This window comes from Petrotoga sp. HWHPT.55.6.3, from assembly GCF_002895495.1.
Classification (GTDB): Bacteria; Thermotogota; Thermotogae; order Petrotogales; family Petrotogaceae; genus Petrotoga; species Petrotoga mobilis.
Map to the genome: position 1 here is coordinate 57672 of NZ_AZRJ01000014.1, position 57671 is coordinate 115342.

59 protein-coding genes and 1 tRNA gene (2 of these 60 cut by a window edge) are annotated in these 57671 nt (G+C 33.0%); 36 read left to right on the top strand and 24 right to left on the bottom strand.

Translation table 11 applies throughout. The features are described from left to right. From X926_RS05465 to bcp, 14 genes are all read left to right on the top strand, one after another. On the top strand, positions 1–432 hold the final stretch of the coding sequence (locus X926_RS05465; protein WP_199171183.1) for an alpha-L-rhamnosidase. The gene continues 2253 nt to the left of window position 1, outside the view; only the last 432 of its 2685 coding nucleotides appear in the window; the start codon falls outside the window, past its left edge; it ends in the stop codon at positions 430–432. A gap of 12 nt (positions 433–444) precedes the next feature. Continuing rightward, on the top strand, positions 445–3546 hold the full coding sequence (locus tag X926_RS05470) for a hypothetical protein (protein WP_103065329.1): 3102 nt from the start codon (positions 445–447) through the stop codon (positions 3544–3546). 82 nt (positions 3547–3628) lie between these two features. After that, complete coding sequence (gene aldA / locus X926_RS05475) at positions 3629–5077, top strand: aldehyde dehydrogenase (protein ID WP_103065330.1); 1449 nt, start codon at positions 3629–3631, stop codon at positions 5075–5077. 18 nt (positions 5078–5095) lie between these two features. Then, a complete protein-coding gene (larA, locus tag X926_RS05480; protein WP_103065331.1) occupies positions 5096–6382 on the top strand; it encodes a nickel-dependent lactate racemase in 1287 nt (428 codons plus the stop codon). Between the two features lie 274 nt (positions 6383–6656). Continuing rightward, positions 6657–7952, top strand: coding sequence for an RNA-guided endonuclease IscB (gene iscB / locus X926_RS05485; protein WP_103065332.1), 1296 nt, complete (start codon positions 6657–6659; stop codon positions 7950–7952). Positions 7953–8016: 64 nt separating this feature from the next. Continuing rightward, positions 8017–8808, top strand: a complete 792-nt coding sequence (locus X926_RS05490; protein ID WP_103065333.1) for an electron transfer flavoprotein subunit beta/FixA family protein — start codon at positions 8017–8019, stop codon at positions 8806–8808. Then, the gene (locus X926_RS05495) at positions 8805–9806 is read left to right on the top strand and encodes an electron transfer flavoprotein subunit alpha/FixB family protein (RefSeq protein WP_103065334.1); all 1002 of its coding nucleotides are present in this window, start codon (positions 8805–8807) and stop codon (positions 9804–9806) included. The genes X926_RS05490 and X926_RS05495 overlap by 4 nt, the downstream gene beginning before the upstream one ends. Continuing rightward, the gene (locus X926_RS05500) at positions 9799–11217 is read left to right on the top strand and encodes an FAD-binding oxidoreductase (protein ID WP_103065335.1); all 1419 of its coding nucleotides are present in this window, start codon (positions 9799–9801) and stop codon (positions 11215–11217) included. The genes X926_RS05495 and X926_RS05500 overlap by 8 nt, the downstream gene beginning before the upstream one ends. 19 nt (positions 11218–11236) lie before the next feature. Continuing rightward, positions 11237–12703, top strand: a complete 1467-nt coding sequence (locus X926_RS05505; RefSeq protein WP_255408261.1) for a rhamnulokinase family protein — start codon at positions 11237–11239, stop codon at positions 12701–12703. 183 nt (positions 12704–12886) lie between these two features. After that, entirely contained in the window at positions 12887–13510 is a 624-nt protein-coding gene (locus X926_RS05510; RefSeq protein WP_103065337.1) for a pyroglutamyl-peptidase I, read from the top strand. 29 nt (positions 13511–13539) lie between these two features. Continuing rightward, positions 13540–14214, top strand: coding sequence for a 5-oxoproline transporter, DUF969 family subunit (locus tag X926_RS05515; RefSeq protein ID WP_103065338.1), 675 nt, complete (start codon positions 13540–13542; stop codon positions 14212–14214). Next, positions 14214–15146, top strand: coding sequence for a DUF979 domain-containing protein (locus X926_RS05520; protein WP_103065339.1), 933 nt, complete (start codon positions 14214–14216; stop codon positions 15144–15146). The genes X926_RS05515 and X926_RS05520 overlap by 1 nt, the downstream gene beginning before the upstream one ends. A gap of 206 nt (positions 15147–15352) precedes the next feature. Next, the gene (locus tag X926_RS05525; RefSeq protein ID WP_199171184.1) at positions 15353–15988 is read left to right on the top strand and encodes a class II aldolase/adducin family protein; all 636 of its coding nucleotides are present in this window, start codon (positions 15353–15355) and stop codon (positions 15986–15988) included. Positions 15989–16161: 173 nt separating this feature from the next. After that, the gene (bcp, locus tag X926_RS05530; RefSeq protein WP_103065340.1) at positions 16162–16650 is read left to right on the top strand and encodes a thioredoxin-dependent thiol peroxidase; all 489 of its coding nucleotides are present in this window, start codon (positions 16162–16164) and stop codon (positions 16648–16650) included. Positions 16651–16692: 42 nt separating this feature from the next. On the opposite strand, the gene X926_RS05535 is transcribed toward bcp, so the two are convergent. Then, positions 16693–17184, bottom strand: a complete 492-nt coding sequence (locus X926_RS05535) for a ferritin (protein ID WP_103065341.1) — start codon at positions 17182–17184, stop codon at positions 16693–16695. 286 nt (positions 17185–17470) lie between these two features. Between X926_RS05535 and X926_RS10310 the strand changes: the two genes are divergently transcribed. The 3 genes from X926_RS10310 (at position 17471) to X926_RS05550 (ending at position 22410) form a co-directional block, all read left to right on the top strand. Next, on the top strand, positions 17471–19783 hold the full coding sequence (locus tag X926_RS10310; RefSeq protein ID WP_233186689.1) for a methyl-accepting chemotaxis protein: 2313 nt from the start codon (positions 17471–17473) through the stop codon (positions 19781–19783). 131 nt (positions 19784–19914) lie between these two features. Beyond that, positions 19915–21153, top strand: a complete 1239-nt coding sequence (locus X926_RS05545; protein WP_103065342.1) for an ABC transporter substrate-binding protein — start codon at positions 19915–19917, stop codon at positions 21151–21153. A gap of 45 nt (positions 21154–21198) precedes the next feature. After that, entirely contained in the window at positions 21199–22410 is a 1212-nt protein-coding gene (locus X926_RS05550; RefSeq protein WP_103065343.1) for a 2,3-bisphosphoglycerate-independent phosphoglycerate mutase, read from the top strand. Positions 22411–22580: 170 nt separating this feature from the next. Here the strand turns inward: X926_RS05550 and X926_RS05555 are convergent, their stop codons facing one another. The 4 genes from X926_RS05555 to X926_RS05570 all read right to left on the bottom strand — a co-directional run bounded on the left by X926_RS05555 (position 22581) and on the right by X926_RS05570 (position 25810). Further along, the gene (locus X926_RS05555) at positions 22581–23645 is read right to left on the bottom strand and encodes a YqeG family HAD IIIA-type phosphatase (RefSeq protein WP_103065344.1); all 1065 of its coding nucleotides are present in this window, start codon (positions 23643–23645) and stop codon (positions 22581–22583) included. Continuing rightward, positions 23620–23874 carry a DUF4911 domain-containing protein gene (locus X926_RS05560; protein ID WP_103065345.1) on the bottom strand — a complete coding sequence of 85 codons (255 nt, stop codon included), beginning with the start codon at positions 23872–23874 and terminating at the stop codon, positions 23620–23622. The genes X926_RS05555 and X926_RS05560 overlap by 26 nt, the downstream gene beginning before the upstream one ends. Positions 23875–23954: 80 nt before the next feature. Next, positions 23955–25241 (bottom strand): PhoH family protein, encoded by a 1287-nt coding sequence (locus X926_RS05565; protein ID WP_103065346.1) that lies wholly within the window; start codon positions 25239–25241, stop codon positions 23955–23957. A 2-nt stretch (positions 25242–25243) separates the two neighbouring features. Further along, entirely contained in the window at positions 25244–25810 is a 567-nt protein-coding gene (locus tag X926_RS05570; RefSeq protein ID WP_233186690.1) for a PolC-type DNA polymerase III, read from the bottom strand. A gap of 96 nt (positions 25811–25906) precedes the next feature. Between X926_RS05570 and X926_RS05575 the strand changes: the two genes are divergently transcribed. From X926_RS05575 to ispE, 12 genes are all read left to right on the top strand, one after another. Next, a tRNA-Arg gene (locus tag X926_RS05575) sits at positions 25907–25983 on the top strand. A gap of 63 nt (positions 25984–26046) precedes the next feature. Continuing rightward, positions 26047–26310, top strand: a complete 264-nt coding sequence (locus X926_RS05580) for a stage V sporulation protein S (protein ID WP_103065393.1) — start codon at positions 26047–26049, stop codon at positions 26308–26310. Between the two features lie 135 nt (positions 26311–26445). Then, positions 26446–26766 (top strand): hypothetical protein, encoded by a 321-nt coding sequence (locus X926_RS05585; RefSeq protein ID WP_103065347.1) that lies wholly within the window; start codon positions 26446–26448, stop codon positions 26764–26766. Between the two features lie 34 nt (positions 26767–26800). Beyond that, positions 26801–27115, top strand: coding sequence for a cell division protein ZapA (zapA, locus tag X926_RS05590; protein WP_012208006.1), 315 nt, complete (start codon positions 26801–26803; stop codon positions 27113–27115). A gap of 14 nt (positions 27116–27129) precedes the next feature. Next, the gene (murI, locus tag X926_RS05595; protein WP_233186691.1) at positions 27130–27897 is read left to right on the top strand and encodes a glutamate racemase; all 768 of its coding nucleotides are present in this window, start codon (positions 27130–27132) and stop codon (positions 27895–27897) included. A gap of 25 nt (positions 27898–27922) precedes the next feature. Further along, on the top strand, positions 27923–28777 hold the full coding sequence (gene rapZ, locus X926_RS05600) for an RNase adapter RapZ (protein ID WP_158245203.1): 855 nt from the start codon (positions 27923–27925) through the stop codon (positions 28775–28777). A 33-nt stretch (positions 28778–28810) separates the two neighbouring features. Beyond that, complete coding sequence (gene yvcK / locus X926_RS05605; RefSeq protein WP_103065349.1) at positions 28811–29746, top strand: gluconeogenesis factor YvcK family protein; 936 nt, start codon at positions 28811–28813, stop codon at positions 29744–29746. Then, positions 29734–30654 carry a DNA-binding protein WhiA gene (gene whiA, locus X926_RS05610; RefSeq protein WP_103065350.1) on the top strand — a complete coding sequence of 307 codons (921 nt, stop codon included), beginning with the start codon at positions 29734–29736 and terminating at the stop codon, positions 30652–30654. Before yvcK ends, whiA begins: the two co-directional genes overlap by 13 nt. Before the next feature lie 27 nt (positions 30655–30681). Continuing rightward, complete coding sequence (gene nrdR, locus X926_RS05615) at positions 30682–31134, top strand: transcriptional regulator NrdR (protein WP_012208011.1); 453 nt, start codon at positions 30682–30684, stop codon at positions 31132–31134. A gap of 35 nt (positions 31135–31169) precedes the next feature. Continuing rightward, on the top strand, positions 31170–31649 hold the full coding sequence (gene greA, locus X926_RS05620; RefSeq protein WP_012208012.1) for a transcription elongation factor GreA: 480 nt from the start codon (positions 31170–31172) through the stop codon (positions 31647–31649). A gap of 46 nt (positions 31650–31695) precedes the next feature. Next, positions 31696–33204, top strand: coding sequence for a lysine--tRNA ligase (gene lysS, locus X926_RS05625; RefSeq protein WP_103065351.1), 1509 nt, complete (start codon positions 31696–31698; stop codon positions 33202–33204). 12 nt (positions 33205–33216) lie between these two features. Next, positions 33217–33990, top strand: coding sequence for a 4-(cytidine 5'-diphospho)-2-C-methyl-D-erythritol kinase (ispE, locus tag X926_RS05630; RefSeq protein ID WP_103065352.1), 774 nt, complete (start codon positions 33217–33219; stop codon positions 33988–33990). On the opposite strand, the gene X926_RS05635 is transcribed toward ispE, so the two are convergent. The 3 genes from X926_RS05635 to X926_RS05645 are packed head-to-tail and all read right to left on the bottom strand — an operon-like array spanning position 33983 to position 36154. Further along, positions 33983–34246 carry an EscU/YscU/HrcU family type III secretion system export apparatus switch protein gene (locus X926_RS05635; RefSeq protein ID WP_012208015.1) on the bottom strand — a complete coding sequence of 88 codons (264 nt, stop codon included), beginning with the start codon at positions 34244–34246 and terminating at the stop codon, positions 33983–33985. The genes ispE and X926_RS05635 overlap by 8 nt on opposite strands. A 6-nt stretch (positions 34247–34252) precedes the next feature. Then, the gene (ltaE, locus tag X926_RS05640) at positions 34253–35284 is read right to left on the bottom strand and encodes a low-specificity L-threonine aldolase (RefSeq protein WP_103065353.1); all 1032 of its coding nucleotides are present in this window, start codon (positions 35282–35284) and stop codon (positions 34253–34255) included. 18 nt (positions 35285–35302) lie between these two features. Then, complete coding sequence (locus X926_RS05645) at positions 35303–36154, bottom strand: DMT family transporter (RefSeq protein ID WP_233186692.1); 852 nt, start codon at positions 36152–36154, stop codon at positions 35303–35305. Positions 36155–36295: 141 nt separating this feature from the next. On the opposite strand from X926_RS05645, the gene X926_RS05650 reads away from it, so the two are divergent. The 4 genes from X926_RS05650 (at position 36296) to X926_RS05665 (ending at position 38964) form a co-directional block, all read left to right on the top strand. Next, on the top strand, positions 36296–36766 hold the full coding sequence (locus tag X926_RS05650; protein ID WP_103065355.1) for a ribonuclease H-like YkuK family protein: 471 nt from the start codon (positions 36296–36298) through the stop codon (positions 36764–36766). A gap of 402 nt (positions 36767–37168) precedes the next feature. Then, the gene (locus tag X926_RS05655) at positions 37169–37873 is read left to right on the top strand and encodes a GntR family transcriptional regulator (RefSeq protein WP_103065356.1); all 705 of its coding nucleotides are present in this window, start codon (positions 37169–37171) and stop codon (positions 37871–37873) included. Positions 37874–37888: 15 nt separating this feature from the next. Then, positions 37889–38452 (top strand): chromate transporter, encoded by a 564-nt coding sequence (locus tag X926_RS05660; protein ID WP_103065357.1) that lies wholly within the window; start codon positions 37889–37891, stop codon positions 38450–38452. Then, positions 38449–38964, top strand: a complete 516-nt coding sequence (locus tag X926_RS05665; protein WP_103065358.1) for a chromate transporter — start codon at positions 38449–38451, stop codon at positions 38962–38964. Before X926_RS05660 ends, X926_RS05665 begins: the two co-directional genes overlap by 4 nt. Here the strand turns inward: X926_RS05665 and X926_RS05670 are convergent. From X926_RS05670 to X926_RS05755, 16 genes are all read right to left on the bottom strand, one after another. Then, a complete protein-coding gene (locus X926_RS05670; RefSeq protein ID WP_103065359.1) occupies positions 38951–39910 on the bottom strand; it encodes a P1 family peptidase in 960 nt (319 codons plus the stop codon). The genes X926_RS05665 and X926_RS05670 overlap by 14 nt on opposite strands. A gap of 66 nt (positions 39911–39976) precedes the next feature. Beyond that, positions 39977–41098 carry a KamA family radical SAM protein gene (locus X926_RS05675; RefSeq protein WP_103065360.1) on the bottom strand — a complete coding sequence of 374 codons (1122 nt, stop codon included), beginning with the start codon at positions 41096–41098 and terminating at the stop codon, positions 39977–39979. Between the two features lie 703 nt (positions 41099–41801). Further along, the gene (locus tag X926_RS05690) at positions 41802–42692 is read right to left on the bottom strand and encodes a DUF5685 family protein (RefSeq protein ID WP_103065362.1); all 891 of its coding nucleotides are present in this window, start codon (positions 42690–42692) and stop codon (positions 41802–41804) included. Between the two features lie 57 nt (positions 42693–42749). Continuing rightward, positions 42750–43961 (bottom strand): hypothetical protein, encoded by a 1212-nt coding sequence (locus X926_RS05695; protein WP_103065363.1) that lies wholly within the window; start codon positions 43959–43961, stop codon positions 42750–42752. Positions 43962–43989: 28 nt separating this feature from the next. Next, positions 43990–45096: a GspE/PulE family protein gene (locus X926_RS05700; protein ID WP_012208027.1), complete on the bottom strand. Its 1107-nt coding sequence runs from the start codon at positions 45094–45096 to the stop codon at positions 43990–43992. A gap of 8 nt (positions 45097–45104) precedes the next feature. Then, complete coding sequence (ftsZ, locus tag X926_RS05705) at positions 45105–46232, bottom strand: cell division protein FtsZ (protein WP_012208028.1); 1128 nt, start codon at positions 46230–46232, stop codon at positions 45105–45107. Next, entirely contained in the window at positions 46222–47535 is a 1314-nt protein-coding gene (locus X926_RS05710; protein WP_012208029.1) for a cell division protein FtsA, read from the bottom strand. The genes ftsZ and X926_RS05710 overlap by 11 nt, the downstream gene beginning before the upstream one ends. A 1-nt stretch (position 47536) precedes the next feature. Next, positions 47537–48025 (bottom strand): hypothetical protein, encoded by a 489-nt coding sequence (locus X926_RS05715; protein ID WP_012208030.1) that lies wholly within the window; start codon positions 48023–48025, stop codon positions 47537–47539. Further along, a complete protein-coding gene (locus X926_RS05720; protein WP_012208031.1) occupies positions 48025–49950 on the bottom strand; it encodes a type IIA DNA topoisomerase subunit B in 1926 nt (641 codons plus the stop codon). The genes X926_RS05715 and X926_RS05720 overlap by 1 nt, the downstream gene beginning before the upstream one ends. Before the next feature lie 23 nt (positions 49951–49973). Next, complete coding sequence (locus X926_RS05725) at positions 49974–50264, bottom strand: DciA family protein (protein WP_012208032.1); 291 nt, start codon at positions 50262–50264, stop codon at positions 49974–49976. Positions 50265–50295: 31 nt separating this feature from the next. After that, a complete protein-coding gene (locus X926_RS05730; RefSeq protein ID WP_012208033.1) occupies positions 50296–51111 on the bottom strand; it encodes an aminotransferase class IV in 816 nt (271 codons plus the stop codon). Then, positions 51101–52405: a tRNA (N(6)-L-threonylcarbamoyladenosine(37)-C(2))-methylthiotransferase MtaB gene (mtaB, locus tag X926_RS05735; RefSeq protein WP_012208034.1), complete on the bottom strand. Its 1305-nt coding sequence runs from the start codon at positions 52403–52405 to the stop codon at positions 51101–51103. Before mtaB ends, X926_RS05730 begins: the two co-directional genes overlap by 11 nt. Continuing rightward, on the bottom strand, positions 52395–52853 hold the full coding sequence (locus tag X926_RS05740) for an HPP family protein (protein ID WP_012208035.1): 459 nt from the start codon (positions 52851–52853) through the stop codon (positions 52395–52397). Before X926_RS05740 ends, mtaB begins: the two co-directional genes overlap by 11 nt. Before the next feature lie 16 nt (positions 52854–52869). Continuing rightward, positions 52870–53832 (bottom strand): 1-phosphofructokinase family hexose kinase, encoded by a 963-nt coding sequence (locus X926_RS05745; RefSeq protein ID WP_012208036.1) that lies wholly within the window; start codon positions 53830–53832, stop codon positions 52870–52872. A gap of 248 nt (positions 53833–54080) precedes the next feature. Further along, positions 54081–55526 (bottom strand): radical SAM protein, encoded by a 1446-nt coding sequence (locus X926_RS05750; protein WP_012208037.1) that lies wholly within the window; start codon positions 55524–55526, stop codon positions 54081–54083. Positions 55527–55538: 12 nt separating this feature from the next. Next, positions 55539–56132, bottom strand: a complete 594-nt coding sequence (locus X926_RS05755; protein ID WP_012208038.1) for a TetR/AcrR family transcriptional regulator — start codon at positions 56130–56132, stop codon at positions 55539–55541. A 379-nt stretch (positions 56133–56511) separates the two neighbouring features. Between X926_RS05755 and X926_RS05760 the strand changes: the two genes are divergently transcribed. From X926_RS05760 to X926_RS05770, 3 genes are all read left to right on the top strand, one after another. Further along, complete coding sequence (locus tag X926_RS05760; protein WP_041533993.1) at positions 56512–56835, top strand: hypothetical protein; 324 nt, start codon at positions 56512–56514, stop codon at positions 56833–56835. Next, a complete protein-coding gene (locus X926_RS05765; protein WP_081429146.1) occupies positions 56832–57281 on the top strand; it encodes a THUMP domain-containing protein in 450 nt (149 codons plus the stop codon). The genes X926_RS05760 and X926_RS05765 overlap by 4 nt, the downstream gene beginning before the upstream one ends. Positions 57282–57346: 65 nt before the next feature. Further along, positions 57347–57671, top strand: the beginning of a protein-coding gene (locus tag X926_RS05770) for a 1-acyl-sn-glycerol-3-phosphate acyltransferase (protein WP_012208039.1). It continues 452 nt past the right edge of the window; the window shows 325 of its 777 coding nt (coding positions 1–325); the start codon lies at positions 57347–57349; its stop codon lies beyond the right edge, outside the window.

Consider the following 57671-nt stretch of genomic DNA (forward strand, 5'->3'; position numbering starts at 1 on the left):
GGAGGAATGAACTCTCAAAATCATATTATGTTAGGCTCTGTGGATACCTTTTTTTATAAATATTTGGCTGGTATATCTTTAGAAAAAGATGGATGGAAAAAAGCAAAAATTAAGCCTCATTTAGTTGGTGACGAAAAATTTGCCTCAGCTAAAATTAAAACAATAAGCGGTGAATTTCATGTTTCTTGGGAAAAATGTGAAAACCTATTTAAGCTCTCGGTAGTAATACCTTTTGGAACGGAAGCTGACGTATTTATCCCCAAATTATGGGATGAATTTAATTTGAAAGAGGGAGAAGATTTATTGTTCGGCAACGAACAAATTAAAGATTTTAAAGAAAGAAATAATATTAAACTAAAAGAATATAACGAAGAAAATATAATCTTAAATTTAGGTAGTGGTCAATATTATTTTGAATTAGAGAAAAAATAAAGGAGAATCCATATGTTGTACCCTAAGAAAATAGAAAAACTAACAGAAGATTTTTTTAAAGATCCACCAAGTGAATATCGGGGTGCGCCTTTTTGGTCGTGGAATTCAAAGTTGAATCCTAATGAATTGAACGAACAGATAGATGTTTTTAAATTAATGGGGATGGGTGGTTTCCATATTCATCCAAGAACTGGTTTGGCAGTAAATTACTTAAGTGACGAATTTATGAATTTAGTAAACTTTTGTAATGAGAAAGCAAAAAAAGAAAAGATGCTTTGTTGGCTATACGACGAGGACCGTTGGCCGTCTGGATTTGCCGGAGGCTACGTTACAAAAGACAATAGGTACAGACAACGTTTTCTTGTTTTCACTCCTTTTGAATACAATGATTTAGAAGAAGCTGTTACTCATTCAGGTAGAATAGAAGGCAAAAAGAGAAAACTTCTTGGAAAATATGAAATATCTTTAAAAAACGGCTATTTAGTTCATTATAAGAGATTAAAAGACAACGGTAAAGTGAGAAATGGTTCAGATATATGGTGGGCTTATCTTGAAATAGCTACAGATGATCCTTGGTTTAACAATCAATCTTATGTTAATACACTAGATAAACATGCAATTCTAAGGTTTTTAGATATAACTCACGAAAAATATTACAAAGAATTAAGAAAAGATTTTGGCAAATCAATTCCCGCCATCTTTACAGACGAACCTCAATTTGCCAAAAAAAGTTACTTACCATTTTCGGATGAAAAAAAAGAGGTAGTTCTTCCATTTACAGATGATTTGGAAGAAAGTTATTATAATATCTACAACGAAAGCTTAATAGATCGTCTTCCCGAACTGATATGGGAGTTACCGAATGATCAAGTTTCAGTTGTTAGATATAGGTACCATGATCACTTAACAGAACGTTTTGTATCAGCATTTGCTGATACGATAGGAAATTGGTGTGAAAAGCACGAGATTATGTTAACAGGTCATTTAATGGAAGAACCTACGCTAGAATCTCAAACAGCTGCTGTTGGCGAAGCTATGAGATCTTATAGATCTTTTCAACTTCCTGGGATAGACATGTTATGCGATTGGAGAGAATTTTCTACAGCAAAGCAAGCTCAAAGTGCTGCACATCAATATGGTAGAGAAGGTGTCTTAAGTGAGATATATGGTGTTACCAACTGGGATTTTGATTTCAGAGGTTACAAACTGGCAGGAGATTGGCAAGCTGCTTTGGGAGTTACCGTGAGGGTTCATCATCTCACATGGTATTCTATGGAAGGAGAAGCTAAAAGGGATTATCCCCCTAGCATTGGATACCAAATTCCTTGGTACAAAGAATATTCTCTAATTGAAAATCATTTTTCTCGCTTAAATACCGTTTTAACAAGAGGGGAGCCTATAGTAAGGGTAGGGGTAATACATCCAATCGAGTCTTATTGGTTACACTGGGGACCAAAAGATAAGACCGCTACTAAAAGAGAAGAAATGGAAACAAATTTTAAAAATATTATAGAATGGTTGCTTTTCGGTCTCATAGATTTTGATTTTATATCTGAATCGTTATTACCTTCTTTGTCAGAACTTCAAGAAAAAGATACCTTCCAAGTTGGTAAGATGAATTACGAAGTTATAATAGTTCCTGGTTGTGAAACCCTTAGAAAAACGACCTTGGAAAGGCTTGATATGTTTCAGAAATCTGGTGGAAAAATAATATTCCTTTCAGAACCTCCAAAATTTGTTGATGCAGTTGAATCTGATAGAGTTAAAGAATTGGCTAAAAAATCATTAATTATTCCCTTTTCCAAAAGTGCATTGTTACGAGAATTAAATCAGTATAAGGATATAGAAATATTTAAAGAAGATGGTACACCTTCTGATAAGCTATTTTATCAATTGAGATCTGAAGAAGACAAAAGATGGCTGTTCATCTCGCATGTATATAAAATGAAAAATCCTGATATTGCACAAAAAGAAAAAATATCTATCATAATTAAAGGAATATGGGAGCCTGTTATCTACGATACTGTAAATGCAGAAATAAAACAGTGTGAAGCTGAAATAAAAAATGGAACAACAGTGATAAAACACGAATTTTATCCTCACGATAGCTTATTGCTAGAATTAAAACCCTCCCAACCACGTAAAAAAGAACAAAAGAAAAACACATTGTCACCTATGAAAGAAATTCAAATAGAAGACCCAGTTTTTTACTCATTATCAGAACCGAATGTTGTTGTGCTTGATATGGCGGAATATTCATTTGACAACGGTGAATGGCAATCAAAAGAAGAAATATTAAGAATAGACAACAAGTTTAGAGAACTTTTAGGATATCCATTTAGAAAAAAGAAAGTCGCTCAACCATGGACTAACAAAGAAGAAGAACCATATAATCACTTGTTGAAATTAAAGTACACAATAGAATCCGAAATAGAAGTAAACGATCCATTATTGGCTTTAGAAAACCCGGAAAACACAAAAATTATTGTTAACGGTAAAAAAGTAGAATCTAAAGTTTCGGGTTGGTTTGTAGATAAATGTATAAAAAAGGTTCATATACCAAATTTACCAAAAGGATTTACAGAAATTATACTTGAAATACCTTTCAATTCGAAAACCAATATTGAATGGAATTATTTATTAGGAGACTTTGGTGTAGAAGTTAGGGGAAAACATGTAAAAATTGTTGAACCTAAAAAAGAACTCTCATTTGGAGACTGGGTCAATCAAGGACTTCCTTTTTACGCTGGTAATATAACTTATCATTGTACAATTGAATATGAAAAAGAAAGTGCCGCAGAGCTAGAAATTCCACAATTTAGAACTGCTTTGCTTTCAGTATCGGTAGATGGCTATGAAAAAGGAAAGATTGCTTTCGCTCCTTATACATTAGAATTGGGTAAACTCTCAAAGGGAAGACACACAATAGACATTACCGCTTACGGAAATAGAATAAATGCTTTTGGAACCATACATAACTGCGATGAAACCTATTCTTGGTTTGGTCCAGATGCTTGGAGAACAACGGGGAATCAATGGTCATATGAATACAGACTTAAACCTATGGGAATTCTAATCTCTCCCAAAATAAGAATTAAAACAACTGAAGGCTAAATCAACATTCATTGACATCATAGAAACAAAATGATTTTAAAAAAGTGTCACAAGGCGAAATTTTATAGAGGAGGTATTACAAATGAGAAGATACAAACTGTTTTTAAACGGTGAATTTGTAGAGTCAGTTTCTGGTAAAATGATAAAGGTAATAAATCCAGCCAACGAAGAAGTAATCTCCGAGGTTCCTGAAGCATCGGTTGAAGAAACTAAAAAAGCTATAGATGCAGCATATGAAGCTCAAAAGAAATGGGAAAAATTGCCAGCTATAGAAAGGGCAAAATATTTAAAAAAGATCGCAGATGGCATAAGAAAAAACGCTAAGATGTTAACAGAAATATTAATGGAAGAACAAGGTAAAATTAGAAGTTTAGCCGAAACTGAGATAAATTTCACTGCGGATTACATCGACTACATGGCTGAATGGGCTAGAAGAATTGAAGGAGAGATCATCCCAAGCGACAAACCAAATGAAAATATTTTCCTATATAAAGCGCCAATTGGTGTAGTTGCGGGGATACTTCCATGGAATTTTCCTTTTTTCCTAATTGCCAGAAAAATGGCCCCAGCGTTGATTACAGGAAATACTATAGTTGTAAAACCAAGTTCAGATACCCCCAACAACGCTTTTGAGTTCGCAAAAATAGTTGCAGAAAGTGGTTTACCAAAAGGTGTTTTCAATTTGATAACAGGTAGAGGCTCAGTTGTCGGTGAAGAGTTAGCTTCCAATCCAAAAGTTGGAATGGTAAGTTTTACAGGAAGTGTTGAAGCTGGTTCAAGAATAATGGCATTAGCTTCAAAAAACATTACAAAAGTATCTTTAGAGTTGGGAGGAAAAGCTCCTGCAATAGTTATGGATGATGCCAACCTAGACGATGCGGTAAAATATATAAAACAATCAAGGGTAATAAATACAGGACAAGTTTGCAACTGTGCCGAAAGGGTTTACGTGCATGAAAAGGTAGCAGATGAGTTTATTGAAAAAATGACTATAGCAATGGAAGACACAAAATACGGTGTTCCTTTAAAAGAAACCGATATAGAGATGGGACCCTTGATCAACAAGAACGCTCTTGAATCTGTTAAAGGATTTGTTAAAAGAGCCATAGATCAAGGAGCAAAATTGTTAACAGGAGGAGAAGACGATAAATTTGAAAAAGGATACTATTACAAAGCTACAGTTTTAGCCAATTGTACTCAAGATATGGAAATAATTCAAAAAGAAGTTTTTGGTCCAGTACTTCCCATTGTTACTTTCAAGGATCTTGATCAAGCCATTGAGTATGCAAACGACTGTGAGTATGGTTTAACATCGTCTATTTACACTCAGAACTTAGACGTTATGATGAGAGCGGCAAACGAAATAAAGTTTGGCGAGACTTATGTAAATAGAGAAAATTTTGAAGCCATGCAAGGTTTTCACGCTGGCTGGAGAAAATCTGGTATCGGTGGAGACGATGGAAAACATGGTGTAGAGGAATTTCTAAACACACATGTATTGTATATTCAATACAACACTAACAAGAAATAATTTTGAAGGTGTGAAAAAATGAGAGTTAAAATCCCATATGGTAAAGAAGTAAAAAAATTAGATTTAGATGAAAATTTAAATGTTTCTTTATTAAAAAAGTCGGAAGCTAAGGGCGTGTGGGGTGCTTTTGACATTGAGATGATGAAAGCGTTGAGTTCTCCTTTTGGCACCCCTTCTCTTTCAACCTTGGCTAAAAGGAAAAAAGACTGTTGCATAGTTATTTCGGATACCACAAGACCCGTACCAAATTCTCTTATTTTGCCCTATATAATCTATTCCGTGAGGTTAGGTGGTATTAAAAAGGAGAATATATCAATCCTAATCGCAAATGGTTCACATGAACCAGTCCCAGAAAGTATGTTTGAAGAATTAGTTGGTAAAGAAGTTTTGGATGAAAATATAAAAATAATTAATCACGATGCATACGATGATACTCAATTGAAAAAGATTGGGCAAACTTCTTCTGGTTGCCCCGCTATTGTGAATAAAAAATATTTAGAAGCGGACTTAAAGATCTGTACAGGTTTAATAGAACCCCATTTTATGGCAGGATATTCAGGGGGAAGAAAGTCAATCTGCCCAGGAATCGTTGGCATTGAAACCTTGAAAGTATTTCATGGTGTTCAGGCAATGGGAGATCCACATTCAAAAAGTTGTCAGCTAGAAAATAATCCTGTTGATAAAATCGCTAGAGAAGTGGCTTTGATGGCTGGCTGTGATTTCATAGTAAACGTTTCTTTAAACGGGAAAAATGAAGTGAATGGGATTTATGCAGGTGATATCTTTCAAGCTCACGAGATAGGTTGTAATATGGTAGCATATGATTCAATAGTGAAAATTGAAGAACCTGTGGATATAGTGATAACCTCAAATGGAGGATATCCTTTAGACCAGAACTTTTATCAAACCATTAAAGGTTTAGTTGAAGCTTCAGAGATTTTAAAACCTGATGGAGTAATAATAATGGCTTCTAAATGCGAAAATGGCATCGGGAAAAAAGAATTTAAAGAAATGCTTTTAGAAGTAAAAGAGAAGGGAATAAAAGAATTTTTAAAAAACCATGATTCGTCAGAAACTTTCAAAAGCGATCAATGGGAAGTCCAAAAGTTAACTCAAGTATTAGAGAAAACGAAAAACATTTTTATGTTGTCATCGTTAGATGAAGAAGAGTACAAGTATACTTTTTCAAATAAAATCAATAGTTTAGAAAAAGGATTAAAAAACGCTTTAAAATTAAAAGGGCACCGTGCCAAGATAGCGGTAATTCCTCAAGGGCCCTACGTTGTTGGAAAGATAAAAAATTGAAAAGGAGCCAAGTTTAGTCAACAACCCCCGTCTAAAGACGGAGGCGAAAAGCCTCGGAGTTGACCAGCCTAAGTTTGAAAACAGCTTAACGGCAAAGTTGGAAGACTACGTTATTCTGGTCATGACACCTTGGAATGCTGGAGCCAGTTCCATGCCCTGTCGTTCAACATTAAACAGGCATACGGGGTTGAAGCCAGTGTGTTGAACGCAAAAAGCCAGAATAACATTGGCGAGGCTCACTTTAACCCGAAAGGGATAACGGGAGGTAACTTCCATGGAAAAGAGATCTGTACAACGAGTTTTTGTGTTAGATAAAAACAAACAGCCACTTATGCCATGTCATCCTGCGAGGGCAAGAGAGTTACTGAAGAAAGGGAAAGCAGCAGTATTTCGTTACCATCCATTCACAATTATTCTGAAAGATCGTGAAGGTGGAGATACTCAACCTATACAGGTTAAAATCGATCCTGGCAGTAAGTATACTGGAGTTGCTTTAGTAGCAGATTTTAAACGTGGTAAGAAAGTTATTTGGGCATCTGTGATTTATCACAGAGGACATGTAATTAAAAAAAATTTAGATACTCGTAGAGGGGTAAGACGTTTTCGTAGAAATCGAAAAACAAGATACCGAAAGCCACGATTTTTGAATAGGAAGAGAAAGGAAGGTTGGTTGCCACCTAGTCTCATAAGTCGTGCAGAAAACATTCTTACATGGGTTAAACGTATTCGACGTTTTTCTCCAGTTACGAGTATTTCAATGGAGTTAGTCCGTTTTGATACTCAAAAGCTACAAAATCCAGAGATTAAGGGGGTAGAGTATCAACGAGGAACATTGTATGGATATGAAGTAAAAGAGTATCTCCTCGAAAAATGGGGTAGAAAATGTGCATATTGCGGTAAAGAAAATGTACCGTTAGAAATAGAACATATCGTACCAAAATCTAAAGGTGGAAGTGACAGAATAAGTAACCTAACATTAGCTTGCCACGAATGCAATCAGAAGAAAAATAATCAATCTATCGATGAGTTTCTAGCTAACAATCCTAAAAAATTGAACCAAATAAAGGCAAGAGCAAAGGGGCCCCTCAAAGATGTAGCATCAGTTAATGCTACACGTTGGTATCTGTTTAACCAGTTGAAGAAAGAAGGATTACCTATCGAAGTAGGAACTGGTGGACAGACAAAATACAATCGTGAGATGCAAAATTATTCCAAAAAACATTGGATAGATGCAGCTTGTGTAGGAGAAAGTGGTTATAACGTTCAACTCGAACCAGATATGCAAGTCTTAGAAATCACAGCGATGGGTCATGGAATGCGTAGAATATGTTTTGTAGATAAATATGGGTTTCCAAAGAGTTATCGCCCAAAAGAACGAACATATATGGGATACAAAACAGGCGACATAGTCTTAGCAAATGTACCAAAAGGGAAAAATAAAGGTATCCATATTGGGCGAATTGCAATACGACATAGGCCAAGCTTTTTATTAAATGGTGTTGGTGATGTACATCCAAAATATCTTACATTACTACAAAAGAATGACGGTTATGGATATCAAATATCTTAAAAGGAGGAGAGATTCTGCATTCCTCTCACCATTAAAATGGTGAGTCCCCTGCAGATTTTTTTTCATGGAAATATGCGTATTAGTCAAACAAGTACCTTCCACTGACAAAGTACAGATAGATGAGGAAACTGGAACAATGATAAGGAGTGAATTAGAATCCGAACTCAACCCATTGGACATGTACGCAGTCGAAGAAGCAGTGAGAATAAAAGAAAGCACACCACAAACTAAGATAACGGTAGTAACGATGGGGCCTTCTTCAGCAGAATACGCACTAAAAGAAGCAATATCCATGGGATGTGATGAAGGAGTATTACTAACAGATAGAAAGTTTGCCGGCGCTGACACATTAGCAACCGCTTATACACTGACTCAATATTTAAAAGACAAACATTACGACATAATATTCGCCGGTGAAAGGGCAACAGACGGGGAAACAGGTCAAGTAGGACCATCTGTTGGCACACAGTTAGATATTCCTATACTAACCTATGTCAACAAGATAATTAACATAACAAACGATACGATAATCGTTCAAAGGGCTATAGAAGGCGGAAATGAAATTATTCAAACCGAGTTACCAGCTTTAATAACAGTTGTAAAGGAAATAAACGAGCCAAGACTACCGAATTTAGAAAACAAACTAAAAGCTAAAAAAAGTATTATAAGAATAATGAGCAATCAAGAGTTGAAAATAGAGGAAGGAAAGTTAGGACTTAAAGGGTCTCCAACAAGGGTTGTAAAAGTATTTTATCCAAAGATATCAAGAAATGGTGAAAAGATGGTAGTAAAAACCCCAAAAGAAGCGGTAGAAAAAATAACAAACTTCCTAAAAGAAAAAGGCGTGATATCATGAACCAAGAATACAAAGGCGTATGGACGATAGCTGAGATAAATGAAGGAAAAATAGAAACAGTATCGTACGAATTACTATCATGGGGAAAAGACTTAGCCACAAAATTGAATGTTGAACTATCAAGTGTAGTAATATCAAACAAAGTGGAGAATTTAGATAGCCTTATTCAATATGGGGCTGACAACGTATACTATGTTGAAGATAAGAAACTAGAACATTTCTATCCTGATGTACACACAAACATACTCAAAAAAATGGTAGAAGATTTCAAACCTGAAATAATACTTGCATCTGCAACTACAAGGGGAAGAACTCTCATGCCCGCTCTTGCTGCAAAATTAAATACGGGCTTAACAGCTGATTGTACGGACTTTGAAATAGAAGAAAAAACAAGATCTCTGATACAAATAAGGCCTGCTATAGGTGGAAACGTGATGGCAAAGATAAAAACAATAACAAAACCACAGATGGCTACGGTAAGACCTAAATCGAAACTACCTTTAGCTAAAGACGAAAACAGGAAAGGGAAAATAACAAAAATAGAGTACGATGAAGAACTCTTTCGATCAAAATATAGATGGATAGAATTTAAAAAAGACGAATCCAGCATACAACCACTTCAGCAAGCTGATGTAATCGTATCAGGTGGTAAAGGTTTAAAAAAGCCTGAGAATTTCAAATACTTACAAAACATATCAAAGAAACTAAAAGGTGCAGTTGGGGCGACTAGGGCGGTAGTAGATATGGGGTGGATAGACTACTCTCACCAAGTGGGACTTTCCGGAAAAACGGTCAGCCCAAAACTGTACATAGCCATAGGAATATCTGGTGCGGTGCAACACATAGCTGGAATGTCGTCATCTAAATATATTATAGCGATAAACAAGGACCCAGAGGCACCGATTTTCAAGGTATCTGATCTTGGAATTGTATGTGATGCTTTGGATATACTGCCGTTGTTAGAAAAAGAAATAAAATCAGGTGATCAAAATGAGTGAATACAGAAAAGTAACTACCAATACCGTTGAAAAGTTGAGAAAAATATTAAAAAACGATGCACTGTTGATATACGATGATACCGAAAGTCTAAAAAGTTACTCAAACGATGAATCAGGTGGAGAGTATTACGCACACATGCCAGATGTTGTAGTAAAACCAGAAACCAAAGAGCAAATTTCCCAAATAATAAAACTGGCAAACGACGAAATGATCCCCATAACACCACGAGGAGCTGGCAGTGGATTGGCTGGTGCGGATATACCGATATTTGGAGGAATAGTAATATCCCTTGAGAGAATGAACAGAATAATAGAAATAGATTCAGAAAATTTAGTCGCTGTGGTTGAACCAGGGGTAGTCACGAACGATCTATGTAGAATTGTATCAGAAAAAGGATTATACTATGCAGGATATCCCATGAGTGTAGAAACAAGTTTCATTGGTGGCAACGTTGCTACCAATGCAGGTGGGAGTAAAGTGATAAAATATGGAAACACATCTCACCATATATTGGGATTAGAGGTAGTAATGCCTGACGGTGAGATAGTAGAATATGGGGGAAAAAGAAGAAAAGATTCGAGTGGTTACAACCTATTACAACTCTTTATAGGTTCAGAAGGAACGCTCGGAATATTCACAAAGATATACGTAAATCTTATACCCCAGCCAGGGAAAGTCGTTGACTTGCTGGTTCCCTTTGAAAGTGTTGAAAAAGCTATAAGCAATGTCGCTCCATTAATGGTCGAAACAAAGAGTTTGCCCTCAGGAATAGAATTCATAGACAAGAAATCCATTTACTATGCTTCAAAATACACTGGAATGAAATTACCCTACCAAGACGAGGTAGAATCTTATCTCATAGTTCAATACGAAGCAACGAGCTTGCAAGAGATTGAAGAATTGTACGAAAAAGGTGGCAAAGCATTACAAAAGAACGGAGCAAAAGACGTATTCATAGCAGATAACAGAAGTAACTCTGAAAAGATATGGCGTATGAGAAGGAACTGGTTGGAAAGTTTAAAAGCTGTAGATCCGTATGTACCAACTGGAGATGTCGTAGTACCAACATCGAAGATACCTGAAATGATGACATACATCAACGAAGTAGCCAACGAGTTTAACATAGATATTCCTGTGGCAGGACATGCAGCTGATGGTAACCTCCATCCTGCACCATTAAAACCAAAAAATCTTCCACCAAATGAATGGAAAACCTTATCGGAAGAGATACTTGGAAAAATAGCGATGAAAGCTGCCCAAATGGGTGGAGCCATAAGCGGGGAACATGGAGTAGGGTTCATAAAAAAGGAGTTACTAAAAAAGACAAAACCAAAACAGTACAAATGGATGCAAGAGGTAAAAGAAACGCTTGACCCTAATAACATTATGAACCCAGGGAAGTTATTCTAAAAAAATTTTCAAAGAAAAGGTGATAATTTTGAAATATCTACACTTAGCTATCGACCTCGGAGCGTCAGGTGGAAAAGTAATGGCAGGTAACATACAGAATGACAAACTTATCTTGAGTGAAGTAAACCGTTTTTCAAACTCCCCGGTTGAAATAAATGGAATATCTTATTGGAATATCTTGAATCTGTATGATCATATAATTGAGAGCATTCACATAGCTCAAAAAAATGATCAAAAGATACTGTCTTTAGGTATAGATAGTTGGGGAGTGGACTTCGGACTTTTAAACAAAAACGGTTATTTAATAAACAATCCAATTCATTACAGAAATATGTTTAAAACGAATACAATGCAAGAGACAATAGAAAAGGTTGGCAAGAAATGGATATATGAACACTCCCCAACACAGTTTCAACCGTTCAATACATTGTACCAAATATTAGCCTACCAAAAATATGCTCCAGATTTTGTCAAAATCTCAAAAGACCTATTGATGATCCCTTCGTTGCTAAATTATTTTTTAACAGGTGAAAAAGCTATTGATTTTACAATGGCTACAACTACTCAAATTTATAATCATAGAAAAAGAAAATGGGACGATGAAATAATGAAAAAGTTTGACATTCCTGATATATTACCTGAAATAGTACCTGCCGGTACAAAAATCGGTAAAATAAAAATAGATGTTTTAAATAACAATTCAAACATAGATGTAATTCTTCCAGCCAGTCACGACACAGGGTCCGCATATTCCGCAATTGCTTCAGACCCCTCAGATACCATGTTCATTAGCTTAGGAACATGGTGCTTGACTGGTGCCATTGTTAATGAGGTCCCCTACAACGAAGAACTCATGGAAAACAATTTAGCCGCAGAGGGTTGCTTGGATGGATCTTTTAGAATATTGGCAAACGTAACAGGAATGTGGTTAATCCAAGGTATTATAAAAAGTCTCAACTTGCCGGATAATAGCGATACTTATCAAAAAATTACAGAAATGGCACAGAACGCAAAACCATTTTCTTCTTATATCAATGTAGATGATCCTTCTTTACAAAACCCTCAAGACATGATACAGGCAATAATTCAACAATCTATAAAAGATAACGATACCGTTTTAAATGAAACATCTCAAGTTATAAGAACGGCGTTGGAAGGGATTGCCTTCAAAGTAAATGAAGTTAAAGAAAAACTATCAAAGATATTGGAAATCGAGTTTAAAAGGATCCATGTGGTAGGTGGAGGAACCAGAAATAAATTACTTTGTCAATTCATTGCGGATGCAACAGGACTAACTGTTTTAACTGGCCCTATTGAAGGAACAGCCGTAGGAAACTTAGTCTCTCAGTTATACGCCTTGGAACTTGTAAAAAACTTTGAGGAAGCACGGGACTTAATAAAAAGATCTTTCGAATTTCAATGTTTTGAGCCAAAAGAACATGATATCTGGAAAGAGGCTTTTATTTCTTTTCAAAAGAAAAAATGATATAATTAATACGAATAATGGGCGGACTCTTGTCCGCTTTTTGTATATGAAAGGAGTGGAAATTCCTTTATCCAAATGTCATGTGGGCTTACTGTGGGGTGGGGAGCAGGGTGAAGGGCCGCTAATCGATGTTTTAGAGTTGCAAAAGACAGTACGTAAAATTTAAAAAGGAGGTCATATTTTATGAAAGTATTAGTTACTGGTTTTGAACCTTTTGGGGGCGATAAAATAAATCCAACAGAAAAAATTATCGACTCCCTAACAAATGAAAAGTTTGAAGGAGTTTCAATAGTTACAAAGGTCCTACCTGTTGTGTTCAAAAAAGCCGATGAGATCTTAATAGAGTTGTTGGAGGAACATAAACCTGATATCTCAATTCACTTAGGATTAGCGGGTGGTAGGAGCAGTATAAGCTTGGAAAGAGTAGCTATAAATCTGATGGACGCTAGAATCCCCGATAATGAAAATTATCAACCAAAAGACGAACAATTAAGAAAAGATGGGGAAACAGCTTACCTTTCTAAACTACCTATAAAAGAAATAGTTAACGAATTAAGAAAGGAGAGAATCCCTTCTGTTGTTTCTAATACTGCCGGATTGTACGTCTGCAACGAAGTTATGTATTTAAGTTTGTATCACTCTGCAAAATTCGGATTTCCCATTAAGACAGGTTTTATTCACGTTCCTTATCTACCAGAACAAGTTGTTGAAAAATTTCTCACAAATGGTCAAAATATACCTTGCCTGCCGTTAGACTTACAGGTAAAAGCAGTGAAGATAGCAATTCAAAAAACTATAAAATTATAACTTTTATATTTTAAAAAGGGGGTCTAGAGATGACTTGGTTGCCTATTTTAGGGGTTTTAATCGTTGTTTTAGGTTTAGCTTTGGGAAGTAAATTCAACATTAATCCTCTTATATCTGTTCTTTTAGGTGGTTTTGTTTCTGGACTATTAGGTGGATTAAGTGTAGTGCAGATTCTTGAGGTAATTGGTTCATCTTTTATTGCTAATAGAACTATGATTCTATTTTTAATTATGTTACCTGCTATCGGGATCACCGAAAGACATGGTCTTATGGAACAAATGGGGCATTTAATATCTAAATTAAGAGCAGCTACTCCTGGAAGAATAGCTTATATCTACCAACTTATACGAGAGGTTTTTGTGGCAATAGGCATAAGAATAGGAGGACATGCAGCATTCGTAAGGCCTTTAATTTATCCGATGGCAAGAGGATCTATAGGAGAGGCTGAAATTAATGAGGATGATGAAGAACAAATAAAAGCCATGACAGCTGCCTCAGAAAATATAGGAAATTTCTTTGCACAAAACGTTTTTCCTGCCTCAGCTGGACTACTGTTAATTCAAGGAGTTATGGGTGAAATGGGCTTTGAGTTAAATTTAACTAGTTTAGCAAAAGCTGCCATTCCTATGGCTATAGTTGCAGCTATCTATGGATTTATTTACTTTATGATCCTAGATAGACGATTCAAAGGGGTGAGCAAATAATGAAAGAATTCTTCTCTTCCACAAATACATTAGAAATTTTCTATATTGTAATTGGATTGATTTTACTATATTACGCATATCTAACTTGGAAAGATGAAAAACACCAACAAAAGGTGGGAACTATGATTTTTTGGATAATATTAGCTATTTTATTTATTTTTGGGAAATGGTTACCCCCCGTCATTTCTGGTATTTTGGTTGTCGTAATCGCAATTGATGCAGGTATAGGAAAGATAGGAAAAGGTACCTACTTCAATACCTCAAAAGAATTTAAAGAAAAAAGAAGAAAACAACTTGGGAACAAATTATTAATTCCCATTCTAACTATTTCAGGTGTTGCGATTTTATTCGCTGTGGTTGGATGGAATCCTTTAATTGGTTTAGGATTTGGAAGTGTTATTGCATTAATATTAAATAGATTGTATATTCCAAGAGAAACATTTGATCATATATTAGACTCTGGACGATCAACTAGCGATGCAATTGGTTGGGCCCTGGTTCTTCCACCTTATTTAGGAGCATTGGGAGCCTTGTTCAATCAATCAGGAGTTGGGGAAATAATCGCTAGTTGGATAGAAATTATATTCCCAGTTCAGAATCTATTTTGGGCACTTTTTGCTTATGCATTTGGAATGGCTCTATTTACGATAATTATGGGAAACGCTTTTGCTGCATTTGCAGTTATCACTGCTGGAATAGGGATACCAATTGTAATCCAAATCCACGGGGCAGATCCATCAACAATAGCTGTTCTGGCTATGTCTGCAGGTTATTGCGGAACTTTAATGACACCTATGGCAGCTAATTTTAATATCGTTCCTGCGGCTCTTTTGGAAATGAAAGATAAGTATCGAGTTATTAAAATACAAATATCCATAGCTTTAGCATTGTGGGTAACTCATTTATTAGTAATGTATGTCATGGCTTTCTAAATAAACTTATCCATTCATTCCACAAACAGGAAATAAAAAACTTAAAGGGAAGCTAAAGCAGATTGTATGTAACTTAGAATGATGGGGGTATTTTAAAAATTTTTGGATTCTAGAAGCATTGTTAAAAGTAGGTTTCAAAGTTTCAGAGACAGTTGAAAAACTTATAAAAAGGGGGTCTAAAACTTTCTCAAGAAAGTTATTAAATAATGAATATTAAAAACAAAGTAGTGGAATTATGCAAAAAAATATCACAAGAGGGATTAGTGAAAGGAACCTGGGGAAATGTTTCATTAAAAGACGAAAACAAAATCTATATAACTCCATCAGGGTACCCATATGAAAAAATGGTCGATGAAGATGTTACAATAATAGATTTTGAGGGTAGAGTTCTTGAAGGATTCAGAGTACCTTCTTCGGAGTACAAACTTCATATAGCTATTTACAAAAACAGAAGCGACGTGAATTGCGTTTTACATACGCATCCTATATATTCATCCATAGTATCGATTGTTAAGGAGTTTATTCCACCCTTAATCGAAGATGGTATAATGATCTGTGGTGAAAAAATTAATGTAGCAAGATATGGAGAACCAGGGTCATGGGAGTTAGCTCACAATGCAGTAAAAGCTCTAGGAACAAATAACGCAGTAATATTAAAAAATCATGGTTTAGTCACTGTGGGAGCAAACGAGACAGAAGCATTGACAGCTTCAATAGTTGCTGAAAAAACAGCTCAAATTTATATTGAAGCCCTAAAAATTGGTAATATTTCTATCCTGCCAGAAGAAGAAGCTATAAAATTGAGGAATAAGTATCTCTCTTCGTATAGACAAAAAGGCTGATTTTATTTTTGCCCTTAAAACAATGGTTTGAGGAAAATCTCTGAGTTTCTTAAGACATTAAAATTTTTACAAATTTCGGACATTTAGAACTCAATTTTTTACACTCAAATTATTATTTTTAAATTAGAAACAAACGTTGTGGATTCGCCTTTTAAAAAAGGAGGATGCTTAAAATGAAATATCTTAATTTTGGAATAGGCGATAAAATACCAGAGTTTTCACTCAAAGATTCTGACGGTCATCAGATTAATAGCAGGGATTTTATCGGAAACTGGCTTGTACTCTATTTCTATCCACGGGATAACACTCCTGGTTGTACTAAAGAAGCAGTTGATTTTTCAAACTACTTAGAGGATTTCAAAAAATATAATTGCCAAATAGTGGGAGTGAGTGCCGATACTGTAGAAAAACATTCAAACTTTAAAGAAAAACATAATTTAAAAGTGATTTTACTAAGTGACCCCGAACATTCCGTTCTTGAAAAATTCGGCGTCTGGCAACTTAAGAAGAATTACGGTAAAGAAAATTGGGGAGTTGTTAGATCAACAATTCTGATAGATCCAAATGGAACAATTAAAAAAGTATGGGAAAATGTAAAAGTAAAAGATCATGTTTTAGATGTACTGGAAAGCTTAAAAAACCTATCAAATAAAAGGGAGTAAACTCCCTTTTATTTATAACAGTCTATATTTTATTAAATTATTTCATTGCCTACTACCAAGTTGACTATTGAATATGAACAAAGCTGTTTTGTTTTCACCAATCATTTTCAAGGTATCTACAATCTTCTTTGTATTAGCTTCTTCTTCTATTTGTTCGTTTACAAACCATTGTAGAAAACTTTGAGTTGCATGATCGTTTAATTCTATGGCTAAATCAACCAACTTGTCGATAGATTGTGTAACTGAAAGTTCATGTTCATATGCATCATTAAAAGCTTCTAAGGGGCTTCCCCATCCTTTCTTCGGCTTTTCGATACTACCTAATTCTACTACACCATCTTTGTCGTAAATATAGTCATACAACTTATGGGCATGAGTAAGCTCTTCTTTTGCTTGTACTTTCATCCAATTAGCAAATCCTTCTAAATTGATTGAATCAAAATATGCTGCCATCGAATAATAGAGGTACGCAGAAAAAATTTCTTTGTTTATTTGTTCGTTAAGGGCATTCAACATCTTATCTTCTAATTTCATATGCTTATTCCTCCTCGTGATTTTAAGTATGCTTTCTTTAGAAACTCTAAAACTTTCTTCAAAACATACAATTGGCCTTATAATCCTTTTACAATCAAAATCATATTTTTAAAGTTTAGTCATTCCAAAATTTTCTATACTTAGTTAATTATAACTTATAATTTTTTCATTTATCAAAACATTGTATTAAATAAGCAATAAAATTCTTTTTTATCAGTTTAGTTTACTATTTTCTTTTGATATGGTATAATTTTGAAGAAAACGCTTCCACGAAGGGGGAATCCATGTGAAAAAATTGGACTTATCTAAAGTTCATTGGTTTAACAAATTCGGTAACAAGATAGGAATTATGTTGATTCTTTTCGCTCTCATACCAAGTGTATTTTTTGTAATATACATTACCAATGCTATTCAAAAAAGTTCTGAACAAAACGAGGCACAAGTATCTGCCTTGATTGAGTCTTTAAATCAGGATTATTTAGATCAAATTAATAAATATAACTCTTTAATTCAAGAACAACTAAACCAATACAACGATTATTTAACAAATCAAATAGACACCATAGAGGCACAATTTTCCGAACAGTTAGAAAAAAATTATACAGATTCTTTTGATAATTCTTTAGAAACCTTAAGTCACGTTTTCATTAATTTTATAGATACTGAAAAAAATTCACTTGAGAAATCAGGAAAAATGATAGCTTCTATTCCAAGTATTCAAGAGAAAATCGCTTCAAAATCTATTTCTTTGATTGAAAGATACAGTTTACTTGAACCTTACGTAACATCCCAGCAATACAACGGGATGCAACTTTGGATTATGAACACTCCTGATACGCGTGGCAGTGGTTTGGAAATTACTTCAAGAAATACATCGTATAAAGTACAAAAAAAGGCTGAAACCTATTTAAAAGGATATGAATATACAAAAGATTTGAATATCGAAGACTTTTTAAATAACCAATTTAAAAAAATCCTAGACATTGGTTATATGACTCCGGTTATAGAAACTAAGTCATTCAATTCTACACCTTATTTTATCGGAATTTTTCCAGTAGTCGATCCTATCGCTACAAACACGGTAAATGGGTTTCTAGTGGTCTTAGAAGAATTTGACAATCAAAAATTGTTGGAAATATCGAAACTTCTAGACGCATACATAACTTTATTCAATAAAGATTTCAACGTTCTTTATTCAAATTTACCAGAAGAGGAAGTTTCTTTAAATGAAAGTAAATTAAATGAACAATTTATCAGTGAAGAAATAATCAATAAACCTTTGAGAAGTTTTTATTTCCAAACAGATGAATTCGATGGCATATACCTTCAAATTGCAAAAGAATTCCAAACATTAGAGACATCAATCAATATTCCTTTACAAACATCTTTTGAACTACCTTCATTAACCCCGAAACAAATAAATTTTGAATTAGATTTAGGCTTGAATAAAATCATCAGAAACGTTACGTTTATATTGTTAATTCTAATCATTATCATTATTGCTGTTTCTTACTTGTTTAGAAAACAATTCGGAAACAGAATTGAACGATTAACAAATACTGTTGAAAAGCTTTCAGAAGGAGACCTAACGGTAAACTTTGAAAGCAAAAGCAAAGACGAAATAGGGCAGATGGCTAACGCTCTATCAGAAATGAGTAAAGAACTAAGAAGATCTATGGGCTCAATAATGCAAGCATCAAACAAAGTAGAAAATGCATCAGAAAGTCTAACGCAATCATCACAAGAAAGTAGAAAGAGCTCAGAAGAACTCAAAAACCAGATGGACAAGATACAAACAAATGCAGAAGAAACGGCAGGAAACGTAGAAGAAGTAACCTCAGGGGTAGACGAAGTAGCAAGGGCAGCACAAGGAGTATCCCAAGACGCACAAAGGTTAAGTGAAGAAGCAGATGAAACAAGTAAAGCTGCAGAAGAAGGAAGCAAAACGATAGAAAGTATAAGTCAAGCGGTGAAAGAAGCGGTAGAAAGGACAAAAGAAAGTCAAAAAGAAGTAGAAACACTTGCAAGCAACGCCAAGAACGTACAAAGTATAGTAGAAACGATAAACTCGATAACGGAACAAACGAACCTGTTGGCACTAAACGCAGCGATAGAAGCAGCAAGGGCAGGAGAAGCAGGAAGAGGCTTTGCAGTAGTAGCGGATGAGATAAGGAAGTTAGCAGAAGAATCAAGAAATGCAACGGATGAAATATCCCAGATACTAACCAACATAACGCAAGGAACGAACAAAGTAAACGAATCGACGAACAAGGTAGTAGGAACGATAGGAGAAATAAACGAAAAGATGGTGAATGTACAACAAAGTTTCAACAGGATAAAAGAAAGGATAGAAAGGATGAACCAAGGGATAGAAAACATGACTGCAAGTGCAGAAGAACAAAGTGCAAGTGCACAAGAGATGAGCACAGCGATGGACAGGGTAGCGAAAGCGGTAACAGAAATAAGTGAACAACTAGAAAGATCAAGAAGTGTAATAGACGAACAAGTAAACCAAGCTGTAGGAATAAACGAAGAAGCAAAAGAGTTGAGTGAATTAGCCACAGAGTTAAAAGGGTTGGTTGAAAGTTTTAAAATATAAAAATTTTTTTCAAAACAAGGCAGACCAAACAGTCTGCCTTTTATAATTGACAAATGAACTTTACCTTAAAAAACAATTGATATTTTTATGATATAATTTAATTAATACAGAAATACAAGGGGGTGTGTAAAATGAAGAAGAAATTTTTTATTTTCATTATCACATCTTTATTTATCAACTTGTTTGCTGTTCAAATAACTATAGCGGTCGAATCAATTGAAGATCAAATCCAATTACTAAACTCCCAAATAGAGAATTTTGAAAAACAAAATCCAGATATTGACGTTGAAATTTATTTGATTCCTAGCTACCCAGGTTCAACTTACAAATTTTACGGGACATTTGTAGTCACCAACGCAAAAGAACCTACGATCTTATCTCTCGATATGGAATGGATAAATGAATTTTCTCCATTTCTTGTAAGCTTAAATCAAGATGCCGAATATTTTGACTTAAACAATCTTGTTCCACAAACCATAGAAATGGTAACAATTAACAGCGAAATAAAAGCAATTCCTTATTACGTTGAAACTGGCGTTTTGTATTATCGAAAAGATTTATTAGAAAAATATGGATACGAAGTACCGAAAACTTGGGATGAATTGATTACAATCGCAAAGGATATTTCTCAAAAAGAGGGAATAGAAGGTTTTGTTTGGCCAGGTGCTAGATACGAGGAACTCACAACTTTTTTCCTTGAAATTTTATATTCTAATGGAGGCAAGATATTCGAAGGTGATAACTTTGTTCTAGAACAGCAAGAAAATAAAGAAAAGGCTTTAGAAAGCTTAAAAATCTTAAATAACATTATATCTGAAGAAATTAGTCCAAAAGGCATAACAACGTACAGAGAAGAAGAATGCAGAAATATATTCCAAAGTGGCGAGGCTGTTTTCATGAGGAATTTGAGTTATGCTTGGCATTTATTAAATAGCGAAGGTTCTGCTGTTAATGGAAAGGTGGGGATTGCCCCTATTCCAAAAACTGAATTTACTAATCAACATGTATTTGTGCTTAAAGGAAAAGCTTTGGCAATTAACCCTAATGCTTCTGATGAAGAAAGAGAAGCTGCGAAAAAATTTATAAAATATTTGATTTCCAAAGAAAATCAAATACAAAGATTGACACAATTAAACTTTTTACCAACTGATTTAGAAGTCTTCAACGAACCAATTATTTCAGAAGTAGACCCAAATTTATTGAATTTTAGATCTTCCTTAGAAAATTTAGTGTTGAAACCAAAATCGCCTATATACACAGAAATTTCGTTTCCTATACAAAATAATGTTTACGATGTCTTAACAGGAAGAATTACCGTTGAAAGAGCTTTAAAGAACATTATATCGGAAATAAAATTTTTACTACGTTAAAGGATTAAATAAGTTATAAAAATTAATTCCGGAGGTGTAATATTCGTGACTAGTGTTGATAGGCAACAAATTATAAAAGATTTAGTAGTTAAGACAGATTCTAAAATCGTATTACTCGTCATGGATGGATTAGGAGATCTACCAAAAGACGGTAAAACACCACTACAAGCTGCATACAAACCCAACATGGATGCTTTAGCCAAAGAAAGTGACTTGGGACAAAGTTTACCTGTTTTACAGGGCATTACCCCTGGTAGCGGGCCTGGACATCTTTCACTTTTCGGCTATGACTCCCTAAAGTATGATATAGGAAGAGGTATATTAGAAGCTCTCGGACTAGGAATAAGAGTAGATAAAAAGGATGTTGTCGCAAGAGGAAATTTTGCTACAATAAAAGATGGAATAATAGTCGATAGAAGGGCAGGGAGACCTTCTAGTGAAGAATCAAAGAAAATCGTAGAAATCCTCTCCCAAAATATTAAAAAAATAGAAGATGTTGATATTACTTTCTATCCTGGAAAAGAACATAGATTTGTCGTCAAGTTTACAGGGGAAGGCTTATTTGATGAGGTAACCGATGCTGATCCACAAAGAGAAGGTCAACCAATGGAATGGGCCAAGGCAACGAATCCTGATTCTGAAAAAATGGCTAATATAGTCAACAAATTGATAAGAGAGATAGGGGAAGTGTTGAAGGATCAACCAAAAATGAATTTTGCACTATTACGAGGATTTTCCAAACATCCTCTACTGCCATCTTTTGAAGAAAATTATAAACTAAAAGCCGCTGCTATAGCTACATACCCTATGTATAAAGGGCTTGCAAAATTAGTTGGAATGGACGTTTTAGAAGCTGGTCAAACAACAGAAGATGAGGTCGAAACATTGAAAAAAGTATGGAATGAATATGATTTCTTCTACTTTCATGTGAAAAAGACTGACTCTTATGGTGAAGACGGTAATTTTGAGGAAAAAGTGAAGGTAATAGAGGATACCGATCAAGCCGTAAAAGAAATTTTAAGCCTCAATCCAGATGTTTTAATTATAACCGGAGATCATTCCACTCCTGCTTTACTAAAAGCACACAGTTGGCATCCTGTCCCAGTCTTGCTTTATTCAAAATATGTAAGAAAAGGACTGTCTGTATCTTTTGATGAATATGAATGCGCAAAGGGGACCCTTGGAACGATATCAGCATTGGATATTATGCCGTTAGCTTTGGCAAATGCTTTAAAACTAGAAAAGTACGGAGCTTAATCAAAGCGGGCCATATGGCCCGCTTCTTAAATTGTATTTGAAGTATCAAAAGCAAATTGATTACATGGTCCTCCAATTTGAAATAGTCCTCAAGGCCTTTAAAGGCAATTATTTTAAAAATTCTTTGTTTTTCTCAATATTTATATTTTCTTTTTCATATTTCAAAACAACTATTCGTTCTTTACCAAGGTGGGTTTTTTTCTTATCCATTTCAATGCTATTCTTTCAAAAAACCTCATAAAACGAGTCCATAATCCTTCTTTTTTAGACAAAGGTTTAACTTTTATCGTGTAAAAACCTAAAGCATTCCCTAAAGCAACATCCGTGAAAAGTTGATCCCCAATCACTACGCCTTCCCCAGGTTTGTAACCATGAAACTTTATTTTTTTTCTGATTTTAAACCTTAATGGCTTCATTGCAGAAGCCAATAAATCTATGCCCAAATCACTTAATTGAGCATCTAAATTCATAAAACGCTTTTTTGAACTATTACTTGCTATTAATATATAGAATCCGAGATCTTTTAATTTTAAAAAAAGATCGATGACTTCTGGTTGTAAATAATCACTATGCCATTCGCTGAGAGTGTTATCGAAATCAAAAACTAAAATTTTATACCCCTTCTCTTTTAGGTGCTGGTAATCAATATCAAATACACTTTTTTTAAATTCATTTGGACCTACTAAATCAATTGCTCTAAAAAACCAACCTATAGTATAAAAAAATACATTGTAAGCAAATTTTGTGAATCCAGCCATAAATTGCTTAAACTTATTTTCGAGTCCATAGGTATAAGGATTTATCAAAATTGTATACAATCCCAGACGATTTCCTACGCTAATATCCGTGATAAAAAGATCACCTATAATAACAGTTTCTGATTCTTTGGAACCGAGTTCTTCTAAAACAGATTTTAATTTTTTAGTATTAGGTTTTTTCATACTTGTATATACTTTTACCTTACCCATAGTCAGTTTTTCAATAATTTTTACTTTTTCTCTTTTGGAATTTGTAACTATTGCCACTTTAAAACCATCGTTTATTAATTTGTTTAAAAGGTTCACTGTTTTGTCGGAAATATTGTCATCTCTCCAGGCAGTAATAGTAAAATCATAATCCATAAGAATAGTGTTAAAACCAAGCTTTCTTAATTTTTCATAATCAACTGAGTATATATCAGGACTATATTCTCTAGGTATTGGAATATATTTAAATAATCCCGTTATGTGGTTCAATACTTACAACCTCCACTTTGATGTCAGAATTTTTCAGAGATTTGAGTAAAGTTAATGCTTCATCAACTAAACCTGCTGGTACTATTATTTTAAAATACCCGTTCTCTTGTTTTTTTCTAATGTTCATTATGTGAGCTTCAGCTTCAACCAGATAAATTAAAAGGTGAATATCTTCTTTTGCAATGTCTATGTAGATATCGTATTCAGGATGCAGACTTTTTTCCTTCATTAATTTATTTTTCCTCCTCATAACTTGCTTTAGCACTCCTTCAACCCTTAGCCCACCCTAAGTATCTTTTTGAACATAGTCTACAAAATTTCAGAAGATATAGTGGCTAATTCTGACCTTTCACCTTTTTTCATTGTAATATTCGCAGATAAAGAATTATCTCTAAATTTTGATGCAGTGTAGACTAAACCGTTAGATGAACTGTCTAAATAGGGGTTATCTATTTGATATGGGTCTCCTGTTAATACAATTTTTGTGCCCTCTCCAACTCGAGTCAAGATAGTTTTTACTTCAGCAGGTGTTAAATTTTGTGCTTCGTCAACTATCATGTATTGGTTTGGAATCGTTCTTCCTCTTATGTAGGAAAGTACTTCTATCTCCAATAAATCTTTCTTAGTTAAATATTCTTCTGGTTTCTTACCGCTACCTTTAAATAACAAATCTAAATTATCATATATAGGTTGTAACCATGGCCGCATCTTTTCTTCTATATCTCCAGGTATATACCCGATATCCTTCCCCATCGGTATAACAGGCTTTGAAACCAAGAGCTTATTGTATAATTTTTCAACTTGCACACAATATAAGCCTGCTGCTAACGCTAGTAACGTCTTACCCGTCCCAGCCTTACCAACTAGCGTCACAAAAGGTATGTCAGGGTTTAAAAGTGCATCCAAGGAAAAAACTTGTTCTACGTTTCTAGGTTTTATTCCAAAAATTTCGCTTTCAAAATCTATCAAAATTGATTGAAACTTCTTTGACTTAGAATCATATCTTAAAAATAAATCCCCGTAATTCAGATATGTGTTTGGGAAAGGTTCTTCTTTGAACCCTAATTCTGAAAAATCATATTCATCCTTTTTTTCAACCTCTATACTTGGATTTTCATTTATGTAATAACCATCAGGTAGAAGTTTTATGTCTATTTTATCAGTCAAATAATCTTGGCTTTCTAATCCTAATGCATCAGCCTTGATCCTTAGGTTTAAATCTTTACTAACTATTATAGTTTGTAAGTCATCTGTTGTTTTTAAAAACATGGCGTAATATAATATGAAATCATCTTTTGATTCTCCCAGATAAGTAGGGATTTTATGTTTTTCATCGTTTTTTTCCAGCGCCAAGATTTTCAATGTACCTCCGCCAGGCAATTTGATCCCTTTATGTAATGGTGTCCCGTTTCTAAAACTATCTAAAATTCTGTTAACCTCTCTGGCGGATTTTGCCACTTTATCGCTTCTCGTTTTTAGCTTGTCAATTTCTTCTAATACTGGAAATGGTATTAAAACATTGTTATCTTGAAAATTGAGAATACTGTTAGGATCATGAATCAAAACATTTGTATCGATAATAAAATTCTTAACCACAATCAATCACCCCATTTTTTAATAAAGTTGGTTATTGCTTCGAAAGAAAAAAGTTTAATATATTTTTGGAAAAGTTTAGCAGTAGATAAAGCATCATCCCAAGCTCTATGAAATTGTTTAATCCCTAAATTGAATTTTTTTGAAAGAAATTCAAGATTGTAGGGACCTTTATCAAAATAGTACCTAGAAATCTCAAGAGTATCAATATAGTAATTGTCAATTGAAAACATTCCACTTTCTTTTGCGGCAATATCTAAAAACCTTAGATCCATTTTTACGTTATGTGATACAATTATAGAATCACCGACATACTCTTTAAATCTTGGAAAAACTTCCAATAAGGATGGAGCGTTAGAAATATCTTGATTATTTAATTTGTGAAATTTTGAGACCTCTGCAGGTATAAATATACTTGGATTCACCAATGTATGAAAAGCATATTTGAAATTAATTTTTGTATTGTATATGGGAATTGCGGCAATTTCTATAATTCTGTCTCCAAACTCAGGGTTCAAACCAGTTGTTTCGAAATCTAAGGCTAAAAAAACTTTATCTTTAACTCTCATCATAATCTTACCTCCACGAATAAATTATATCATATGATTAAAAAAATTTTGGTCTTGATTTAAATAGTCAATTTAAGGTATAATTATTACTAGTGAAGAGCGTCTGTAGCTCAACCGGATAGAGCGTCGGACTTCGGATCCGAAGGTTGTGGGTTCAAATCCCACCAGATGCGCCATTTCTTCTATATAAGTCGAAATTATAAACCAAACATTACAGGGAGGTATCATTCATGGCAGAGATGGAAGTACTAAAAGTAGCTGCTAACTCAAATCCAGTTGCTGTTGCTGGTGCTTTAGCTGCTATCATTAGAGATAAAGGAAACGTTGAGTTACAGGCTATAGGAGCCGGTGCAGTTAATCAAGCTGTTAAAGCTATAGCAATAGCAAGAGGATACGTAGCACCCAGCGGAATCGATTTGGTTTGTGTTCCAGCATTTTCGGATGTTGAAATTGAAGGAGAAGAGAGAACGGCAATTAAATTTTTGGTTAAAGCAAGAGACTAAAAGAGGCTATGCCTCTTTTATTTTTTTTAGCTTTAAAATTAAAAAATATTAGTATTTTTAGTTTTTTTCATCTAGCTGTGTTATAATTATTCTAGTTTCAACTTTAACAAATTATTATAAAGGGGGAAAGTACAAATGGACGTTTTAAAGGAATTGGAAAATATGTTAGAAACATTGGCCGACAAATACAACGAATTAAAAAAAGAAAAAAATGATCTTCAAACTCAGTACGATGAATTGTTTGGTGAATATGAAAAAGTAAACAATGAAAAAGAAGAGATGGGACGCGAATTGGAAGAATTAAGAAGAAAGAATGATGAAATTGAAAACCATCTAAATCAGTTAAAAAGTTCCCTTATATCAAGATTAGGAGATGAGTTTAGAACTGGAGAATTTGATAATCCGGCATCTTCAAATACTTCATTCCAAGATGAACCGGATCAAAATCGTTATTAATTGATTCATTAAAATCATTTAAGGATGAAAAATCATGAAGAATTATCGCTCAATTGAAGTAAAAATCTTAGGAAAAGATTATAAATATAAAGTGGACGAACCCGAGGATGTTATAAAAGAAATTTTAGAAAACATAAAATCGGAAGTTGAAACCTATGCAAAAAAAATCGGTGGAGAAGAAGTGGATTATATCTTTCTCCTATTACTTCTAAATGAAAGATTAAACAGTATAAGAACGAAACAAGAAATCAAACAAATGGTTGATAAGTTCAGTGATATGTTGAATACCGCACTTAAAAGCAATGATGAAGGTAGCGATGAACAAAGTAAAAGTATTCAATGGGGGTAAGATATTTTCCAATTATGAAAATAGGACTTTTTGATTCAGGAATAGGTGGTTTAACGGTTTTAAAAAAAGTGATAGAAAATTTTGGTAATCATGAGTATTTTTATTTAGCTGATAATTTAAATGTACCTTATGGTTCAAAGCCTATTCCTTTTTTAAGAGAAAATTTAAAAAACATACTTTCTTTTTTTCAAAAGATGAAAGTTGATTTTCTAATTTCTGCATGTAATACAACAGATTCCATTGTAAAAAAAACCAATTTCGACACGAAAAATTATAACTTCACATATGTAAGTATAATTGACAACGCTATAAAAACAATAGAAAGAAACGATACTGTTCTTTTGTTAGCCACCGAGAACACCATTAATTTGGGGGCTTATAAGGAAGCTCTTATAAGCAAAAAAATAACCAATCTCGAAGAAAAGGTATGCCCATTGTTCGTTCCACTTATAGAAGAAGGTTATTGGGATGGACAGATGGCAGAGTCAGTTTTGAGATTTTATTTACAAGATTCCAAATCTAAGTACCACAAAGTAATATTAGGATGCACCCATTATCCAATTTTAGAAAAGCAAATTAGAAAATACACAAATTCTTCCATCGTTGATCCTGCAGATGGGGTTGTTGATTTTTTAAAAAATGAGATCAAATTAGAGAGAATAGATGGGAAAATTAAAGTAAATTTTTTAGTTACTGGCAACCTAGAAAAATTCAAATTTCTTTCCAAAGTTTTTATGAAAGACGTAAAGTATCACCCTATTTTTAAAAAAATCGTATTATAAACTATATAAAAGGCGATTGATAACATTGCTAACAAAACCAACAGTTTTTTTAATTACCGGTTTATCTGGCGCAGGTAAAACTTTATTGTTACAATCTCTAGAAGACGAAGGGTACTATACAGTCGACAACATACCCCCTCATTTAATAGAATCTTTTTTAAATATTTTATGCACTAGCAATGTCAAAAAACTTGCTATAGTAAGTGATATTAGATGGAAAGATCCCCAAAAATTGATCGAATTATTTAAAAATGTTGAAAGTTTAGCCAAATGTACTATGGAAATTCATAAAGTTTTTTTAAAAGCTGATAAAAGTGAACTAATCAATAGATACAAAAAAACGAGAAGAACCCACCCGTTAGGTCTTTCCTTAGAGAATGCCATTGATGAAGAAATAAAAGTTATGTCAGAAATAGAGAGTTCTTGTGACATAGTTATCGATACTTCCTCAACTGAACCAACTGAATTTAAAAAAAGATTCTTTCAGATGATAAAAGAAGATATGAAAAAACTAAAGTTAAATTTTATCAGCTTTGGATTTAAAAATGGTATTCCGCCAATCTCTGATTATGTTTTTGATGTGAGATATCTTCCTAATCCTTTTTATTTTCCAGAGATGTATGAACTAACTGGTTTAGATATGAAAGTAATGGAATTCCTTGAAAAATTTAAAGAAACTCATGAAACCGTTGATAAGATTGCTAATTTAGCGAAGTTTATTCAAGATAAATATTCTGAAAGTGGCCGTATAGAAGCATATTTTTGCATAGGTTGCACAGGAGGCCAACATAGATCGGTTTACATTGCCCAAAAGGTTTATGAAATTTTAAAAAAAGAAGGAAGAGAAGTAAGCATAGATCACAGAGATATAGAACGATAACATGGAAATATTCGTCAGGTGGGTAGATATGCTGTGAAAAATATTGTAACTATTGGTGGTGGAACGGGAACAAGTCAAATATTAAGGGGATTGAAATGGAATCAAGATATAGATATTGTTTCCATAGTAACCGTTACAGATGATGGAGGAAGTTCCGGTATATTGCGTGAAGATTTTAATATATTACCGCCAGGAGATATTAGGAACAATATCTTAGCTTTGGCTGAACAAGAAACCTTTCTGACTAAATTACTTAAATATCGATTTAATGAAGGATTCTTAAAAAATCATAATCTCGGTAACATAATTTTGCTAGCATTAACTAGAATTAACGGCAATAATTTTCCCTTAGCTATCAAAACATTGTCGGAAGCTCTGAAAATAAAAGGGAAGGTCTTTCCTGCCTCTTTGGACTCTCTAAAACTTGTAGCAGAACTTGACGATGGTGAAATCATTTTTGGGGAAACATCAATTGTGTTGAAAAGCAAAAATATAAAAAGAATCTGGTTGGACGGCAATGCCGAAGCATTTGATGAAAGCGTTATGGCAATTCAAAAAGCTGATATAATAGTTTTTGGACCTGGCAGTTTATATACGAGTATTATCCCCAATATATTGGTAGACGGAATAAGAAACGCAATCAATTTATGCAAAGCAAAGAAATTATATATAGCAAATATTATGACACAGCCAGGGGAAACGACCAATTATTCTTTGAAAGATCATGTTGAAGAACTAGAAAATTATTTAGGCGAAGAATTAGATTACATCATAGCCAATAAATCAAATTTACCATATGAAATAATTCAAAGATACCAGAAAATGGGATCTAGTCCAGTAAAGTTGGATATGGAAGAAGATAGAAGAGTAGTGGTATCTGATTTGGTTTATATTATAAACGATGAGGAACCGAAAATTAGACATGATCCAAAGAAAACATCAGAGTTGATTTTAAAATGCGTTCTATGAATTCATTTTCAGAAGCTTTAAAATTAAGCCTTGTGAACAGTGATTACATTTTCCCAGAAGCTGAGTTCTATGGTTTTTTCATAGGAAAAGGTGAAATTATTGAAAAAGAAACTGAAAAATTAATAAAAATATCCATAACATCTTTGAATAGTTTTAAAAGATTATACAAACTGTGCAAATTTTCTTTCACAGAAAAATTTGAAGTAAAATTTAACAACGAAAAAAGGTTAAATCTTGGTGGAACAGGTTCTATATTCTTAAACTATCAAACGATATATAAAATATTAAAGAAAAACAACCTTTATCTAAATGAAAATAAATTTTCCCCACCTTTAAAAAAAGATCCAGTAATTTTTGGATCTTTTATTAAAGGTTTATTGTTGTCTTGTGGATCTATATCAGTAAAAGAATCCTATCATTTAGAATTTAATTTGAAAACTAACAATGTATTTAAAGAGGATTTAGTTAGAACATTTAAGAATCTTTTAGGGGTAAATGCCAGATTTTTAAATAGAAGTAAGGGCTCAAAAGTATACATAAAATCACGCGATGACATTTTGAATATCCTTGAGCTTCTCAACGCCAAAGAAAAAGTAAAAGAACTTAGTGAATTAATGGATATAAGGGATTTACGTAGCAACGTCACAAGGACTATTAATTTAATATCTGCTAATTCATCAAAAACGGCTCATAGCTCAATAAAGCAAATTAACGATATACAAATTATTCAAGAAAGCATTGGTATAGATAGTTTACCAAATGACCTAAAACAAATTGCTGCTTTTAGATTAGAAAATGAAGATGCAAGTTTGAGTAACATGGCAGAATCTTTATCAATGAAAAAATCTACCTTGTACAACAAACTAAAAAAAATCTCAAAAATTGCTGAATCTCTAAAAAATACCTAATTTAGGCAAAATGGTGGTGCAATAATTATGAAATGTCCTTTCTGTGGTTACGAGGAAACTAAAGTTCTGGACTCAAGACCAGTTAGTAACGGCACTTCCATAAGAAGAAGAAGAGAGTGCTTGCAATGCCAAGCGCGCTTTACAACTTATGAAAGATACGAGCAAACAAGGATAAGAATAATAAAAAAAGATGGCAGAAGAGAACTTTACGATAGAAAAAAACTAATGAACGGGATCTTAAAAGCTTGTGAAAAAAGGCCTGTAAGTACTGATCAAATCGAAGAAATTGTTGATAATATAGAAGAACAATTAAGAAGAAGTGGCAATTCAGAAATTTATTCTTCTGAAATCGGTGATAAGGTTATGGAGCAATTGAAATCAATCGACCAGGTAGCTTATGTGAGATTTGCTTCCGTGTATAAAGAATTTAGAGATTTAGACAGCTTTTTACAAGCTATAAGAGAATTAAAAAATAGTTAATCACCATTATTAGAAATGGGAGGAGCGATACAAAAGTGGCTGAACAAGTATATCAACTAACCAGAGAAGGGTACGAAAAATTAAAGAGGGAACGAGAAGAGCTTAAAAAAAGACTTATGGGAGAAGTTGCCGAAAGAATTAAAGAAGCCAGGGAATTGGGAGATCTTTCAGAAAACAGTGAGTACGAAGAGGCAAAAAACGAACAAGGAATGATAGATTCCAGAATCAAAGAGATAGATTATATATTAGACAATGCAGAAATAATTGAAAATGGAGGCAACCACGATAACTCTACCGTAAGTTTGGGGAAAAAAGTGAAAATAAAAGACTATAGATTGAATAGAGAGCAGGAATTCGTTCTAGTTACCCCTCAAGAGGCAAATATAGAAGAAAATAAAATCAGTATTGAATCTCCTATTGGAAGATCATTACTAGGAAGGAAAAAAGGTGAAGTTATCAACATTAAAACCGCCAGAGGAAGTTCAAAAAAAATAGAAATCAAAGAGATAAGCTAAGATTTCATAGATCACAAAACTAACCTTACCAAGCAGGAGGCAAAGTATGGACCTTAGAAATATACGAATGCATCAATTAAAAGAAATGAGGGAAAAAGGATACAATCCGTATAAGTACAATTTTCAAAAAAATTATAATTCCCAACAGATCAAAGACCTTTTCGATAGTAAAATAGAGGCTGGCCAACAATTACCGGATGAAATTTTTAATTTCGGCGGAAGGCTGATGAATTTAAGAAAACATGGCAAATCTGCTTTTGCTGATTTAAAAGATGAATTTGGACGTATCCAGGTATATATCCGTTTGGATCAAGTAGGGCAAGAAAACTATGATTTTTTCAAAGAATATATTGATATTGGAGACTGGATAGGAATAAAAGGTTATCCCTTCAAAACGAGAACTGGCGAATTAACTCTTTTGGCTTTAGATATAGAATTACTCTCAAAAGCTATTCGCCCTCTTCCTGAAAAATGGCATGGCCTTAAAGATAAAGAAGTTCGATATAGGCAAAGATATGTGGATATGATCGCAAACGATGACACCATTAAAACCCTCAGAACACGTTTTTTAATCATAAAATACATCAGAGAGTATTTAAACAACAAAGGTTTTTTAGAAGTTGAAACCCCAGTTCTTCAAAGTATAATGGGTGGAGCAAATGCAAGACCTTTTATTACCCATCTAAACGTATATGATATAGATATGTACTTACGCATAGCCACGGAATTACATCTAAAAAGACTAGTCGTCGGTGGGATGGAGAGAGTTTATGAAATAGGGAAAATATTCAGAAACGAAGGTGTTTCAAACAAACATAATCCTGAATTCACATCTATTGAATTGTACCAAGCTTTCGCTGACTACAACGATATGATGGAACTAACCGAAGATCTCTTGTACAACATTACCAAAAAAGTTCACAACAAAGCAAAGATTATGTACCAAGGAGAAGAAATAGATTTCACACCTCCTTTCAAAAGAATAAAGATGAGAGAATTCATACAAGAAAATCTTGGAATAGATATAGTCGAGGCGAGTGATCAGGAACTGAAAGAGTTTTTGAAAAACAAGGGTGAAGAGGTAGAAATAGAAGACAGATACCATTACCTCGATAAAATATGGGATTTAGTCGAAGATAAGATAATTCAACCTACTTTTGTTATGGATTATCCTATCGAATTATCTCCACTGGCAAAAAGAAAAAAAGATGATCCAAGGTTAACCGAAAGGTTTGAATTAATAATAAAGGGCAATGAAATAGCGAACGCCTTTTCTGAATTGAACGATCCTCAAGACCAATTTGAAAGGTTTAAAAAGCAAATGGAACTGAAAGAGTTGGGCGATGAAGAAGCTCAAATGATGGATCTTGATTTCATTAGGGCATTAGAATATGGTTTGCCTCCAACTGGAGGACTAGGAATAGGTATTGACAGGGTTTGTATGCTGCTTACTGATACTCCAACTATTCGCGACATTATACCTTTTCCAATTGTAAAACCCATGGCTTTCGAAGACGAAGAAGCCATGTTAAAAGAAGAAGAGACAAACGAATGAAAGAGGAGTTAAATGCATTTAAAAGCCTTTGGAAAAGTTAACCTTTACTTAGATGTAATTAGTAGGAGAAAAGATAATTACCATAATATTTTAACCCTTTTCCAATCTATTAACGAACACGACGATATTTTTATTGATTTTTCTGAAAGTGAAATATTCGAATCAGAACCTCCTTTAAATATTTCATGGGATAATAATATAATAAAAAAGTCCATAGAGACCTTTAAAAAAGAAACGGGTTTTGACAATTTTAACTTAAAAATTAAGCTTATTAAGAATTTACCTATGGGTGGAGGACTAGGGGGTGGAAGTGCCGACGCTGCTGCTGTTTTAAACTTCCTTTCAAAGAATTTTAAAATATCAGAAAAAGACTTATTCGAAATAAGTTGCAAAATCGGGAGTGATGTCCCATTTTTGCTAAAAGGTGGAACCGCTATAGGTAAAGGAAAAGGAGAAATTTTGGAATTTTTGGAACCTTTAAAATTAAATATAAAAATATTCCAGATGAAATATAATATTGATACTAAAAAAATGTACGAAAAACTTGATCAAAATTGGGAAAGTATAAACCATTTCGGTGATCCATACAACTTGTACGAAGCTTTAAAAAATAACGACATTATAACTGCTAAACAAAATGCGTTTAACGTATTCGAACAAGTGGCATTCAAAGAATATCCTAAATTGAAGCAAAAAAAGGAAGACATGGAAAAGGATGAAGGAATTATATTTGCTTTGATGTCTGGTTCAGGTAGTACATTATACAAAGTAATTTATGCTAACTGAACTCTTTATCTAACTTAAAGACAAAAGCAATTATTTCAGCCGCTAGCTCATACAATTCGGGAGGAATTTCTTCATCCAAATCTAAACCATAAAACTCTTCTACGGCTTTTTCACTTTTAACTATTGGTATGTTTTCCTCTTCTGCAATTTCTATGATTCTCCTGGCTATTGAATCTATACCTTTTGCAACTACTTTAGGTGCTTGATCCGTTCCTTGTTTATACCGTAAAGCTACTGCTTTTTTTGAATTAGACATTTTTTATCACTTCTTTAAATATTCTTTCATTGTTTCAACAATATAATCCACATCTTTCTTGCTTACCCAATAATTAGTTACAAATCTGAATTCCCCATTTTCTGGGGGATTTATTTTGATACCTTTTTCTAAAAAAAACGATAGCATTTCCCTAAGATTTATATCTTTGTTTATTGTGAAAAAAACCATATTTATCTGAATATCGTCTAAGTTCAAAGAAATTTCAGGGATCTCGCTCAGCCTTTCTCCCAGATATCTGGCGTTTTCATGATCTTCTTTTAGTCTGAATCTCATCTTTTCAAGGGCTATTAACCCTGCTGCAGCTAGAAATCCCGCTTGCCTTAAACCTCCACCCATCAGTTTGCGTTTCTTTTTGGCTTTTTGAATGAAATCTTTACTCCCAGCCACAATAGAACCTACAGGTGCACATAAACCCTTTGAAAGGCAAAACATGACTGAATCACAGTATTGAGTTATCTCCGTAGGATCAACATTCAAGTAGGTTGCAGCGTTGAATACTCTAGCTCCATCCAAATGAACGGGGATCTCATTCTCGTGAGCTATTTCAGATATTTCTTTCATATTTTCAAGCGGCACAACCGTTCCATTGGAATGAGCATTCTCTAGACATATCAAACCTGTAGATGGGAAATGAAGATCCTCTTCTCCCTTTCTTATCCTTTTTTTAATACTTTTAGGCGACATAACCCCCTTATCACTATTTATAGTTCTCAATTGTACGCTAGCTATTACTGAAGCCGCACCGACTTCGTGAACAACGATATGGCAACTATCATCAAGGATAACTTCATTTCCTCTTTCACAATGTGTAAAGATGGAAAGTTGGTTACCAAACGTTCCACTAGGAACAAAAAGTGCATCTTCCTTTCCTACTACTTCTGCAGCGTATTTTTCTAATTTTTTCATTGTTGGGTCTTCATCGTATACATCATCACCAACTTCTGCCTTAAACATGGCTTCTCTCATCTCTTGAGTAGGTTGCGTAACGGTATCACTTCTGATGTCTATGTATTTCACTAAAACTCCTCCTCTTTCTCAAAGCTCTTTTAAATCTAATTTCTTTTTCAAATATTTATTAACCCTGTACGAAAAAGTAGTTAAAATTATTACTCCAATCATAATTGAAGCCCCGGCTATCTGCAATCCAGAAAATCTCTCTCCCAAAAAAATAAATGAAAATAATGAAGCAAATATGGGTTCTCCAATGAATATAAGAACGGTGGAATTAGAACCAATTACCTTTTGATATTTAACTTGCAAAAAATTCACTACTATGGTTGCAGCGATCGCTGTATATATAACTGTTAACCAAATCGGAACACCTAACTTCCAGTTAGAATTGAATGACATTGACAAATTGATTATAGCAGCAAATAGAAACTGATAAGCTAAAAGCGAAGTTTCATCAACAACTTTTGAAAATTTTGTTATTAAAACAATATGAACGGCAAACAAAACAGCACTCAAAAACGTTAAGAAATCTCCAAAATTAAATCCCGAAATACCTCCAAAAAGCATGTAAGAACCTAACAAAGACAAAGGAAAACATACCCACTGAATAAAGTTGGGTTTCTCTTTTTCAATTAGATAAGAAATTATGGGAGTGAGTGGAATATATAAAGAGGTAATAAAACTACTTTTGGAAGCATCTGTAAAATTAATTCCATAAGTTTGCGAGGCATGTGCTAGTCCTAAAATTATTCCTAAGGTTGCCCCGTACTTGAAAGAATGTTTTTTCCAAATAAGAAAAGACAAAACGGCAGCAATACCAAACCTGATAAACAAATAAGGCAAGGTTTGAAGATCCGTCAACACCACCTTGTGAATCGGAAAAGTAGTACCCCATATTAATGTGGCTAACAAAAGCCAAAAAAACGCTCTAATCAACCTATAATCCCTCATCTTATTCACATGTTTTAGTGTATTATATCAAAATTTTAATTCGAATTTTAGTATCATTCTTAATTAATCTTAAAAGTTTTTAATAAAAATCGTTGCATTTTGGTGTATAATTGAAAAAAACTTATTTTGAAAAAAGGGGGTAACGTTTTCAAGTTAAAAAATCCAACTATAGGCACTATAGAATTCAAAGATTTGACTAATTTCATTGAATTATTTTTAGAAAACAAAAGTTACAAAGTTTGGGTGGGAACAGATAGCCATGCAAGAGACGGAGTGGTAACGTTTGCTACCGCTATAGTAATTTACAAAGTAGGCAATGGGGCTACTTATTTTTATTATGTCACTCACGAACGTAGATCATATGATATGTACTCAAGATTGATAAGAGAAGCAGAATTTAGTTTAAACACCGCAGAATTTATCGAAAATCACTTAAATTTAATAAAGCCAGAAATACACCTTGATATAGGTTTAAACGGTAGATCAAAAGAGGTCTTTAATGTTGTCACTGGCTATGTGAAGGGTCTGGGATATGATTATAAAATAAAACCGGAATCATTTGCAGCTACCAATGTTGCTCATTTATATACCAAGTGAAAATATTTCTGCGATTGATGTTTCAATAGGATTATGGTCGTTTTCAATTCTCATCTTTTTCAAAACATATTTTGCATTTGAACCTCTTTAAATCTCCATAAAACCACTAGTCAGAATGTCTTTCTATAAAAAAGTCGCTGATAACTTATCTTATTTTTATCTTTTGAATTTTTGTGTGGCTTCCACACTTACGGCAATCAATGTTTTTTTAATATATTGATTAACAATAGCATTCGAATTTTTGCTAATATTATCTCACTACAATCAATTTGCTTAGAAAATCATTCATATTTTCAGATTACTCTGAGAATTCTTGATATAATTTCTTTAATTTGTTATAATTTGTGTATACAAGTGTGAGTAGACATATTTGTATATCTTAATCGAAGGAAGGTAACTAAAATGGCCGATTATAAGACGCCAATCTATCAAAGGATTGCTGACAAAATAGTTTCAAGAATATATGAAGGGGAATATCCAATGAACTCATTTCTTCCGTCAGAAAATGAGTTAGCCGAGGAATTTCATGTAACAAGAACTACGATAAGAAAAGTTTTAAGTTTATTGAAACAGCAAGGAACAATTAAAAGTTACCAAGGAAGAGGGTATAAAGTTCAAACTCTTTTATGGGAGCAAAGTCTTTTAAAGTTTTACAGTTTTGGAAAAAGTATAGCTAGCAAGGTTGAAAATTCTAATACTAAACTAATATCGGTAAAAAACGTCTCTGGCTTGGAAGATGTTGATGAATTTGAAAACCTAGAATTATGGGAGATTACAAGGTTGAGATTAGTTGGTGAAATTCCTTTAATATTGGAAAGCTCTTACATCCCTGTCGAATTTTTAAAAAAAGTGGATAATGAAAATCTGAAAACAAAACCTCTGTATGATTTACTTGCCAGAGAAGGAATAAGATGTGTCAATGCAAAAGAATATCTTGAACCAGTTCTTCCTTCACTAGAAGCCCAAGAACTGCTAGAAATTGAAGAAAATATTCCCCTTTTTCAAACCACAAGATACACATATGATTCAGAAAATAGATTGGTAGAATTCAGGGAAAGTTTGATAAGAGCTGATCATTTTAGATTCTTTACTGAATTGAAATTGTAGGGGAGAATAATAAAAATGGATGAAAAAGACAAATCAAAAATATTGTTAAAAATGTTCATTACGTTTTTTAAAATAGGGCTCTTCACTTTTGGTGGTGGGTACGCAATGATTCCTTTGATAGAGAAAGAAGTCGTAGAAAATAAAAAGTGGGTGGAAAAGGATAAGTTTACAGACAAGGTTTCTTTAACTCAAACTATACCTGGAGCTGTAGCTATCAATCTTTCTATTTTAGTAGGATACGATATAAAGGGAGTATTAGGAGCGGTTATGTCAGTAATAGGGGTTTCTTTACCTTCTTTTATAATAATATTGGCGATAGCTTTTACCCTTACGAAAACAGCGGGACTCAGCGTTTTACAAAGTGCCTTTGAAGGAATAAGACCTGCTATAGCGGCACTTATTGTATACGCGGGGATAAGTTTATCAAAATCAGTTAAATGGTCCATCGTTTTAGTTTTATTAACTGCAGGGGCTTTTGTTGCAATTGGAATATTTAAAATTAATCCTATTTATATAATTGTTATCGCCTTCATTTTAGGGAGCCTTTACTCTATGCCACAAGGGAGAAAAAAGTCATGAGAACTTTATTTGGCCTGTTCTTTTCTTTTTTTGAAATTGGGTTATTTGGATTTGGCGGTGGTTACGCTATGATTCCACTAATTCAAACACAATTGGAAAGAAGAGGTTGGATCCCGCTTCAAGAATTTCTCGATTTAATAGCTATATCAGAGGTTACTCCGGGCCCAATAGCAGTAAATAGTGCTACTTTTGTTGGGTATAGGGTTTTTGGGATAGTTGGTTCTTTGGTCGCAACAACTGCTGTTATATTACCTTCGTTAATTATAGGATTACTGGTAGGCAGATATTTTAAGAATGGAAATGGCGATACTCAACAAAATATTCTTAAATTTTTAAAACCTGCTGTTATCGGGTTGATACTTGGTTCAGCGTATACAATTGGAATCACTAATATCGTAAATTTGGCGAGTTTTCTCATATTTATTGGGGTTTTGATGCTCCTGTTTTTCACAAAATTAAATCCGATTTTTATAATAATTATGACAGGAATAGTGGGAATTATCTTTTACTAGGATTCAAATCTTTGTAACTGAGAATATTACCAACTTTTCTTGCCGATTTGATAGCTCTTATAATGGATATTTCTACCACTTCTGCTGCCACTTCACCAATTAAAGTAACGTCACTTGGTAAATCACCCGTAGACAAGCAAAAAATAGCATCTCCATCGTACATGGTGTGAACAGGTCTTATTGCTCTTGCCATTCCGTCGTGGCTCATTTGAGCCACTTTGTTTGCTTCCTCTTTGGACAATTTTGCATTTGTAGCTACGACAGATAGAGTTGTATTTTCACCCGGATTAGCTTTAAAACTCGATTTTTTCATATATTCAGATATATTCAAAAATTTATTGTTTTTATCAATAGCTCCGGCTATTATTTCCCCTTCTTCGTAAACATCTCCTGTAGCGTTCACAACCGTTATCGCCCCGACTATTATCCCGTTACCTAATTCAATGGAGTAACTTCCTACCCCACCTTTCATAGCACTATTAACGCCTGCCGCCTTACCAACGAGTGCCCCGGTTCCTACACCAACGCATCCTTCTTCAACGCAATTTGATGTTGCTAAATTTGCTGCAATATAACCAGATCTTTTATCTGGCCTAACGTTTGGGTCTCCTATATCCAAATCGTAAATAACTGCAGCAGGTACTATGGGGACTTTCACGGTACTTGTTTGAAAACCTATACTATTTTCCTCTAAAAATTGCATGACCCCACTTGCTGCATCTAAGCCAAAAGCACTTCCCCCGGTTAATAAGACAGCGTGTACCATTTGAACAAGATTCCCCGGTTTTAGTAAGTCAGTTTCTCTTGTACCTGGGGCTGAACCTTTGACATCAACCCCACCTACCGCCCCATTTTCGGCTAGAATTACCGTACAACCTGTTAAGGATTTATAATCAGTGTAGTGTCCTACTTTTATCCCCGGAACGTCAGTTATACAATTGAACATATCTAATCTTCTCCTTTTTTAAATAACTATCTGGGAATTTTACTTCTTCAAGAAACGAAAAGTTGCCTATATATTTTGAAAACTTTTGTAATTATATACTTCCACTAATTCTTTGTAATCATCAAACCAATAGGCTTGTGGATCTCTTTTGAATACAAAAAATTTACCATAGTTATCAGGATTGTGCGCTCTATGATAACGAAAGATAATATTTTTACTTGTCAATGCGGTAACCTCTATTTTACCGGATTCATGTGACATTACAAATCTTGGTCTTTTGGCCAAACCTGAAATATCTTCTAAGGATTCTAGGAATATTGAATAAGCTTTTTCTAAAGGAATACTAAAACCTTTGTTTCCCATTACAGGCCTATTATGAAATACATAATAAGGAGGAATACCGTTAAAGGATAGCTTTTTAAATAATGTTGATAATGTTTTAGGATTATCGTTAATACCGTGCAAAAGAGGAGTTTGATTTGCCATTATGGCTCCAGCATTTTGGAGTATATTTATTCCCTGCATAGAAAAAGTGGTTAATTCTTTGGGATGATTAAAGTGAACGATAAAATATAATTTTTTACCACTATTGGAAATTTCTTTAATTAAACTCGGTAGAGTATCATCCGATATTATTCTAAAAGGGTTAAAGGCTGGAGTTTTTGTACCTACTCGAATAATTTTTACATGATCTATTTCACAAATAGATTCTATAATTGATTTAAGTTTATTTGTTGAAAGAAGTAAAGGATCTCCACCAGTCAGGAGAACATTTGTGATTTCTTCGTGTTTTCGGATATAATCAAGATCTTGATCAATTTCACGGGTTCTAACAACTTCTTTACCTATGCTCTTGAACAATCTTTTTCTAAAACAAAATCTACAGAAACTTCCACATACATCATTTACTAATAGTAAAGCGGTATCCCTATACTTGTGTTGTAGACCTTTACTTATTGTATATGAATGTTCTTTTGAGGCGTCTTCTAATCCCCACTCTTCTAATTCTTCAACACTTGGAATTATGATCTTTCTTATAGGATCATTTTTGTCTTTCCAGTTGATTAAGCCCAAGTAATATTCATTAGCTCTGAATTTATACTTTTCCTCAACAGGTTGAAGTTCTTTTAGCTCTTCTTGTGAAATTCCTTTTACTTTTTCTAATTTAGTTATGTATTCTGGATACATAGAAACAACTCCTTTTATATTTTTTAATGTACTCTATTAATAATTTTCTTTTTGAAAAAAATTATCCAGTAACGAAGAAATCTCATATTTCAATCTTTTTAATAAGTAGCCATAAACATTAGTAAAAAATAAATAAAGAAGTATTATTATGAATAAACCTTTTCCCATAGTTACAAAATCAGGAAGGAGCTCCCCAAAGAAAGTATACATAAGATAAAAAGAAAGGATTGAAAGAGAGGTAATGAATAAATGCTTTAACAACCTTTTTTCTACAACAATAAAAGTTAGAATTGGAACAAAAAAGAGCAAAAAAACCCCAATCGCTTCAACAACAAAGCCACTAATAAATATTAAAAAGAAAATTGAAATACTGAAAATAAATGCATATCTTTTTTCTAAAAAGAAAACTCCCAGAGGAAGAATTAAACTAACAACAGTGGGAGCAATTCTCAAATATCTTGACATAAGGAATAGCAAGAAAAAAAGGATAACCAAAAAAGCTGTCTTTATAAGGGGATTTTTTATAACTAAATTCATAAATTTTTAAAACCAATTACAAAGATCTCCGCCACCACATTCACAAAGGGTATCTAAACAGACAGTGGCTCCTAAACATTCTAAACAATTACCACATCCACTTCTTCCATAGCTATAGTAACCAGCTCTAAAAGTATCCATTTTTTCTCTAAACTTTTCATCTTCCTTATATTTTAAAAATAGGTTTTTGAACTCTCCCTTTTTTATTTGCTCTAGAATGGTTTGTTGCTCTTTCATCAATTTCTCCTCCATCTAAAATTTTTGTGACAGAATTTCTGTGATATATTAAAGAAAAAGTCGCTAGCTTTTTTACTAAATGCTTGTTAAAATTTGCGACTTCTTCAACATTTTCTAAGAACTCTTTTGAACATAAATCGTAAGTAAATAAAATTCTTTCTTTTTGATCTTGAGTTAATTCATCTAATTTTTTTACCCCAAAAGAGTTTGCTATAGAGTTAAAATTTCTTTTTTTTATATCTTTGTTAAAATCGTACACACTATCTACCAAATATAGCAAATAAGCTGTCACAACAGGCATGGTTGCTGGATATCCTTGAGGGAAAAATTCATCGAATAACATCTCCATAATTCCTTGAGATGGTTTGGCATAATCATCCAAATCTAAATTTTGTTCTTCTACCCTTTGTTGCATTTTTAATAGATGTTTGTATTCATTGATAGTTATGGGATCAAACTGTTCAAGTAACTTCATTTCCAACTTTTTCAAAATTTTCTTTGGAACTGGTTTCCCTTCTAAATTGTAATCTAAAAGTTTTCCATAGATTATAAGCAAATTGAGATACGCATAAGGTGTCATAAAAGAATTATTTTCAGGTTTAAATCGTTTTTTTAATCCTACATATGGACATCTGAATTCGTTTATATTCTCAACAGGGTTGTTCAACATGGAAAAGAAAACCACTTCTTTTACTGTCGTGAGTCTATAGAACTCACCTAAATTCTCCTTTAAAGAGTGACATAATCCACAATAGTAATATAGATAATTTTTCCTCTCTTCTTCTGTTGGAGTAAAATATATAGATATGTATCCGTACATTATTTCAACCTCATTTGTTTTAATTTTCCTCTATTAGGATAAAGGAGTTAGGTGAACTTAATAAACCTCAAATCTATGTTTCTTTGAAAATGTTTTATCCCCTATATTAACACTGAATTGAATTTCATACTCTCCTGATCTATCTAAATTTATAGTCTTAACGTTTGATAAATCAAATACCTTAGCCGTTCCCAATTCTGTTATATATACTCGAGATAAATCGTTATTCTCGTAATTATAAATTAGCTGTCCTTCATAGAATAACCTAAAGATCACTTGTGAAATTTCAAAGGCTTTTGGTTCTTCATTAGAATTTCTTAGTAAACCTTCAAAATAAAGCTGATCTCCTCTTGAGGCCGCCGAAATAACATAAACTAAAAGGGAAATATCGTTGTAATTTCTATCTATTTGATTAACTATATTCAAAGTGGTTACATAAGTTTGCTCAAAAGAATCAAAGTCGAATAATAAATAATAATTTCCTGGATCGAAATTTTTATTGATTTCAAAATCTAAAGGTATCGAAGACAGAGGATTCAAATTTAATGTTCCAAAGGAAAATTTCTGTGAATGGATAACCTTTTCTTTTTGTTTTATTGTTAGCGTTCCAAATAATTCTTTGTTAAAGGTTTCATTGGTCCCATTTATTGCTAATATGCTAATAGAAGGGAATTCCGTAGTTAAGTAAAACATCTCTTTAGCAGAAACATCTATAATCAATCCTTTATTGTATTCAAAGGTTTTAACAAGATTTACACTTTCGTCATTTAAGATAAAGGACACTCGGGCTTCATAGGTTCCTTTTTCTAAATCTGAAATCTCCTTTTCTCTTAACAGGTCAAAAACTAAAATTGTTTTATACGGTGAGATATCAGCTTCTACAGGTTGTGAGAACACATAACTGTATTCAACCTCAGAACTTTCCTGATTTACTATCAAAAATGAAAAGTTATTAATTTCTACATGAGAATCATTGTTGTTGGTATTTTGTATAGTAACTTTTATATCTAAATTATCTGGATAGTAATATTCTTCTTTTGATTCTAAATTGATATGAATCCCTTTTATAACTACATTGTAAGGTAAATCAAATCTTGAACCTCTACGCCCCATAATAATAAATATGAACACTAACATGGACAAAAATATAACGATGTAAAATGTCCATCTAATTATTCTTTTTTTAGATTGTTCTCTTCTTTCTCTTTCTTTTTTCCTTTCTTCATCATACTTTTGCCATTCTTCCGGGCTTTTTGAAAAATATTGCATGAATTCATCTCACTATTTTCAATATTATTTAGAAGGAAGATAAGTTACTTAAATACTGATCTTCATTGATTACCCCTTTATTAAAAAATTCCCGAAGTGTGGGCAACGGATCTATATAACAATCAGAATCTTTGTATTTTTCACTTACAAAATTAATACTCTTACCTTGTGATATGTCTCTTTTCAAATTTTTTGAAATTATCAAACCTTCAAAAACAGTTATAAAACCTTTTTTCCCTGTATTATAACAGTGTTCACATCCATTTCCTTGGCAAAAAGGACAGTTTTTAGGGATTAATCTTTGATTAAGGATGAGATCTAAGCTTTCAGAGAGATTTCTTACTTCTATTCCAAACATCTTCAACCTTTGAAGCACTAAAAAAACATTCTTAGCGTGTAACGTGGAAAATACCAAATGACCTGTTATCGAAGATTCAAATAACAATTTTGCAAAATTTTCCTCCCTAATTTCGCCCACAACTATTAAATCAGGATCTTGTCTCAATATATATTTTAAAATATCTGCTTTGTCTTCCTCGTTTTTTGATACTATTTGAATTATACCTGGATTAATATACTCTACTGGATTTTCTATGCTATGAACTTTTCTCCTTTTTTTGAACTTATTAACTATGTACTGCATCGTTGTAGTTTTGCCAGACCCTGTAGGACCAGAAAAAATAAGCATTTTTGATTTTTGATCAATTAATTTTTCGACGTTAGAAAGAATCATTGGTTCCATGAAAACTTTTATGTCGTTTATGTTTCTCAATTTTCTTAAGACACAACTTATTCCTCCAGAAGATCTAACAAAGGAAGCTCTATAATTGATGTTCTGGAAACGAAAAGAACCATCAATATTTTCAAAATCTTTTACTATATCGTACCCACAATTGATAAGCAATTTGTTTAGCACTACTTCGTATTCATATGCCCCCATAGTTTCTAAAGTTATTAAATCTCCACAGTATCTGGCTTTAACGCCTACCTTTTCGTCATGAGGTTCAAAATGAAAATCTGTAATATTTTCATCGTCATATTTTTTCAAAAAGTTGTCTAAAATATTTTCTTCTACTTCATAATTCTTTAGGTCTTTATTATACAAGAGGTAGAAATTAGAGGGTTTCTTTTTCATTATTATTGTTATTGTTGTTGGACTTCTTCTCCTGGAATTTCTTCTACATGATCTTGCAAATACTTGTTCAATCTGGATATTTCTTCGGCAACCACACCTTTTCCAAACTGTCTATATAATGCTGGTTGTTCATAAAGATCTAGATAGTTTTCTTCTCCAGGCAATTTGTCGTAACCGGATGCTATAACCGTTACCTTAATAACTTCAGGAGGCAAATCTATAATTGTAATTCCCATTTTTAGTCGTGCATCATCAATTGCGTATGAACGTAAAATTTCATTGACAATTTTGACATCTTGTGTGGTTGGAGTCTTACCCGCGATGTTTACTAAAGCAGCTGTTGCATTCCTTACAGGATCCTCTAAAATTTTACTATTCAATGCATTTTTTATAGCTTCTTCAGCTCTTTTTTCTCCTTTTGCAAGTCCAATACCAAGCATCGCAGAACCTTTTATGCGTAATACCGACGCTACATCTGCAAAATCTAAATTGATCATACCTGGTTTGGTTATCAAATCGGAAATACCAGTAATTGCTTGAATAAGTATTTCATCAGCTTTCTCAAAGGCTTTGTCAATTGGAATATCATCATCGTTATCTATAAGTTTATCGTTTGATATTTTAATTAAACTATCCACATACTTTTTAGTTTCTTGAAACCCTTTCAAAGCTATTCTTTCTTTTGTTGATCCTTCAAAGTGAAAAGGTAAGGTAACTATTGCCACAGTCAAAATACCCATTTGTGTAGCTAAATCAGCTATAATAGGTACAGCCCCTGTTCCTGTACCTCCCCCTAAACCCGCGGTTATAAATAAAAGATCTGTATCTTTCAAAGTTTCTTTTAAATCATCCTGACTTTCTAAAGCTGATTTTTTACCAATTTCTGGATCTCCACCGGCACCTAGACCTTTTGTCAGTTCTTTACCCAATTGAATTTTTGTAGGTGCGTCATTATTTTCTAATACCTGTACATCCGTGTTTGCAGCAATCAGTTCTACATCATCAATGCCTTTTTTTATCATTCTTTGAATAGCATTATTCCCTGCTCCTCCAACGCCTATTACTTTTATCTTATAACTCGTTTTCCTACTAAACAATTTATTTCGTTTGTTGATTTCTTCCATTTCAAAGGGCATCTTCTTCTTCACCTCCCGTTATTTTCTTAAAAAAAGTCTTTAAGGTGGATGTTGTTTTTTTGGAAGATTTATTTCTTTTGGAGGATTCTGAACGCGTCTCTTTGTTTTTTTCATAAAGATTTTCTTCTAACAAATCGATTCTGTACCTTTCTATTAACCCAAAAACAGTTTGAAATTCCGGATCCTTAGCTAATTCTTCTGGAATGTTCTTGAACGAGTCAAAAGATACTATGGAACTTTTCCTGAAATTTTCACCCATCAGTTCTTTAACGGTGATTTCAATATTTTTTATTTTCGAGCCTCCCCCGGTCAATACTATTCCTCCCTGTAAAGCACCTACTTCAAAAGTTCTTTCATAACCTATTTTTGAGAGTTCGCCATTTAACCTGCTTATAATTTCTCTGACTCGAGCAAAAATAATTTTATTTAAAAGACTTAGAGGAACATAAGAATACCCACTACCTGTCAATAATTGGAAATTCACCTTTTTCATTGTTTTCGTTTCTCTTGAACATGCCCCTTCCTCTTCCAATAACCTATGTGCCTCTCTTTCAGAAACCTTGAGTATATTGGAGATATCTTTTAATACATATTTAATTCCATACGGAAAAGTGTAGAATAATTTTGGAATTCCATCTTTAAAGATGATTATTCTACAAGAATTGTACCCAAAGTCTATCACAGTGATGCCGACATTTCTATCGTTGGGGGTGGTAATTATATAACTATTCGATAAAGTTGAATCGTATATAGGAATTTCAGAAGTATAGACAATATCTTTTAAGACGTTAATTAACAGCGAAAAGGAATTTTCATCTACCCATACAATGTTTAGTGTTGTAGTTAAAGATTTTTCAGCAAAAAAAGAAACTGGATTTTTTACCTTTTTTTCGTCGATATGAAACTTCACAAAGTTTGAATCTAAAATTATTTTTCCCTCGTCTGTGTATTTTTTGATAATGCTTTTCTTGATGTTTCTGAGTTCCTCTTCTCTTATTTCTGTCCTTTTGCTAAACTCAACAGTAAAATGCTCTTCTGTGATATTCAAAGAGTTAGTGGAATATCCTACAATAATTTCTGGATTTTTAATCTTCTTTGGAGACTCCTGGTTCAACTTTTCTATAAGCGTTTCAATTGATCTACGTAGTGATTCCATATCTTGTATTTCACCATTAATGATACCGTCCACTGGAAGTTTACTCAGTGAAATTGGCACAATACTTCCATCTTCTTCTATTTCAAAAAGTACTCCCTTTAGAAAAAAACTACCGATATCTATTCCAATCAAATAATTCTTAGCCATACTAAAGCCCCCGATCATCGATTTTAAAGAAACTATGGTTACTAATGAAATAATTCCCAGGTCCCAAAAATTCTATATTACTAAGAGTGATCAAAAAATCTTTAATTTCTGGTAATTCAAGGTACTCAATTCTAATGTTATTATAACAAAGTATTTCTTTATTCGGAAAATTTATTTCTCTAATCGACGTATTACAACAAATACTTTTGACAAAATTGAGTTCTTCTTCTTTTTTTATTTTATCTTTCGAAAAAATTACTTTGATGAATTTTGGATAGGGATGATCGCTAACAAATGTTATTTTATCATAAATATCAAAATAAAAATATCTATTATTTATTTCTACGTAATAAATACTTTTCTCAATTTCTACTTTATCTTTATAAACAAAAAATTCTTCTTGAGTTTCAAAAAAAGGGAGGAGATTGTAAACACAAATTATTAAAAGTAGAAGGTAAAAAAAGGTTAAGATTAACTTTTTCCATTGCACTAGATATCTAGCTCTTTCACCTTATTAGCATTAGATTCAATAAACTCTCTTCTAATAGAGGGATCGTATCCCATGAGTATTTCTATCATCTCTTCTGCCATTTCTAAATCTTCCATCTTTATTTTTACAAGTTTTCTAGTGTCTCTATCCATAGTGGTCTCTCTCAATTGGTCAGGGTTCATTTCTCCTAATCCTTTATATCTTTGTATTCTCCATTTTTTATCCCCATATTTTTTCTTCAACTCTTCAAGTTCTTCGTCGGAATAAAGATAAAAATGTTGTTTACCAATCTCAAATCTATACAGAGGAGGTTGAGCAATGTATACATATCCTTCCTCTATTAAAGAACGCATGTATTTGTGAAAAAGCGTCAACACTAAAGTTCTAATATGTGCGCCATCAACATCTGCATCAGTCATGATAATGATTTTACCGTATCTCAATTTAGACAAATTGAACTCTTCTCCTATACCAGTTCCTAATGCAATGATAATATTCGAAACTTGTTCATTTTTTAAAAGTTTTAAAAAATCAGTTTTTTCTGCATTTAGAATTTTCCCCCTCAAAGGTAAAATCGCCTGGTACATTCTATCCCTAGCTTGTTTGGCATTTCCCCCAGCCGAATCTCCTTCAACTATAAAAAGTTCTGATTCGTTTAAATCCCTCGATGTACAATCTGCCAATTTGCCTGGTAGAGTTGTATTTTCGAATATTGTTTTTCTTTTAATGCTGTCTCTGGCTCTTTTAGCAGCAAGTCTTTTTTTATATGCTAAAAACATTCTTTCAAAAATATTTTTTGCTTCTTTTATATTTGCATCAAAATATAAAGATAATTTCTCTGTAGTTATTTGATTTACTGCTTCTCTGGCAACTTTAGATCCCAATCTTCCCTTTGTTTGACCTTCGAAAACAGGATTGGGCATTTTTATATGTATTATGGCTAATAATCCTTCTCTCACATCTTCTCCACTAAAATTCTCGTCTTTTTCCTTTAAAACATTGTACTTTCTTGCATATTCATTTGATAATCTTGTTAGAGCTTGTTTGAATCCAGATTCATGTTCCCCGCCATCGATAGTCCTAATGTTGTTCACAAAAGAGATTACTTCGCTTTCTTCAGAATCCGTATAGACAAAAGCTGCTTCCACTTGAATTTCTGACTCCACTTTACTATATTGATATGATCCGTACATGTAAACCGGCTCGGAAATAGAATTCATCTTCCGCCGTTTCAAGATGTAATTTATAAATTCGTTCAAACCGCCAAGAAAATGAAATTCTTGCTTGTAATCTCTTTTTCTATCTTCAAAGATAACTTTCAAGTTAGGATTTAAAAAGGCTATTTCTTTCAACCTATTCTCTATTAATCGTGATTCAACAGTTATATCTCCATCATCGAATATTTCTTTATCAGGGAGAAATTTCACAACAGTCCCACTCTTGTCTGTTTCGCCTACAATAATTACATCTGTTTGAGGAACACCTCTTGCATACTTTTGATAGTATATTTTCCCGTCTCTGTAAACCTTTACCTCCATATATTCGGACAAAGCGTTAACAACCGATGCTCCTACTCCATGAAGTCCTCCACTAACCTTATAGGCTTTTTTATCAAACTTTCCACCAGCATGAAGCGAAGTCATAACTAACTCCAATGTATTTTTATTTTCAGTTGGATGTATATCTACAGGTATACCTCTTCCGTTATCCTCAACTTCAATAGAATCATCCTCATTCAAAGTAACTCGAATTGTATCACAAAACCCGTTAACATGCTCATCTATGGCGTTATCGATTATTTCATAAACCATATGGTTTAACCCTGTTTTACCCGTTGATCCTATGTACATTCCAGGTCTTAACCTAACAGGTTCTAACCCTTTCAAGACCTTTATATCGTTTCCAGAATAAGTTTTTTCTACCATTTAAACACCTCCACAAGCGTTTCTCAAGAAACAATTCTAATTCTATTTATCGTTTCATTTTCCAGAATAGAATTTATCGCGTTCAATAATAATTTTTCCCTAAAAAGTATTTCCTGTTTAACATAATTGTCAGCACAGGCTATTTCCACTATCTTATCTTTTAAGAGATAATTTTTAACTGTTACATTTTTTGATAAATTCTCAGGAATATACTTAGGTAATTCTTCTCTTAATCTTTTTATTATATATATTTTTTTGTAAACCAAATTTTTTTTAGAAAGTTGTTTTAAAACACCTTCAAATTTTTCCTCCATTTTAGACCATCTTAATAGTAAAGTATTCCTCTCAATCTTCTATTTTTTCTGTTATAAAATCTTTCCAATTGTCAAGAATAGCTTCCGTTACTACACCAGGTACAGTAAAAGTAAAATCAGGAAAAATTCTTCTAACAGGTACTACACCTCTTGAAGTGTGGGTAAGAAATACTTCCTCGGCAGATAAAAGTTCCCATACTTGAACATTTGCTTTCTCTTCAACTTCTAAAGATAAATCATTTGCTAACTCAAGGACATCTTCTCTAGTTATCCCTGGTAATATCCCCGATGAAATATGAGGAGTCAATAAAACACCTCCACTGACATAAAAAATATTAGAGTATGTACCTTCGGTTACATTACCGAACTCATTTAAAACGATGGAATCATAATAATAATCATATTTTTTATGGATGTATTTGATTGAACCATTTAAAGGTGTTTTTACATAATAAGGAATAATAGGAGACGAAGTTTTTCTTTCTCTCGCTATATTAACTACAACACCTTCTTCGATCAAATCTACATCCTCTTTCAACTCTTCAACAAAGCAATAAAATGTTTTATATTTAGAAGTGAAAGGAGTTACATATATTTTAAATCTGAATTCTTCATAATTATGAATCTTTTTTGCCTGATTTAAAATTATTTTTATCTTTTCAAGAGGTGGTATTTCAAATGCCATAAAATCAGCAGATCGTTTCAATCTATCATAATGTCTTTTTAAATTGTAAGGAATACCTGAATAAGTTCTAAGTACATCATAAATCGAATAACCATTCACGAACCCTTCATCATCTCCACTAACCAATGGAAATTCTACCCACTCTTTACCATTATAGAACATTCGATACCACCCCTTTATTTTCTTTAGACAAAGAAGATATCACCGTACTAAAAAACTCACCTTTTTCAATTTTTTTCTCATGAAATTGAACATTATGGGGGATGTAATATTCATCGTATCCAAAAAGACCTTTTTTTGAGCTACTTTCTGTTAATACTTTAACTCTAGACCCTAACATATCATTCAAGTAATTTTTTCTTGAGAGATCAGCAATTTTATCCATTTGTGAAAGTCTGTCTTTTTTTTCATTTCCAGGTATCTGATTTTGCATCTTAGCTGCTACAGTTCCCTCACGTAATGAGTACCTAAAACTATGGACTTTTAAAACCTTAAGTTCTTCAATTGAATCAAACAGGATTCTTAAATCTTCCTCATCTTCACCAGGAAAACCAACTATGAGATCACAAGTAATAGAAAACTTTGAGTCGTATTTTCTTAAGTTTTCGATGGCTGTATAAATCATTTTTCTATTATATTTTCTATGCATTGATTGTAAAATTTTATCAGAAAAATGTTGAATCGAAAGGTGTATGTGTTTTTCAAATATTGGATAAGAATTCAATATGGTAGACAAATTGTCAGTAATTATTTCAGGATATAGAGACGTTATTCTTATTCTAATTTCTTTATCAGCAAAACTCTTCCCGATTTGATTTAATAGTTCTTCTAAGGTTTCTGAATTGTCCATTCCATAATATCCCAAATTTGTTCCAGTTAGCACTATTTCTTTATACCCTTTTTCAATAAATTTTTCTATACTTTTTATAACTTCTTCTGTTGGTAAACTGACTATTTTTAATCCTCTCAAGAATCTTATTTTACAGAATGTACATGAGTTAATACATCCTTCTTCAATAGGTAAAAAGATCCGTGTTCTGTCACCATACGGTTCGTTGGGAACTAATATGTCATATTTTTCATTATGGAACCAAAAATGTTTATCTGAGTATATACCTTCTTCACACAATAAACGGTCTATTTGTTTTTTTTCTAAATTACCTAAGACCAAATCGGCGCCTACTTTTTTTAATTCTTCGGGATCAGATACAGAATAACAGCCTGTAGCTATAATCTTGGAATTTTCATTTGATTTTTTTAATCTCCTAATTGTTTGCCTTACCTTTCTTTCAGCCTCTGAAGTTACGGCACAAGTGTTTAAAACGTAGATATCACTCTTACCCATTTTTTCTTCAAATACAATATCAAAATGAGGAGATAGTTTCTCGGCCATCGCTTGACTTTCAGCTTGGTTCATTTTACATCCAAAAGTAATAAAAGAAACTTTACGCTTCATATTCTATTTCACCAGTCAATGTTCTACTAAGTAAACCTATTCTTCTAATAACCCCCACTAATCTTTCATTGTCATCAACAACTGGCAGAACCTTTAATTTATTTTTTATTATTACATCTGCTACATGTAAAACCGTATCATCAAAGTAAACCTTAAATGGCTTTTTTATCATAAAATCAGATACTGGACGATCCAATATTTTTTTTAATCCATTAAAAAATTGATGGCTATCCGGTATAAAAGAAGTAGTTTCCATAAGCTTCAAATACCCCGGAAGTGAGGCGTCAATGATACCACTTTCGCTTAAATATCCCACCAGTCTAAAATCACTTGTAACTATGGGAAGCGCAGATAAATTATGCCTACGACATACCGTAATAAAACGCTCTACTTTCTCATCTTCCATTAAAGACGTTAGATCTCTCTCCATTATTTCCTTAGCTTTCAAGGTAAACACCTCTTTGTTATTCTAATCTTTCAATGGAAAACCTACTTAAACTTCTTTTTATATCTTCTAAAGTTCCTATCTTTTTTTCTATATAATCCGTTTTGGAAATGGCACTAGCCATACCGAATTTTGCAGCTTCAAAATAATTAAAATTATAATTTATAATATAATATATTATTCCCGACATAAATGCATCTCCTGCTCCAAAAAGATGTGATTTCTCAATCCTTTCTTCTGGATTAAAAAGCCAGACACCCTCATTTGTTGTTATCACATCACCAAAAATCTGATAACTCATAACAACTAATCTGGCACCATTTTCTATAATTTTTTTTGAAGCATCAATAAAATCATCTATACTTTCAAGGGTTTTCCCGAAAATTTCTGCTTTTCTTCTAAAGTCTGGTCTAACAACGGTAGGGCAATTATTTAAAATAGCTTTTTCAAAACACGGTCCAATTGATTCCATGTAAGTAGTTTTTCCTCTTTTCTTAGCTTCAAACATCAGATCGGAATAAACATCAGTTTTCAAGCCAGGAGGAACACTTCCTGACACTACGACATGTTCCACTAATGAAAGAGAATTTTTATATCTCCTTAAAAAATGATCGTAATCTTCATCATTAATGAAGGGACCTTTACTGTTTATTAGAGTCATTACTTCCTTCAAGGGATCTATTATTTCAATGTTTTCTCTACTTTCTTCTTCTGAATAAACAAAATTCATCGTTATATTTTCATACGCAGAAAGCTTACTCTGAATAACCCTACCTATGTGTCCCCCCAAAAAACCTGTTACTATCGATTTCATTTGCAAATTAGATAGCATTATTGAAACGTTAATACCCTTACCTCCTGGTTCCATTTTGGAATTTGAAGGATTTTCTATTCTATACATGTTACCTACTTCAAAATTATCAATTATAACTTCTCTATCCAGCGAAGGATTTAATGTGACAGATAAAAAATCGTACTCCATCGATTTCCTCCTAATACCATTATTATTTTACTATTATGGAAACCCCACACTTGCTATAATGCCCTTTTCTTCCCACCCCTCGTTTCTAAGAAAGGACTATGTACTATAACTCTCTATCTTATTAGAATAATCTTTTATTTTTTATATTATACCATATCAAACCTAAGTATTATTAACTGAAAAATTAAAATAACGGGTAGAAAATACCCGTTATTTTAAAAGATAATACTACTTTTGAAGAATCAATATTATGCTTTTTTATCCAGTGCTAATTTTTCTTCATTTTCTGAATATCTTCTCATCCTTACTTTGTAGTTATATACACCTCTTTTTGAAGGATACTTCTCAGCGTAGCCTTCTTCGTACCAAAGTTTATCGGCATATTTTTTCCATTCTTCGGCAAGTTGGTCTAATTCAGGAGCTAATTCATTCACGGTTCGCTCACTACCAGGATGTTGTGGAATAGCGTTGAACTTCTTTACCATTGCCCTGAATACTTTTGGATTGTCTATTATGGGGCATGGTCTAAATAAATTATTGGAATAGGGAATGGTCCTCTTATAAGCCTCAAAAAATGGTGATTTTAAAATATCTATAATTCGTTTTTCCCTTATATTATCCACGGCAAACTGTTGGAAGACACATGGTTCAGCATAACCTTTGGCGTTTATATGTAAATATTTAGCTCCCGCTGCTAAACAACCGTTAGTTAAGAAACCATGATTCCAAAAATCAGCAACAAACGCAAACTTTCCACCTAACCTTAACTCTTCCAATTTGTAGAATCTTTCATACCTTTGTTCGGCAGTAGGTACTAAATCCATCGAAGCATCTGCTCCTACGGGCATAAATTGGAAAACCCATGCATAACTCACATTGTTTTCTTTTAAATATTCCCAAAAATCATCACTCATTATTGCATCGTGATTCTTTCTTGTTGCTGTGACAGAGGCTCCATATATTACCCCATTTTCACTTAAGAGCTTCCAAGCGTTTTGAATTTTTTCAAAAACACCCTTACCTCTTCTCCAATCGGTATCAGCTTCATATCCTTCTACTGATATAGCCAATGTAGCGTTACCCAATTCAGCTAATTTTTTAGCGTTTTCTTCATTAATTAACGTTCCATTCGTATAAAGCAAAAAGTAAGAATCGCTGAACTCTTCTAGTACATCGAATAGATAAGGATATACAAATGGCTCTCCACCTGTTATAATGAAGAAATAGATGCCTAAATCATTGAATTGTCTTATTACATCAAAAATTTCTTCTTTGGAAAGCATATACTTGTGACCATACATAGCAGCGTAACAACCCACACATCTGAGGTTACATGCATATGTTGGAGAAAGCACAGCTAATTTTGGAAGGACTATCCCATATTCATGCATCTTATCCTGTCTCGTTTTTTCACCAACTGCAAATTCGTTAATGATTAGATTGTTTATTATTTTTTCAACAACTTTGGGATTAGATTTCTTGAACAAATTAGCCCAATTCTCCAGCATCGGATCATGATTTTCTGCCCCAGTTGCTAATTTTCTAAGCCCACTTTTTGCAGGTTCCTTAGAGAATTTTGATAATGTCCATAACAACTTCCCAAGTTGATCCACATCAGAATGTCTTACAACGTTGGTTATTAATTTAGAACTTTGTTTAAGTAACATATTTTTCATTGAGTCCACAACTGCCATACCGGACACCTCCTAATTTTTGTCATCTTCTGTAAAACTTAAAATCATTTTTTTAAAATTATTCTTTATTTCATCATTAGAAAATTCTATTCCTACGGCCCTGTATATAACTAAACCATCAAACATCGCTTGCAGCATAAAAGCTTTCGTTTTTGAATTAAATAATTTTTCAAATTTGCCAAGGATCTTTCCGTAATTTTCTTTGAATGTTTGAGTTAAAATTTTCATCATACTTTGATCATGTGTAGAATTTATTAAAATTTCAAACAATCGCATCAATTCTTTTGAAGGAAAAGTATTTAAAATTTGCGAATAAAGATTTGCATAAAAATCAGCACTTGCTTCCACACAATCCTGAGAGGGCATCGATTCATTTTCTTCGAAAAAACCTTGGACTTTTTCTAAAAGAGCACTAAAAGCAGAAACAATTAGTGCATTTTTATTTTTGAAATAGTTATATATAGAACCCTTAGATAAGTTACACGAAGAGGCGACATCTTCCATCGTTAGATTTGACAAACCTTTTTCGCTTATTAATTCCAACGTTTTTTCTGCAATGTATTTTTTTCGTTCTTGCTTATCCAAAATCTTTAACCCCGTGTTCATTTGGATCACCTCTTTTCTGACTGACTGGTCAGTCAGTTAAATTATAAACTATTGTGAAAAATAATTCAAATATGACTGAATTTGTCTAATTTAATAACGTACATTTTATAATAAGTCATAACCCTTTATTTAAAGTCAATAGAAAGCACATATATTAAATAAAATAACAATCGTATGTTCTTAACTTAATATTTTCAGAAAAGATATTCTAATTACATATTTTCGTTGAAAAAGTTACTTTTTTGTTTTTTTGAATTGGTCGACTCTTTTCCTCAATATTTTCCAAAGTGACTCTTAAAAAAATATAGTTGAAAAAACCCAGTTATGTTATAATTTAGTTGAAGAAAATATTTTTTATAAATTATAAGGTGGCAAATGAATGCTATTTTTAGTAGTAAGGGTTGACGAGATCAGTCTAAAAAATAAAAATAAAATGTCTTTTATGCATAAACTTAAAAACAACATCCAAAGCAAAATTTCCCAAAACTTCATTTTCAAGGTTAACAACAATAGAATATATCTAATTCCTCAACAAAATATGGGAATAACCGTTAAAGATATCGATACTCTAAAAAAGATTTTTGGAATACATTCATCTTCAATAGCTGAAAAAACTGAATTAAATATAGATTCATTTAAAAATAAAGTCTACGAAGTAGCAAAAAATCTCTTGAAAGCAACAATTATAGTACTTTTAAAATAAACGTCAATAGAGCCAATAAATCTCTTCCCTACAACAGTCAAGAATTTGCTGGAATAATAGGTGAATTTATATTGAACAATTTCCCTAAACTAAAAGTTGACTTAAATAACCCGGAGCTTGATATAGAAATAGATATTAGAAAAGAAGGTACGATTATATTTGACAATCGTTTAAAAAGACCAAGCGGATTACCCATTGGTACATCTTCAAAAGATTTAACAAAAAACGGAACAATTAAATTATCCCAAAAATTCGCATTGTATAAAACATCTATTTTACCATACGAAGATTCATGTAGCGTATTTATACCTTCTAAACCTGCCACTAAATCAAATACAAATTACATAAAATCAATTGAGGATTCTTTACAACATCTAAGTAAATTGGAAAAAGATGCTTTAGATGAAGTTAAAAAGTATAAGATTGAAGATAGTAAAGTCTCATAAATTGATCACTTTGAATCATAGTCTCATGTATCTTAAAGAAAAGGGAAGAAAAAGGAGGACAATTCATGAAAAAGGTATTAGAAACAATAAAGGCAATATTCTTCACAATATGGTTAATTATCGGATTTCTCGGAGTTGTAATTGTATATGGAAGTTATGTGTTGATAAAAGCCAATATCTTGGAAAAAAGAAAGGGACACAAAGTCTCTCAAGAATATATTAGAAAGGTTGTATCTTGGTTTGGAAAAGTTACTTTTAAATTCTTAAATAGTAAGATTTCAGTTCATGGTGAAGAGAATATTCCTCAGCAAGGCCCTTATGTAGTAGTAGCGAATCATCAAAGCCTTTTCGATATTCCTTTAATTTTAGGATATATATATCCCACAGCTT

What these genes read in the sequence shown, in the direction of transcription:
- X926_RS05560 (WP_103065345.1), bottom strand. Translation starts at nt 23,874, where the DNA reads ATGAAGGAAAAAAGTCTGCATCCTGAATACGATATCTACATAGACATT.
- ftsZ (WP_012208028.1), bottom strand. Translation starts at nt 46,232, where the DNA reads ATGCCCTTTGAAATGGAAGAAATCAACAAACGAAATAAATTGTTTAGT.
- X926_RS05520 (WP_103065339.1), top strand. Translation starts at nt 14,214, where the DNA reads ATGAAAGAATTCTTCTCTTCCACAAATACATTAGAAATTTTCTATATT.
- X926_RS05725 (WP_012208032.1), bottom strand. Translation starts at nt 50,264, where the DNA reads ATGGAGGAAAAATTTGAAGGTGTTTTAAAACAACTTTCTAAAAAAAAT.
- X926_RS05710 (WP_012208029.1), bottom strand. Translation starts at nt 47,535, where the DNA reads ATGGCTAAGAATTATTTGATTGGAATAGATATCGGTAGTTTTTTTCTA.
- X926_RS05500 (WP_103065335.1), top strand. Translation starts at nt 9,799, where the DNA reads ATGAGTGAATACAGAAAAGTAACTACCAATACCGTTGAAAAGTTGAGA.
- X926_RS05635 (WP_012208015.1), bottom strand. Translation starts at nt 34,246, where the DNA reads ATGTCTAATTCAAAAAAAGCAGTAGCTTTACGGTATAAACAAGGAACG.
- X926_RS05755 (WP_012208038.1), bottom strand. Translation starts at nt 56,132, where the DNA reads ATGAACACGGGGTTAAAGATTTTGGATAAGCAAGAACGAAAAAAATAC.
- X926_RS05660 (WP_103065357.1), top strand. Translation starts at nt 37,889, where the DNA reads ATGGATGAAAAAGACAAATCAAAAATATTGTTAAAAATGTTCATTACG.
- X926_RS05580 (WP_103065393.1), top strand. Translation starts at nt 26,047, where the DNA reads ATGGAAGTACTAAAAGTAGCTGCTAACTCAAATCCAGTTGCTGTTGCT.
- whiA (WP_103065350.1), top strand. Translation starts at nt 29,734, where the DNA reads ATGCGTTCTATGAATTCATTTTCAGAAGCTTTAAAATTAAGCCTTGTG.
- X926_RS05760 (WP_041533993.1), top strand. Translation starts at nt 56,512, where the DNA reads ATGCTATTTTTAGTAGTAAGGGTTGACGAGATCAGTCTAAAAAATAAA.
- X926_RS05535 (WP_103065341.1), bottom strand. Translation starts at nt 17,184, where the DNA reads ATGAAATTAGAAGATAAGATGTTGAATGCCCTTAACGAACAAATAAAC.
- X926_RS05720 (WP_012208031.1), bottom strand. Translation starts at nt 49,950, where the DNA reads ATGGTAGAAAAAACTTATTCTGGAAACGATATAAAGGTCTTGAAAGGG.
- ispE (WP_103065352.1), top strand. Translation starts at nt 33,217, where the DNA reads ATGCATTTAAAAGCCTTTGGAAAAGTTAACCTTTACTTAGATGTAATT.
- X926_RS05525 (WP_199171184.1), top strand. Translation starts at nt 15,353, where the DNA reads ATGAATATTAAAAACAAAGTAGTGGAATTATGCAAAAAAATATCACAA.
- X926_RS05665 (WP_103065358.1), top strand. Translation starts at nt 38,449, where the DNA reads ATGAGAACTTTATTTGGCCTGTTCTTTTCTTTTTTTGAAATTGGGTTA.
- zapA (WP_012208006.1), top strand. Translation starts at nt 26,801, where the DNA reads ATGAAGAATTATCGCTCAATTGAAGTAAAAATCTTAGGAAAAGATTAT.
- X926_RS05545 (WP_103065342.1), top strand. Translation starts at nt 19,915, where the DNA reads ATGAAGAAGAAATTTTTTATTTTCATTATCACATCTTTATTTATCAAC.
- X926_RS05730 (WP_012208033.1), bottom strand. Translation starts at nt 51,111, where the DNA reads ATGTTCTATAATGGTAAAGAGTGGGTAGAATTTCCATTGGTTAGTGGA.
- X926_RS05700 (WP_012208027.1), bottom strand. Translation starts at nt 45,096, where the DNA reads ATGAAAAAGAAACCCTCTAATTTCTACCTCTTGTATAATAAAGACCTA.
- X926_RS05675 (WP_103065360.1), bottom strand. Translation starts at nt 41,098, where the DNA reads ATGTATCCAGAATACATAACTAAATTAGAAAAAGTAAAAGGAATTTCA.
- lysS (WP_103065351.1), top strand. Translation starts at nt 31,696, where the DNA reads ATGGACCTTAGAAATATACGAATGCATCAATTAAAAGAAATGAGGGAA.
- murI (WP_233186691.1), top strand. Translation starts at nt 27,130, where the DNA reads ATGAAAATAGGACTTTTTGATTCAGGAATAGGTGGTTTAACGGTTTTA.
- mtaB (WP_012208034.1), bottom strand. Translation starts at nt 52,405, where the DNA reads ATGAAGCGTAAAGTTTCTTTTATTACTTTTGGATGTAAAATGAACCAA.
- X926_RS05585 (WP_103065347.1), top strand. Translation starts at nt 26,446, where the DNA reads ATGGACGTTTTAAAGGAATTGGAAAATATGTTAGAAACATTGGCCGAC.
- X926_RS05495 (WP_103065334.1), top strand. Translation starts at nt 8,805, where the DNA reads ATGAACCAAGAATACAAAGGCGTATGGACGATAGCTGAGATAAATGAA.
- X926_RS05670 (WP_103065359.1), bottom strand. Translation starts at nt 39,910, where the DNA reads ATGTTCAATTGTATAACTGACGTTCCGGGGATAAAAGTAGGACACTAC.
- bcp (WP_103065340.1), top strand. Translation starts at nt 16,162, where the DNA reads ATGAAATATCTTAATTTTGGAATAGGCGATAAAATACCAGAGTTTTCA.
- nrdR (WP_012208011.1), top strand. Translation starts at nt 30,682, where the DNA reads ATGAAATGTCCTTTCTGTGGTTACGAGGAAACTAAAGTTCTGGACTCA.
- X926_RS05490 (WP_103065333.1), top strand. Translation starts at nt 8,017, where the DNA reads ATGGAAATATGCGTATTAGTCAAACAAGTACCTTCCACTGACAAAGTA.
- aldA (WP_103065330.1), top strand. Translation starts at nt 3,629, where the DNA reads ATGAGAAGATACAAACTGTTTTTAAACGGTGAATTTGTAGAGTCAGTT.
- X926_RS05470 (WP_103065329.1), top strand. Translation starts at nt 445, where the DNA reads ATGTTGTACCCTAAGAAAATAGAAAAACTAACAGAAGATTTTTTTAAA.
- X926_RS05570 (WP_233186690.1), bottom strand. Translation starts at nt 25,810, where the DNA reads ATGATGAGAGTTAAAGATAAAGTTTTTTTAGCCTTAGATTTCGAAACA.
- X926_RS05510 (WP_103065337.1), top strand. Translation starts at nt 12,887, where the DNA reads ATGAAAGTATTAGTTACTGGTTTTGAACCTTTTGGGGGCGATAAAATA.
- X926_RS05745 (WP_012208036.1), bottom strand. Translation starts at nt 53,832, where the DNA reads ATGGAGTACGATTTTTTATCTGTCACATTAAATCCTTCGCTGGATAGA.
- iscB (WP_103065332.1), top strand. Translation starts at nt 6,657, where the DNA reads ATGGAAAAGAGATCTGTACAACGAGTTTTTGTGTTAGATAAAAACAAA.
- larA (WP_103065331.1), top strand. Translation starts at nt 5,096, where the DNA reads ATGAGAGTTAAAATCCCATATGGTAAAGAAGTAAAAAAATTAGATTTA.
- X926_RS05750 (WP_012208037.1), bottom strand. Translation starts at nt 55,526, where the DNA reads ATGGCAGTTGTGGACTCAATGAAAAATATGTTACTTAAACAAAGTTCT.
- X926_RS05695 (WP_103065363.1), bottom strand. Translation starts at nt 43,961, where the DNA reads ATGCAATATTTTTCAAAAAGCCCGGAAGAATGGCAAAAGTATGATGAA.
- X926_RS05515 (WP_103065338.1), top strand. Translation starts at nt 13,540, where the DNA reads ATGACTTGGTTGCCTATTTTAGGGGTTTTAATCGTTGTTTTAGGTTTA.
- X926_RS05690 (WP_103065362.1), bottom strand. Translation starts at nt 42,692, where the DNA reads ATGTACGGATACATATCTATATATTTTACTCCAACAGAAGAAGAGAGG.
- X926_RS05655 (WP_103065356.1), top strand. Translation starts at nt 37,169, where the DNA reads ATGGCCGATTATAAGACGCCAATCTATCAAAGGATTGCTGACAAAATA.